Source organism: Granulicella pectinivorans (assembly GCF_900114625.1).
GTDB classification, from domain to species: Bacteria; Acidobacteriota; Terriglobia; order Terriglobales; family Acidobacteriaceae; genus Edaphobacter; species Edaphobacter pectinivorans.
Genome location: NZ_FOZL01000001.1, coordinates 228,424 through 286,094, shown reverse-complemented (window position 1 = coordinate 286,094; position 57,671 = coordinate 228,424). Strand labels below are relative to the sequence as shown.

The following is a 57,671-nucleotide window of genomic DNA, read 5'->3' as shown; positions in this document are numbered from 1 at the left end:
GGTAAATAGAAAAGATCGGCTTGGGACGAGGGTGCATACCCTGTGCCAAGCCGTTTTCCAATCGCTCCATGTGGAGAGGCAATCCAGCGGGCCGTCTGTCCCTCCGTCGTGCTTTCAAGCAAGTGTTTGCCGATACCATCCACTGAACCACGTGCTCAGCCTCGAGGCTTCGGCTTCGCGTTCCGTGGACATCGGGAAGGGGTAGCTCGCCTGCGTAAATTCGCGGAGGGCGCTGGTGACTTTGAGACCCCATGGCGTAGGCAGAGCACCCAACTGTTCGAGGAACTGCTCGAGCAGAGCGCGCTTGCTGGAGAAATCGCCCGTGCCGGCTGCGGCAAACAACGTCGACATCAGCTCGGGAAGTGTGCAGGCTACACCGGAGACGACGCCGTCGCAGACCTTCTCGGTGAGGGCGTCGCAGAGCGCGCCGTCGTTGCCGATGAGACGCGCGTGAGGGAGGCCTGCCGAGGTCATGGCGCGAACGATCTCGAGCGAGCCACTGGAGTCCTTGATGCCGGCAAGGTTGCGATGCTTGGCGAAGAGCGCAAGGACCGTGTCGGTAGAGAGACCTGACGTGAACTGCGGGAGATTGTAGAGCAGAATGGGGAGCTCGACGGCGTTGGCCACCGCGGAGATGTATGTTGCCAGATCGTCCTGGCGGTAGGGGAAGAAGCAGGGCATTGGGAGCAGCGTCGCGTCGGCCCCAGCGGCCTGTGCGATGCGGGCTTTGCGGACGGTGAGGCGAACGTCCCCGGCCCCGATGCCGCAGAGAATCTGGGCGCCGGGGGCATGGCTGCGGGTCGTCTTCGTGAGGAGTTCGAGGTCGGCGTCAGAGGAGAGGGTGAACTCACCTGTTGCCCCGTTGATGGCATAGCCGGTGAGGCGAGTCTTTCCAATTTCTGAGAGCTGCCTGCTATAGGAAGCGATGGCCAGTTCGCCGGCATCGCTACGAGGAGTGAGAAGAGCGGCGTACACACCACGAAAATCGATCAAAACATTCACCTTGCCAAACGCATGAAGAGAGGCCGCAGCATACGGCCTTTGAGTTGATGGGAATCACACATGCAAGACACATTCGTGTGCAACCGAGGCTGTCGTTCCGCCAATTGAAGCCACTATACACATCGTACGATCAAAATGTCGACAATTCGGATACATCAACCCAAATACTTGTACCTCGCTGGATCAGCTCTATCTCCCTTCATCCGGCGGTCTTGCGGCAATCATCGATGAAAAGGCGATGTCTGCTCTCGGCGGAATCGCCGAGCGTATGTCGACAGGTGATGCATCGTTGCACTATAACGAGTGTGCCGCGGCTTCTGTTCCGCGGATTCCGCAAAAAAGGATGACGAATGACGAACATGGCGGCCAGAGCTGAACGAGGAGCAGGGAACCCCCGGACAAAATGGTTCACGATCGGCCTGCTGTGGTTCGTCTTTCTGTTCAACTATGCGGATCGTCAGGCAATCTTTTCGCTCTTCCCGCTGATCAAGACCGAGATGGCGTTGACGGATGTGCAACTGGGCGTTCTCGGCTCGTGCTTTATGTGGATGTATGCGCTTTGTGGGCCGTTCACCGGGTGGATGACCGATCGAGTGTCACGCAAAACGCTCATCCTGGGTGCTCTGGTCTTCTGGTCGGTGGTGACGGGCGCGACAGCGTTTGCGCACACGTACCATCAGATGATCTGGTGCCGGGCTCTGGGCGGCCTTGGAGAGGCGTTCTACTTCCCCGCCGCGATGGCCATGATCAGCGACTATCACGGACCAAGGACGCGGTCGCGTGCGATGTCGCTGCACCAGACGGCTGTCTATGCGGGCAGTATTGCCGGCGGCTCCATCTCCGCGGTAGTGGGCCAGCACGGTGGGTGGCGCGCAAGCTTCCTGGTTTTCGGCGGAGGTGGCGTGGTGCTGGGACTGGTTTTGATCTTTCTGCTGCGCGAACCGGTGCGGGGGCAGTCGGAGCTGCGGGGAAATGAGCAGGCGGCAAGGAAGAAGACGTCGACCGCGCTCAAGGAGATTCTCGGGAATCGTACCGTGCTTGTTCTCATTGGGATCTTTATGGGGGCGAATTTTGTAGCCGTCGTGTTCCTGACATGGCTACCCACGTTCCTCTATCAGAAGTTCCACATGAGCCTTTCCATGGCGGGGTTGAATGCCAGCCTGTATCTGCAGGCGGCTTCTTTCCTGGGGGTACTTTGCGGGGGCGTGCTGGCAGACCGCTTCTCCAGGAGGCGCGGCGGCGGGCGGCAGCTTACGCAGGCGATCGGACTCCTGCTCGGGGCGCCGTTCCTGTTCCTTACCGGATGGACGCTCTCCGTGCCCATCCTGGTGCTGGCGATGATCGGCTTCGGCTACTTCAAGGGGTTGTACGATGCAAACATCATTGCAGGCCTGTATGACGTGGTCGCAATTGAGAATCGCGGAACGGCTGCCGGCATCGCGAACTCGCTTGGATGGCTTGGCGGGGGAATGGCACCCGTGATCATTGCGCTAGGATCCGCGCGCTTTGGAATGAGCGCCTGTATCAGCGCAACGGCAGGAATCTACCTGGTGATTGGCGCTGTGATGCTGCTGATGGCACGGCATTTGCACGGTGTACGAAGCAGGAAGACCATCGAGCAGGGCGTGGTTCCAGCCTAGAAGTTCAGGTCAGAGTAGCTCTGCTCAATGCTGCTGGCGCGGCGGTTGCGGTCGAATTCGTCGAGGCGCTCCTGCTTGCTGATCTGGATATGTTCGGCCAGACGCAGCGTTGCGAGTTCCGGATCGCGGTCGACGATGGCCTGGATGATCGCTGCATGTTGCGCGTGAATGTGCTTGAGCTTAGCGACACCATAGCCGAGGCGGCGCATCGCGAAGATGCGGATCAAAAGCCGGGTTTCGTCGACAATTTTCCGGATGCGCGGGTTGAAGGAGAAGGCCATCAAGAGCGTGTGGAAGCCGCGATCCGAGGCGACGAAGCGCGACATCTGCTCAGCGTTGAGATGCTGCTCCCCGGATGCCTGCAGCTCTTCGACCAGCGTCAGGATGCCATGGGATAGCTGTTCAAGACGCTTGAGGTCTTCCGCCGGAAGCTGCTCGCGGGTCACCTTGGCAACGACGTAAACTTCGAGCGCTTCACGGAGTTCATAGAGGTCGACAATATCTTCGCGGGTGAGGCGCACGACGACTGTACCGCGATTGGGCGTCTGCTCCAGTAGGCCTTCGGAGACAAGCTGGCTGATCGCTTCGCGCACCGGGGTGCGACTGCTGCCGAGTTCCCTCGCGAGGAGGAGTTCGGAGATGGCGCCGCCCGACGGAAGAGTTCCCTCGGCGATGCGGCTCTGAATGTACTGGTACGCCTTTTCGCGAATCGTGGACTTCGGCTTGCTCGATTTTACTTTGCCTTTAGTTCTCATTGGTTTCCGACGAGAGAGAAAGATTGCGCACAAGAAGCAGCATACACAACATGTGCGTGATTCCCGGAGAATTTGGTCAAAACATAAAGTATGCAGCATGTCGACATAAAACCGATCCGCACTTCTCGCGAAGGGAGGCGAGTCCGTTCCGGATCGTAGCGTCTGTAAGATGTTCTATTGATGTGGTTTGGAGAAAAGATTTCGACATGTGGTAGCGTTTCCGCCCTCTTCCAGATTGCGTTTTTAAAGTCTCCTGGTGTCGAATAGGAAATTTATGTATTTCATGTGTAGACAACCGATATGCGCGTGCGTATAGTTTCGTCGAGTCAAAATCCCTACCCTTTGCCGGGACGAATCTTTCAACCCCGGACGAGTGCGAAGGCGAACCATGAAAAATCGACGCAACAGCCGCTACCTCTCTGGAAAGGTCTCCCACGTGCGTATCTCACACTCACAGCACTTCCTGCGCATCATGGCGATGTTTGCCCTACTCCTGACACTTGTCTCTCCCATACAGGCGCAGGTGAACTCCACCGGAACGATCTCCGGGCGCGTCACCGATGCACAGGGTCAGGTGGTCAGCGGCGCGTCCGTGAACATCGTCGAACAGCAGACGAACGTCTCGACGAAGATCGTCACCAACAACAGCGGTTACTACTCGGCCGGCTTCCTGAAGCCGGGTTCATACTCCGTGAAGGTGACGGCACCTGGCTTTGAGGGCGCCCTAAGCAGTGGGATGACCCTGCAGGTCGGACAGACCCTCGGGCAGGACTTTACCTTGAAGGTCGGGCAGGTCACAGAGACTGTGAGTGTCACCAGTGATGCTCCGCTGCTGAATGCGGAGTCCGGCGAGCTGGGCAACGTAATTTCTCGTGAGCCGGTGGTACAGCTTCCGTTGAACGGGCGCAACTTCTCGCAACTGGCACTTCTGGTACCGGGCGTGAACTCAGGCGCGGTGGGCGGTGTGCGTGCGACGGGCAGCGGTAATGAAACGCAGCGGGCGGGTACGTCCATTACCGCCAATGGTGCTCGCGGCAGTTTCAACCTGTACATGATCAACGGCATCAATGACGTGGATCAGTCGGTCGGTACGGCGAAGGTATTCCCCAACCTGGAAGACATCCAGGAGTTCAAGGTGCAGATCGGCAACTCGGACGCGCAGTTCGCAGCGGGCGGCGCGGTGGTGAATGTCGTGACACGCTCGGGAGGCAACGCATTTCATGGTGCGGTCTTTGAATTTATTCGTAACTCGGCGCTGGATGCTCGTGGGTACTTCGACGCAGCCAAGCCACCGTTTCAGCAGAACCAGTTTGGTGCAGCGCTGGGCGGCCCTATCGTAAAGGACAAGCTGTTCTTCTTCACCGACTATCAGGGGTTGATTACGCACACCGCTCCTACGGCCATTACGAGCGTGCCAACGGCTGCCATGCGGGCAGGGAACTTCGCTGGCTTCGCAAACGTGTATGACCCCGCAACGTATGTCGCGGCAACCAAGAGCCGTACGCCGTTTGCGGGAAACCAGATCGATCCTTCGCGGTTTGACCCCGTGGCGGTGAAGCTGCTGCAGATTCTGCCGCAGGCCAACATTGCCGGCAATGCCAATAACTTCCGCTACAACAATCTGCAGGTCAATGTTCAGCATCAGTACGATGTACGCTTCGATTACGTTGCCTCTCCCAAAGACAGCATGTTTGTGCAGTACACGAACGGTCGTGCCGATGTGAGCTTTCCCAAGACTCCGGTGCTGACCGGCGGTGCCTTCAATCCGCTTGCGTTTGCCGGAGCGAACCGGAACAACCATGCGCCGTCGATGCAGGCGACTCTGCAGGAAACGCACATGTTCTCTTCGAACGTTGTCAACGAACTCGCACTCGGATTCACACGCTTCATACTGCGCGTGTCCCCGCTCGATACCGGATACAACACGTCCGCGGCGCTCGGTCTTCTGGGCGCGAATACCGCTTCAAATACCGATGGAACGGGTCTTGCCAGTCTGTCGATTTCGGGCTTCAGCGGGTACAGCGCAAGTTTCCAGCCGGAGATTGTGCCTCAGAACACGATTCAGATCTCGGATAGCCTGCTCTACAACGTTGGGGCGCATGCCTTCCGATTTGGCGCAAGCGTGGTCCACAACAACTTCGGCTTCAACCAGCTCTCCGCGCCGTCCGGCGCGCTCAGCTTCACCGGTGCCTACACGAACAATGGTTCCGGGACGGGCGGCTCGGGTTTTGCGGACTTCCTGTTAGGCATCCCAGTGAGTTCGACCAAGTCGATTCTGCCGCAGGGGACACCGTACATCAGCTACAACGAAATCGGTGCGTTTGCGCAGGATACGTGGCGCTTGACGCCCCGGTTGACGGCGGTCGTCGGAGTTCGATACGACCTGTTCACCTCGCCGATCGACCGCAAGGATCGACAGTCGAACTTCATCCCGGATGGCGGAGTCATCGCGTCGGTACCCGGCGGAACGGGAACGATTGCTCTTGCCAATCAGGGTGGGTACAGCCGCGGCATCATTCAGACCCGTAAGCTGAACTTCACCCCTCGTGTCAGCCTCGCGTACAAGTTGGGCGACAAGAATGTCATACGCTCCGCCTTCGGCGCGTACTTCTTTGATGAGCAGGGAACGGGATCGTCGGCACGCCTCTTTCTCAACTACCCCTTCGCGCAAACGTTCTCGACAACATGCGACGGCGTGAACCAGTGCCTGTCGACTTCGACGGGTATTCCGCTGACACCTTCGGCGACGAACGTGCCGACGGTGGTGTATTTCCCGCAGCGGAATCCGACTCCATATGTCTACCAGTGGAACCTGACTCTGGAACGCCAGGTGACCAACTCGCTCGTAGCGCGTGGGTCGTATGTCGGATCCATGGGCAGACACCTCGGCATCGCTTTGAACGAGGACGTCGCGATCCCGGGTCCTGGGGCCGTACTGGCTCGGCAGCCGTATGCCGCCTATTCATCGATTTCAGCATGGGAAAACCGCGGCGTGTCGAGCTACAACGCGCTGCAACTCTCGGCGGAACAGCGCCCATGGCATGGGCTGCAGTATCTCGCAGCCTACACGTGGAGCCGCAGTATGGATGAGGGATCGGGTGGCAACTCCTCTTCAGGCGAATCGCGCATCAATATTCAGAACCCACGCAATCTCTCGGCGGATTACGGCCTGTCCGACTTTGATCATCGTCACCGCTTCACGTTCAGCCCGGTATATCAGCTTCCGTTCGGTCGTGGCCGCCAGCACGCAAACCATACCAATGCTTTGGTGGACGGCGCAATCGGCGGATGGGATCTGACCGGTATCGTCACCCTGCAGAGCGGGGCTCCGTTCTCGGTGTCGATGTCGTCGAATGCTTCGGCGAATACCGGAACCTTCCTTCGGCCGAATCGCGTATGCAACGGAGCCAAACCTGCTGGTCAGCGGACGCTCGCGGCCTATTACGACATCACCTGCTTTGTGGCACCTGCACAATACTCGTTCGGCAACGCGGGTCGTAACATTCTCATCGGGCCGATGTACCAGACGATCGACGCCGGTCTTCACAAAGACTTCCACATCGAGGGCGAACTGGGCATGCAATTCCGTGCTGAGTTCTTCAACATTGCCAACACGGCAAACTTTTCGTTCCCGGGGAATAGCATCGGATCGGCAGCGGCGGGGAAGATCTCGGCGTTGGCACCCGGAGCGACGGCGCGTCAGTTGCAGTTTGCCCTTCGGTTCCACTGGTAATGTACGGGCCATACCAAAAGCTTTCAGCTCATGGAATGGCACCACCCTCAGAACCGAACCTGCAGGTGATTTTTTTGGGAGGGCGCGGCCCAAACCGTGCCTCACTTTTACAAGGAGATCGGAACGATGAAGCGTAGATCATTTCTGCAAGGGACAGCAGCCACGGTTGTCATCTCCGGAATGGGCCGGGCCGGATTACTGCATGCGATCGAGTCTGGATGGACGGAACTGAACAATGTCTCCCTGGTGTTGCCCGCTCAGCCAGCAAAGCGGGAGCAGGTCGCGGCAGAGATGATGGTCGACGAGATCATGAAGCGCTGCGGCGTGGAGTGGACGATTGGCTCGACAGGCTCGGTAAAGATCTACCTGGGAACGCGGGCTTCATGGCATAGTCTGGGAAGCATCGTGGCATCGGTGGCGGCGAAGGCCTCGAAGCTGCCTGTGGAGTCCTATGCCATTGCCAGCGGACCCGACTGGATCGCCGTTTGTGGAAGCGATGAGCGGGGACTGATCTTTGGTGCCGGTAAACTGCTGCGCCTGTGTTCGCTGGAGCGGCGTACCGTTGCCGTGAATCGGAAGGCGCTGAACCTGACGAGCTCACCGCACTACGCGATTCGCGGACATCAGTTGGGTTATCGTCCGAAGACGAACGCGTACGATGCGTGGACGGTCGAAATGTGGGACCAATACATTCGTGAGCTGGCGATCTTCGGCACCAACACAGTGGAGCTGCTGCCTCCAATCTCCGATGATCTTTCGGATAGCCCACACTTTCCGATTCATCCCAAGAAGATGTTGATCGAGATGTCGAGGATCTGCGACAAATACGGGCTGGATGTTTCGATCTGGTATCCCGCGATGGCCAGGGACTACAGCGACAAGCAAACACTGGAAGCGGAAATTCGCGATTGGGCAGACGTCATGCATGATATGCCGCGGCTGGACATCGTATTTGTTCCCGGTGGCGACCCTGGGCATACCGAGCCGAAGTATATGCTGCCGCTCCTTGAAAAGGAGAAGGCGAACCTGCGCAAGACACACCCCCAGGTGCAGATGTGGATGTCGCCGCAGTCGTTCAATGCAGAGTGGCTTGTGGAGTTCCAGACGATGGTGAACGAGCCGCACACGCAGACGTGGCTGGATGGAATTGTGTTTGGACCGCAGAACCGGAGCTCGATCGCAGAGTTGCGCAAAGCGCTTCCAGCGAAGTATCCAATCCGGTTCTATCCGGACATCACGCACAGCATCCAGTCGCAGTATTCGATGAACAACTGGGACATTGCGTATGCCTTGACGGAGGGGCGCGAGATCATCAATCCGAGGCCTGAAGCGGAGGCGGCGATTCTGCGCTCGGAGCTGAAGTACACATCGGGCTTTGTAAGCTACTCGGAAGGCTGTAACGACGATGCGAACAAGTTCCTCTGGAGCCTGCTGGCGTGGGACCCGAATATGACGGCAACCGACGCGATGCGGGACTTTGGGCGCTACTTCATCGGCGCCAAAGATGGTTCGGGCTTTGCCCAGGGGCTACTGGACCTGGAGAACAACTGGCTCGGACCGCTGGCGGCGAATGAGCTGGTGGATGTGACACTGCAGAAGTTCATGTCGATTGAGCGGAGCGCATCTCCATTCCTGCTCGAGAACTGGCGGTGGCAGCAGGCGATGTTCCGTGCATGTTGCGATGCCTATGTGCGCCAGCGTCTGCTGTTCGAGAGCGGCGAACTGGCGAAGGCGAAGAGCATACTTGGCAGGATCGAGGACATCGGATTCGCATCGGTCCCGTGGGGGATCGGAGCGGTCCCGGCGAGGGAGCCCGCGAACGGCATCGATCCGCAGAATCTAATTGAGGACGCGATGCGAACGCTGCGCGAGAGCACACTGCAGCCGGTGGCCCCGGCCCTGCGAACACGGATCGCGGAACTTGGCTACGCGCTGTTGCAGAGCATTCATCAACAGCTTGCCGTGGAGCGTTTCCAGGGAGAAGCGGTCGATCGCGGCGCGCCCCTGGATACAATCGATCATCCCGTTACGGACGGACCGTACTTCCTGAAGCAGCTCGGCGCAATCAGCAAGATCGAAGATCAGGAGGAGAAGATTGCCGCGACTCGCGCGCTGCTGGATCGCACGAATCCCGGCCCGGGCGGCTTTTATGATGAGTTGGGCAACGTGGGCAATCGGCCACACCTCGTGATCGAAGAGGTGGAAGGCGATTTCGATTTCCGGAGGTCACCGCATGTGGGAACCAGCTATCCCGATCACTATGGGGCGAATGCACCGATGGCGTGGAAGCACTGGGCGGAGAGCTTATACGAGGCCCCGTTAAAGATGCACTACAAGGGACTCGATCCGGATGTGGAGTATGTCCTGCAGGTGGTGATTTCCGGCGATTCGCGCGGCGTGAAGACGAAGTTGATGGCGAACGATGCGCTTGAGATTCATCCACTGCAGTTGCGTCCATGGCCTCCCGCTCCGCAGACGTTTGCGGTGCCGCGTGCCGCGACAGCAGGTGGCGAACTCCGGTTGACGTGGACGCGCGAAACGGGACTCGGCGGCAATGGCCGCGGATGCCAGTTGGCGGAAGTGATGCTGAAGCCTGTCCCGAAGAAAGGAGACTGACCGATGGCGGAGGAGTACATGGCTGCAGTACACCCGGCGTCTCCCGATACATGGAGCGTAGTCCGTGAGCGATTGAAGGCGGGCGAGTATGTCATCGGTATGACGGTAACTTCGAACAACCTTGAGACCGCGGCATATGCTGCCACGCTGGGCTTTCACTTTCTTTGGGCTGAGATGGAGCATTCCTCCTTGTCGTTGGAATCGCTGCGGAACATGGTGATGGCAACACGTGGGCTTCCGGCGCCCGTCTTTGCGCGGGTGCCGTGGGCCGAAGTGTGGATGGCGAAGCGGGTGCTGGACCAGGGAGTGCAGGGCGTTATCTTCCCGTTTGTGTCGACGCCGGAACGTGCTACGGTTGCGGCCCAGGGATGCCACTACCCACCGTTTGGACGGAGAGGATCCGGAGCTGGGCTGGCGGTCTCAACGTGGCCGGCAATGGGGAATTATTATGACTCCGCCGACGCGAACGTACTCGTCGTGTGCGTGATTGAAGAGGCTGCGGGAGTGGACGCGATTGAGGAGATTGCTGCGACCCCGGGTGTGGATGTGATCTTTATCGGGGTCAGCGACCTATCGTTCTCGCTCGGTCTGCGCGGACGCCAGGATGAGCCTCTGCTCGATGAGGCAATCGCAAAAATTGTCGCGGCCGCCAAGCGGCATGGGAAATGGCTTGGCCGTCCAGCCGGGAGTGCGGCGGATGTAAAGCGTTTTCATGCCGACGGGTTTCAGTTCTTTCAGTCTGTGACGGAGCTTGGCCTGATGAAGCTTGGAGCCCAGCATCTGCTTGAGCCACTGGGCATCAAAGACAAGCCGCGCGAGCAGAGCACGTTCTACTAAAGATGAGTCAGAATAAGAAAAACAAGCGCGGCTCCATAGGGGCCGCGCTCTTATGCTTGGGAAGCGGATGGGGGAAGCGATGAAGATTGTGGTGCTGGATGGGTACACGCTGAATCCCGGGGATAACCCGTGGAGCGCCTTGGAAGCCTTTGGGGATGTATCGATCTTCGAGCGCTCGACCACTGCGGAGATTCTGTCTCGCGCTTCGCATGCCGATGTGGTGTTGACGAATAAAGCAGCTCTACCTGCCGGGGTCATCGAAAGCCTGCCGAAACTGAAGTTCGTCTCCGTGATGGCGACGGGGTACAACGTGGTGGATGTCGCTGCGGCCAGGGCGCGGGGCATCGTGGTATCGAACGTCCCGGACTATGGGACCAACACCGTGGCGCAGTATGTCATGGCGCTTCTGCTGGAACTGTGCCATCATGTGGGCGATCATGCGAACGCAGTGCGCGACGCCGCGTGGACGAACTGCGTGGACTGGACCTTCTGCCGAACGCCACAGATTGAGCTGTATGGCAAGACGATGGGGATTGTCGGTTTCGGACGCATCGGGCGGCGTGTGGCGGCACTCGCGGAAGCGTTTGGAATGCGCGTCATCTATAACAGCCGCCGCGCATATGAGGATGTCCCGCAGGGGTATCGCGTGCTGGAGAATTTATTTGCGGAGGCGGATGTCGTTTCGCTGCACTGCGGGCTGACGACCGAGAACGATGGCATGGTAAATTCCCATTTGCTCGCCCGAATGAAGCCGTCGGCATTCCTGATCAATACGGCGCGTGGACGCTTGGTGAACGAAGGCGACCTGGCCTCCGCCCTGGCGAAGGGGGTGCTGGCGGGTGCGGCGGTGGATGTATTGTCGAGCGAGCCTCCGTCAGCAGACAATCCTCTGCTCTCGGCAAAGAATTGTTTGGTGACGCCTCATATCGCGTGGGCAGCACTTGAAGCACGGCAACGAATTATGCAGACAACGGTGGAGAACGTACGGGCATTCCTTGATGGCGCGCCCATGAATGTTGTGTCTTAGCACAACGGACAATTCATTTCTGCTGCATTCGCTCTACATGGAAATCGATACCATTTCGGGCGTGGTCCACGATGCATCCTGTTGCGCAGCCTCGTCAAGAAGAGCGAAGAAGACGATGCTGCCTTTCTCGACCACGACGGCAGAAGAAAAGTGCGCTTCAGTATTTTCTTGACATTGGCAAAATGACACAGCTACAGTCCGATTGTCATGTTTGGAATCGATACCAATTCAAGCCGCCCATCTCTCTCGACCGTACGCCGCACCTCTCCGGTGCGTGCCTTCACTGCGGAGCATTGGAAGGAGCGTCCCCTCCTTTTTCTCCGCCCCGTATTGGCTGTGGGCCTATTCAGTGTGCTCGCATGTACCGCTTCTCTTGCGCAGAATGCAACAACGCCGGCTCCAACGGTGTGGGCACCTGAAGCGTCGCAGCTCCGGCTGCACATGATTGGCAATGCGCATGTGGACGCCCCATGGCTATGGCCTTTGTCCGAGGCGACGGCGGTTGTGCACAGCACCTTCCGTTCTGCGCTGGAGCGCATGAAGGAAGATCCCGATCTGACGATGACCACCAGTTCCTCGCAGTTCTATGAATGGGTGGAGACGACGGATCCAGCCATGCTGGCTGAGATCAAGGCGCATGTGAAGTCCGGACGCTGGGATGTCGTTGGCGGATGGTGGGTTGAGCCGGATGTGAATGTACCGAATGGAGAATCGCTGATCCGTCAGGGACTCTACGGGCAGCGTACGCTCGAGCGCATCTTCGGACGCCACGCGAACGTCGGCTATAACCCTGACTCCTTCGGCCACAACGGCAATATGCCGCAGATCCTCAAACTGGAGGAGATGCCGTATTACGTCTTCATGCGGCCTAACGCGCTTGAAAAGCCGGCTATTACGCAGAACCTGTTTCAGTGGCAGGGCATCGACGGAACGCGTGCGCTCACCTATCGGATTCCACTTTACTACCACGAGAATGCCGATGTTCACGTCCACATGGTCCCGACGGTAAAGGCAGTCTCAGGACAGCCGCAGTATACCTTCATGGAGTTCTTCGGAATTGGCGATCACGGCGGCGGACCCACGAAGGCCAACATGCAATCCATCCGCCAGGTCCAGAAGGAGCCGGGTGCCCCTCATATCTTCTATTCCACTCCTGACAAGTATTTTGCGGAGGTCAAGCCGAAGCTGCCTGCGGATATCCAGGTGTTCATCGGCGATCTACAGCATCATTCTGTGGGGACCTACACCGCTGGTTCCCAGATCAAGAAGTTGAACCGCTCAACGGAGGCTGCACTCCAAACGGCGGAGAAGTTTGCTGCGCTGGGCGCAGTCTCTTGGGGAGCGCCGTATCCGAAGAATGACTTTACTACAGCCTGGAAGCGCGTCCTGCTACTGCAGTTCCATGACAGCATGGCCGCAACCACAATTCCGGAGCATGAAGATACTGCGCGCGATGGTTACGGTCGCGCACGCGACATCGCGACAGACGCGCTCTATGCCTCGGTCCAGCGTCTGGCGTGGCAGGTCCCAACGACGGATCCGGACTCGCAGTACCTCGTTGTCTTCAATCCCCATGCGTGGCCTGCGAAGCTGAATGTGGAATACGATCTCGGTTGGAAAGATCAAACTCCCACACGCGTGGAAGACGAAACCGGCAAGGCGGTGTCATTCCAGTGGATTCCAGCAACGTCAGTCATCAACGGCCGTCAGCGGTTGGTGGCTGCCGTGGATATGCCGCCGATGGGCTACCGTCAGTTGCGGATACGCAAGCCTTCTGCGGGAGATACTCCTGCCGCAGTCAAGGCACCCAGGGTCACGGAGAACACATTGGAGAACGAGCATCTCCGTCTTACCGTGACATCTACCGGTACCATCAACCTGTTCGACAAAGATGCGAATCGTGAAGTCTTCGCCGATGCCGACAAAGGTCTTCGTGCCGTTGTCATGGACGATAACAACGATACCTGGGCCCACCAGGCGCATGTCTACGACAAGGAAGTGGGTTCCTTTTCGCGGACGGACCTCCGCATCCTTGAGAGTGGTCCGCTTCGTTCGCTGCTGCGAGAGACGCTAACCTATAACAATTCCACGCTTCGGCTGGATTGGATTCTGTATGCGGGCTCGCGCAATGTAGAGGTACGCGCAACGCTCGATTGGCACGAGCATCTGAAGCTGCTCGCGTTTTCCTTTCCGGTCAATGTGTCGACCCCAGACGCAACCTACGAAACGGCCTACGGCGCCATTCACCGCGACAATCGCGGTGAGGAAGATCCCGGGCAGCGCTGGATCGATGTTTCAGGGCAGGCCGATGGTAAACCGTATGGCTTTACCGTGATCAATGATGCGAAGTATGGCTACAGCGTGCATGGAAATGATCTACGTGTCTCCATCGCTCGCTCTGCGGTCTATGCAAACCATGAACCTCGCCAGTTGCTTCCCGGAACGGACTATACCTGGATGGATCAGGGAGAGCAGACCTTCCGCATGCTGCTGGTGCCGCATAGTGGTTCGTGGCAGCAGGCCGGTGTGGTCCGCGCCGCAGAGGAACTGGTGACAGAGACACCGATCATGTACCAAGGCATTCATCCCGGTACGCGTCCCGGTGCGGCAAGCTTCCTCTCGGTCGACGCGTCTGACATTGTGGTGGAGGCGGTGAAGCAGTCTGAAGATGGCGAAGATCTCATCGTGCGATCGTACGAGACGGACGGTCACGCCTCGCACGCGACCCTGCAATTTCCCGCACTGAGGAAGAGTTGGAGCGGAGACTACCACCCGTACGAGATCAAGACTCTCCGTATCAATCCACACACTGGAACGATGAAAGAGGTTGACGCGCTTGAGCGGTGAAGCTGGACACCTACGCGCACACACCCATACCCAGCAAACCTCTAAGACCGGTTTGCTGGGTATCGACATCGGAGGGACCAAAACCGCCATCGTCCTTTCCAGGTCTGCTCCAAACGTGCTCTGGCGTGGGGAGTTTGAAACCCTGCCCACTTTGGGTGCGGATCATGCGTTGGAGAAAATTGTGACTCTGGCCCGCTGTGGGGTGGCGCAGACCGGCTGCACGCCAACGGCAATTGGCGTGAGTTGTGGAGGTCCTCTTGACCGCGTGCGCGGCATCATTCAGCGACCACCGAACCTTCCCACATGGGGTGACATCCCCATCAAGGACATCCTGCAACAGAAGTTTGGCGTGCCATGTTTCGTGGAGAATGATGCGAATGCTGGAGCGGTTGCAGAGAATCAGTTCGGCGCAGGGAAGGGCTGCCGGCATATGGTGTTTCTCACCATGGGCACAGGACTTGGCGCAGGTCTCATTCTGAACGGACGCATCTTTCATGGCGCGAACGCCATGGCAGGAGAGATTGGACACGTGCGGCTCAGCGATTCCGGACCGATGGGTTATGGCAAAGCCGGGTCAGTCGAGGGTTGGGCCTCCGGCGGCGGGATGGCGCAACACGCGGCCTGGTCCGTTCAGGAGGCGTTGCAGGCCGGACAGTTCACCATGTTGACGGCATCACTCCCGTACGTGACGGCTCGCGACGTCGGACAGGCTCTGCTTGCTGGCGATGCTGTTGCGGCGCAGATCGTACATCGTACGGGCCGGCGGTTGGGGGAAGTCCTAGCCATCCTTGTGGATGTTCTCAATCCCCACCGCATCGTGATTGGCGGACTGGCGCTACGGTTAGGTGACGCGCTGTTGGAACCGGCACGTCAGCGGATGAGAGAAGAAGCGCTCGCCGACGCGGCCGCGGTCTGTGAGATTGTTCCAGCAGCGCTTGGGGAACGCATTGGCGATGTGGCGGCGCTCTGTGTAGCCATGGGTCTGCATGCCGATCCGGACGAAGCATAACGCTAACTTGAAAGTTGAATGAGTGAGCGTCCGCTCAGCATGCTGCCGAGCGAACGCATGCAACGGGACGGCGGCTATCTGGAACTCTCGAGACGCTGCTGCAACTGTTCCAGGGTTGCCCCCTTGGTTTCAGGATAGACAAACAACACCACCAGGAATTGCAATGCGCACATGGCCGCGAAGAAGTAGAACGGCGTCGCCCGTGAGTAGTGAACCACCACCCATGGAAACAGCCCACTCACAATGGCATTCATCACCCAATGCGAGCCGCTGCCAAGACTCTGCCCCTTGGAACGAACCAGCGTGGGAAAGACCTCGGCAATGTAAACCCAGATGACCGCTCCCTGTGAGAGCGCGAAAAAGCCAATGAACGTCACAAGAAGCCACACAATCCATGTAGGATGCGTGCCGGCGCGGAATAGAAGCGCCACTCCGAGAAGGCAGAAAAATGTTCCAACGGAGCCGATCAGAAGAAGCGTCTTGCGCCCCAGTCGATCGATGAGCGTCATGGCGATCAGGGTTGCAACAAGGTTCGAAAGTCCGATGAAGATGGATTGCGAGAAAGTCGAGACACGACTGAGGCCCGCGGCAGCGAAGATGTCATTGGCGTAGTAAAGGATCGCATTGATGCCGGAGAGCTGATTGAACAGTCCGATGCTGACGGCCAGAAAAATCGGCAGTCGCAGCGAGCGGGTGAAGAGTGGGGCAGCCGCCTCCTGTCGCTCGTGCAGGATGGACGAGCGGATATCCTGCAACTCTCGCTCAGGGTTGCTGGATCCCATCTGCCGGATGACGCTCAGCGCGTCCTCCAGGCTGTTCTGCGTGATGAGGAAGCGTGAACTCTGCGGGATCGTGAAGAGCATGCCAAAGAAAAGCAATGCCGGTACGAGCGCAACGCCAAGCTCCCACCGCCACTCCGTTGCGCCGAGATTGAGCGTAGCGATGTACCAGTTTGAGACGTACGCCACAAGGATGCCAATGACAATGTTGATCTGGAAGGCGCCGACGAGACGCCCCCGCCACTCCGCAGGCGCGAGTTCCGCGATATAAACAGGTCCCAGAACGCTGGAGCCGCCGATAGCCACTCCCCCAATGAAACGCGCAATCATCAACGCTGGCCAACTCCACGCGAAGGCACAACCCAATGCGGACATAACATAGAGCACGGCCAGCACGCGCAGCACGTTGCGTCCACCAAAACGCTGTCCCACCGGGCCGGCAACTATACATCCCAGCACTGTACCCCACAGTGCGATGGAGACGGTGAGTCCCAGAGTCTCCGGTGTGAGATGAAAGACTTGCTGCAATTGACCGGTGGTTCCCGAGATCACGACCGTATCGAAGCCGAAGAGCAAACCGCCAAGCGCACCCACGACGGTGCTTCGTAAAAGTTTTCCGGTAATCTGCACAAAAACGTCTCCATTTCACTCATTCTGGAATTGATTCCAATTGTGGAGGAACAGTGTAGCGCTCCCATCACGCGTCTAGCTAGACTCCCTTCGACATGTTGTTTTATTGGCTGTCTTGTTGTGTGCCTTTCACGTGCCATCTGTCGCTGCTGCGCGAGGGATAGACGAGACGCAAGGTATTGATGGAGTAAGGGCTCGCATTGAAGCCGACTTCATTGCCGTGCAGAACCACCTGCGCGCTGGAGTCGGCAACGGGCTGTTCCATCAGGCTCACCTCTGCTGCGTGTGTGGCACCGGCAGGCACGGTGATCTTTGCGTGTGTCGTTTCGCCGGCCCATTCGTAAAAACGAAGGATCAGGCTGTCATCGTCTTCGCTCTTCTTGACGGCTGTCACCACAAGGTTGTGAGCCGCGATGCCAACGAGGGAATGACTCGCTGGCAGATCGCCGGTATGTGAATCGGTTTGCCAAGCTTGCATCGGGTAGTTGAACTCGTACCCACGCAGTACTGTCTCTGCCTGCTTCCATGAACCGGCATGCGGATAAAGCGAGTAACTGAAGTGGTGATGACCGCGATCGGCCGTGGGATCGGGATAGAGAGGAGCCCGCAGCATCGTCAAGCGAAGCGTGTTGCCAAGTGCGTCGTAGCCATACTTGGCGTCGTTGATCAGGCTGAAGCCGTGCTCGCTATTACCCAGGTCTGCCCAGCGCTGTGCAGGCACTTCAAAGCGTGCCGCATCGATGGAGTTATTGCGAGTCGTAGGACGTTCAATGCTGCCGTATGGAATCTCGTAGGTCGCCGCCGCGCTGCTTGCGGTAAGCGGAAAGCTGGCTTTGAGCAGGACATGGGTTTCGTGCCAGTCGATGTCGTTCACCACATCGACATGCGGCGTATTGGCGTAAAGAGTCATGTCCTGTACGAAGGTGGATTGGCTCCAGTGACGCGTGATGCGAATCACCTCACGCACCGGACCGTGTTCAATCGTCTCGATGCTGGTGAGTTGGGTGATGTCGGTTTCCTGTGTGCTGTAACCCTTATCGATGTTCCATGCATCTTCCACGCGGATGCTGTCAAGATTGGCTTCGGTGAGGCTGCGACCAGTGTCGACGAACGTCTCCAGCTTGTTTCCGCATTGCCCCGGAGCGATGCTTTCGAACTTCGCATCCTTGCGATAGAGGCTCGTGATGCAGCCCGTCTTGGGATCAAGCGTAACGCGCAGCAGCCCGTTCTCGAGCGTCGTGCCATGCACGGTCAGATCGCTTGCAACCTCGCGCCTACCCGGAACCGCGTGCAACACGGCATATCCAATCGCAGGCACACTCTTTGGTTTCAGCAGCAGGTGATAGGTATTCGTTGACGTATCGTGCGAGAGCACCTGCATCGGCACAGGTTGACCGCTGGCATCCAGTACGGCTATGCCGTTCGGGGTGGCGTACGGCATCTGTACCGCGGCAGTGACTGTGTCGGAACGATCCCAGCTCATGCTGTTCCAGACAATGATGGGAACCCCCGGCTGCTTAGCGGTGTTGATATGGCTTTGCAATGCGCGGAGTGCGTTGCCGGTAGCCTCGTTGGCAATGTGGTGCGCTTCCTCGTAATCGTGCTGCGCATCTTTGTACGCCCCTGCGATTGCAGTTCCGGAAGCAACATCGTGGAATTCGTTGAACGCCTTTTTCTTCCATGCCTGCGTCAAGGAATCCCCCGGATAGCTGAGGCCGCTGAGCCATGCAAGCGAGGAATACTTCTCCGCATCAAGCAGCCACTGGTCGCTGTGACGCATATTCGCCTTCTGTGTGCCCTGGGTGGTGTAGGTGCCACGATGGTGTTCGAGATAGATTTCGTCATTCCACACGGGCAGGCCGATCTTGCCTGAAACTGGTGTCGGAAGCTGAGTGCCGCCTGTGGCTAGTGTCTTGTAGTTCCACACGGGTAGGCCGGTAGTGGCGATGTGAGCGATCATGTCGTCAAAGAAAGCCTGTGACGTACGGAACTCCACGCGCGGATAGATACGGTTTGGGTTGGACCAGTTGACGCCATTCTGGACGGCCGTGCGACCATCGTAGAGATTGAGACGCCCAAGGCTGGGACCATAAACGTGCATGAGCTCCTGCTGGCCAGGATTGAGCTTAGTGGCAACGGCAACATCGTGTGCCATCTCGGTCACTTCCGTATCCTGCACGATATCGTGGGGGAAGTAGGAAAGTACGCGGCTGCCATCCGGCGACTGCCACCAGAAGAGTTTGAGAGGAAGCTGATTGGTGTCGTTGTAACGAAGCTTCTGCGTCACAAAGTAGTCGATGCCGGATTTCTTATAGATCTGGGGGAGCTGCCAGTTGTAGCCGAAGGAGTCGACGTTCCATCCAATCTTGACGTCGTAGTTGAATTTCTTTTGAAAGTAATGCTTGCCCAGCAAAAGCTGACGAACTTGTGACTCGCCGTCGGTCATGTTCAGGTCGGGTTCCACCCACATCCCTCCTACAGGTTCCCATCGCCCTTCTTTCACCCGCTTTTGAATCTCGGCAAAGAGAGCGGGGAACTTCTGTTCCATCCACTCGTAGTACTGCGCACTGGATTGCGAGAAGATGAACTGCGGATACTCATGCATCATCTCAATCGCATTGGCGAAGGTGAGGTGGACCTGGTCGACACCCTCCGAGGCAGTCCACAGCCACGCTGCGTCGATATGCGCGTCGCCCGTGAGTTGAATCAAGAACTTCTTGAGGAGCGGCTGGAGTGGCTCCAGTGCCTGTTGTGCCCTCATCAACGAAGCATCGAAGGCAGCCTGATCGTTGCGGTCGAGCGCGCCGAGGTTCACAGAAGCAGCCGCAGCATCGAGAAGCTTCTCCTGCACGGCGCGTTGATCGGGATCGGCAATGAGAGACGGAAGAATCTGCGCGGCGGAGGTAAGCTCAGCGGCAAGCGCAGTAGGGTCAGGACGGCTGGCCTGGAAGTTGACACGGACGAAGGCGCCTTCGAAGTGTTTGATCTCCGTGGTAGGAGGCATCTTCACCGCGATCAGAATCTTGTCGCCGGGCTTCGCGTTATCGATCAGCGCACGCGGTCCAATGTATGTACCCTCGGCGTCGAGCTTGCCGTTGTAGTAGATCATCTCGTACAGATAGCCGCGTCCCGGGCCATTGCCTCCGACGTCAACTTTGAGGGTGATGCGTGTACCGGTGAGGTCATACCCATGGAGGGTCTTCGGGACCTCCATCCAGCGGCGCAGCCAGATCTCGTCCTTTGGTGCGGTGAAGGGGAGGTGGACGGTCTTCCACTGGGAGGTGTCGAGGTCAGGGCGTTCGCCATGTTCGAGAAAGCCCTCATGATATTGCCAGTCGCTCGCGTCAAGCGCGGCAAACGAGGAAAGGCGCTGAACAACGGATTGTCCCTGGGGTGAGAACTGATAGGGTGCCTGTGCGAACTGGGGCGCGGTGAAAGTGGCAAGGGACGCGAAGAAGACAAGAAGGCGCGGCGTGAAATGCATGTCGGAAGATCCACCTATTGCTTGGGTTCAAGTTGAATCATGGGGCTGCTCTCCATCAACGGTGATTGCCATGATGCACTCACCATCCTTGGAATGGCAAAGGGGCGGAGAAGCCATCGGCCCTCACCGCCCTCTCGTTACGGGATGTTGGCTTGAGGACTAGAACTCAGCCTTCAGCGAGAACTGGACGAACCGCGGCAGATTGCTCTGATCGCTTACACCCAGGATCTTTCCAAAGTTCGCGCTGTTCACGTCTGAAGTCGGGCCGTTGAAGAACTGCGCCGAGTTGAATGCGTTGATGAAATCCGTCCGGAAGATCGTATGCACCCGGTCGGTAATGGGAATGTTCCTGGACACCGAGATATCCGCGTTATGCACACCTGGCAGACGAACGCTGGATAAGCGCGTCTTCCACGTCTGTAACTGATAGGCCTGCCGGACTGTCCAGACGGGTGTATCGCCGGCCTGGCAATACTGCGTTGCTCCGCTTGCCAACTGGGTGCAGTTGTTGAACCACCGGGCAAGGGTCGGATGGGCCAATGCGGGATTGCCCGTGGGAACGGAGTTCGTGCTATTGGTCAGGTCGAGCGGCATACCTGCCTGCAGACGCACCAGGGAACTGACATCCCATCCGCTGATCGCCCAGCGAACCGGGGCTGCGAGATGCGATCCAAAAGCACGACCCCTGCCGAATGGGAGCTGCCAGAGAAGGCTGATCTGCATGTTGCGCGGGATGTCCCACGCCGCGATGACCTTCTGCAAGCTGGTGTCTTGCGGGTTGGAGTAGAGCTTCTGATCCAACTGCTTGGACATCGTGTATTGCACCGTGAAGTCCAGGCCGTAGGACAAGCGCTTTTGCAGAACGAACTGGCCGGAGTTGTAACTGGAGGAACCGATCGGCATGAACATCTCATTGATGCCGCTGGTCCCCGTGATCGTGCCAACCAGGAACTGCGGATAAGGAGCCAGAAGCTGCTGCCTCTGCACAGTTGCATTGTTCAGCGCCGTTCCGGGGAGCAGACCGGCGAACGGATTCGCCACGCTTTGTGTCAAGTAGGTCGCGCCGTACCCAACCGCGCTCAAAGGAACCGCGTTGATCTGGTGCGAGACAGGCAGACGTCCGAAGCGGCTTCCAACATACGACAAGGTCAACAGAAAATCCTTCGGGAACTGATGCTGAATGCCAAAGGAAAACTGTTGCACCGTCGGAGCTTTCCCATTGGGATCTGCAAACGAGAAGCTCTGCCCCAGGTACGTCTTCAGACCATTGGCGGCATACGATGGCGACTGCACGCTGCTGTTCGGGAACGGATCGCTCAGCGTGTTATACGGAACACCGGACTGCACTGACGTCACCATGTTGGTCGTATAGCTGAAGCCAGGTGCCTCTCCGGGATCGTTCAAAGCCTGCCCATAAAGAAGCCCGTACCCACCATGCAACACAGTGCTGCGATCGATTTGATACGAAACGCCAACCCGCGGCCCCAGATTCCCAAATCTCTGATTCGTGATGCCGCGCTGCTGGCCATTCACACCGGCAAATTGCAGCCCACCATAGAGCGTCTGTCCTGTCACGGCCAGAGGATTTACGATGCTCGGATTGAAGGTTGCCAATCCGTTGAACCTGTCGGTAATGGTTCCCAGGTAGTCCCAGCGAATGCCCAGATTCACCGTCAGGTTCTTCCTGAGACGAACGTCGTCCTGAAGAAACAGAGAGATCATCTTCATCTGACGCGTCGGAAAGCTGTTCTTGTCGATCGAGCCCGTCTGGGGTGTGCCAAGCAGAAAAGACGCGAGGGCATTGCCGGAGGTCGAGCTGACGGCCAGAGGATTGGCACCGGTAAATTGCTGGTCGAATGCAAATTTTCCTGAGCTGTTGCCCGGGCTCTGCACGTTGTTGCGCAGCAAGCGAAGGTCGATGCCCGCAGTCAGATTGTTCGTCCCCGCAGACTTCGCAACGGACGATCCAACGGTGTAGTTATAGCTCGTCGTGGTGGCTGCCGGCACCGCGCCTGCTCCGTTGTAGTTGGCCCAGGTAAACTGCGGGAAGACGTCTGCTGACTGTGTTGCATAGTCCGATGCGAAACCAAGTGCTGCGGGACCGGTACTGGTGTCTTGTGAGGGAATGCTCGCGGTCTTATAGCGTTCAAGACCAACGCGCGCACTCAGCACGGTCGTTGGGTTCAGAATGCGCGTAACCTGCACCGTCCCATTATGATTCTCACGCGTGAAAGGATTGTTTGAGGTTGTATCGGCGGCATTCAACGTGGAATTCGTCGAATAACGAAAGCCACGCGCCTCCTGCAGCGCATTGCGAGAGTAACGCCCGAAGACGCGTGTCGCCGGGTTGATGGCATAGTCGACGCGAATCGTATTCTCCGGGAAGAAATCCGTAAACTTGCGATTGCTCGGGCCATTCGTCAGATTGTTCAGCCCGGTAATGGGAACATTCTTCACGTTGCCTGAAGGAAGCATCGCCAGAACTTTCAAGGCAATAGGACTCATTCCATAGGTAAGGTTCTTCAGGTTGTTGCCCGGAACCGGTTTGCGCTGCAGCACGCCGCTCGCATTGGTGAACGTGGAATATGGGTCATAGATGACCTGTAGACTGCCATCCGCGTTATAAGTCTGGGAGAAGTCCCCTACCTTCTGAAGATCCGTCGGTACGGAAACGACAAAGGGATCCGGGATCACCTGCCGAAGGTCTTCATACGTGTACATAGCAAACAGCTTGTTCGTGATGATCGGGCCGCTGATGCTGAAGCCGAAGGTGTTCAGGTGCGATGAGGCGCGCGGCGTACCCGTGTATTTGTTGTTGAAAGAGTTGGCATTCAGAAGCGTGTTCTGCAAGTACTCCCAGGCAGAACCATGAAACTGGTTGGTCCCGCTCTTGGTCAGCATGTTGATAACACCGCCCAGCGTCCAGCCGTATGCGGCATCGTAGTTCGTGGTTTGTACTCGCACCTCGCTCGTGGCTTCCTGCGTCGGGATAAACGAGGCCGTGGATGCATTCTGGAGGGAACTCATACCATCCACCAGAATTTCATTCGTGGCATTGGGCGATCCGTTGATCGAAGTGCCGGAGGTGCCTGCGGTGTCGAAGGCACGCAGTCGCGTATCGGAAGAGGTGACAATGACGCCGGGAACGGAAAAAACGGCCGAGATCGGGTTGTGGCCCTGCGTCGGTAGAGCCAGAAGCTTCTCCTGGCCCAGTTCCATGGATTGCGTGGCCGTCTCGGTTTCAAGTTGTACCGCTGCTGCCGTCACCGTTACATGTTCATTCACACTGCCAACAGTAAGAGTGAAGTCGAGTGTTGCGTGTTGTGCCACCTCGAACTGAACCCCATTCCGGATGCTCGTCGCAAACGAGGGCTGCTGCACTGTAATGGAGTACTGGCCAGGATCGAGAGAACTGACGTGATAGTACCCATCCGGGCCGGACACGCTGATCGTGGAGACGCCCGTCTGTACATTGCGAATAGTGATTTTGGCGGACGGCAAGACAGCCCCTGCGCTGTCCGTGACCTGTCCATCGAGAGTCGCCTGTGTTCCCTGGGCAAGAAGGGGAACGGTACAAACGAAGAGGAGTGACGCTAGACCGGGAAGGGCCCACCTACGAAAATTCATTGCAACCTCCAGTAAAGTTTTGCGAGTACGAAGTTGGTCCAAAGAGAGCTGTGGCAACGGATGTCGAGAGCTTGATCTTCGAGTGTGAGAGGCCGGCTCCCTTGCAACGAGCGGGTCGTCTTCAGGGAACAGCGAACGTGCCGCTGCCTTCGCGACAGGCTTCCACGCGACCGTTCGGTAGGACGTGCATTTTCCGGGAGAGAGTGTTCGGCAGGAAGAAACTGCGGCGATAGGCAGGATGTATGGAACGCGGAAGTGCATGCGGGCTGACCTCAGAAGCGGCATTCTTGAAGCCGTGGTTCTATTTTGGAATCGATACCAATATTGGGCGTGTTCCACGATGCGCCCCTTGGTGCGTGCATGTCAAGAAAAATTGGCAGAGAAATTTGCCACTGCACCGGATAGCCCCCAACCCACGTCTTCGCTTAACAGGCAGAAACGTCGGCGACTGTTCCGTGCGGCATTGCCGGGAGTCGAGATCAGCTCACGTTGCGCCCCTCAAACACGAATCGGGAAGGCTCCGGGGAAGAGGAGTACCGTGTCGAAGTCACCGTGCGATCTCCGTGATCGCCGTCGTATCGAAGCCAGGAACAATCCGGCCGGCGCATCGCCACGATGCAACCAGGTTGACTTCGGGCAGTCGGCAAGAAAGCGCCTGGGTCGCTGCAATTCTGGAATTGATTCCAAACAGGGAGGGCAAATTATCGCCTCATCCGCCCACCTGGCGAAGTGCATCGCATGACGACAGCGCTCTCGAAGTGGCTCACCGCTTTTTCGCGGAAGACTTTCGGGAAGCCGAGGGTGCTTCGCGGCACGATCCGCGGACCACAAGCTCCACATTCACGGTGACGGTGTGGCGCCTTTCGCGGTGGGTTGCCATCGCTTCAAACAGCATCTCGGCAGCTTTGGTTGCAATGCTCACCACGGGCTGCCGCACCACCGTGATGGGCGGTTCGAGGGTGTCCGCCAGGTCGAAATCATCGAACCCCAGCAGAGAGACCTTGCCAGGAATCGATACACCCATCTCACGCAGAACCTTGTACGCGTGAATGGTGAGAGCGTTCTTGATGCAGAAGATGCCATCGATCTTTTCACGCCCGGAAAGGTGCCGCCGGAGCACGTCGCGAACGCCTTCCAGGTCGTTCACCTCCAACTCGGCAATGTAGGGAAGACCGGCTGCCTTCACCACATCGCGATATCCGCGCACACGTCTCTGGCTGGTGAAGAGTTTGCTGTCGCCCGCCAGGCAGAGGACGCGCTTGCATCCGCTGCGTAGCAGGTGCTCCGTGGCCATCTTCGCTCCCCCGTGGTTATCGCTGAGCACGGTCGACGCGGCATCACCGGGAAACGGCCGGTCGAAGCACACAACCGGGAACCCTGCATGCTTGAGAAGATCGGCATCTGCGGCGTCACTCGGCGCAAGGATCAGGCCGTCCACCCGGCGCTGGATGAGCGTTACCATGTGTTCACTCTCGCGTTCCGGAAGATTGTCGCTGGAGGCCAGCAGCACCAGTGTGCCGTGGGCGCGCGCCACCTCCTGAACCGCCGCCGCGGTCACGGCAAAAAATGGGTCGGCCACGCTTGGAACAATCAGCCCGATGGTCTTGGTGCGCGCGCCCTTCAGGCTCCGGGCAGCTTCGCTCGGGTGATAACCAAGCTCGTCAATCGCCTTCTGCACTGCGGCAAGCGTCTTGCGGCTGACGTTCTGGCCGCCGTTGATGACACGGGAGACGGTAGCCGCTCCGACTCCGGCGTGGTGCGCCACATCCAGTAGAACCGGAACGCTGTGTCTCTTCTTCACCAGAAATTTCCTCTCCGGATGGGGCTGGTATCGGTTTCTGCCACGTGCGGATCTCGATCGAGATGCTTCGTACTCAGTGCGACAGACTCTTTTGCAAAAACGCATCGACGAGCCAACGCGAGGCAAGCAATCATTCTCACCAGACGATGAGTATAGCCAAAGCCAATTGGACACCAACACGGCAGGCTGTTGCAATACCAAGTTGCCCAGCATGAATATGGTTCTCAGAGGCGTGCCGCCTTGTCCTGTGTAGCTTTTTTGATCTTCTCGCGAATCGGAACCGCCACGGGAAAAGCTCTTCCGGTGAAGAGATTGTGAGCTTCGTCATGCGGTCCGCGAGCAAACCGAGTCTCGACGATCTGGCTCTATCGAACGGAGACTGCAATGATCTGGGGCTCTCCGGGAATCCCGTTGACCACATCCGTGCTCAGAACGACTTCAAAATCGCGATCTTTAAATCCCGGCCCAATGCGCCTGCTCAGCTCTTCCATCCGTACTTTGTCCGTGACAAAATCGCCTGCCGCCGCGGTCCCGCTCATGCCGATCCCCGCCACGATGATCTCCGGTTGCCCGGTCTGCTCGTTATGCACCCTGGAGACGATCGCATAGTCGCGCGTGACGGAGATCCATTGCAACTTCAGATCGAGCGACCAATCCTTCTTCTCTGGCCTCTCGCTATCGGCAATCCAATATCGATCTTCATCCGTTCCGGTAAAGTGATACCGCTGCGTCGCAAGGGCGCGCATGGTCCATGGATTGTCGAGCCCACCAATCAGCACCGCAGGCCCAAGCCGCAGATCGGCAAGCGTCGTCCCGACATTCAGCTTCACCCGGTAGTCGCGGTGATGGAGAGCCATAATGTTGGAGATCTGGAGAGCCGCGAGCATATCCGAGTAAACGACGTTTTGCCCAAGCGACTCGAAATCGAGAAAGCTCTCCGGCCTGTCCTCACCTCTTGTCGGAGCCGCCGGAACAGGCTCCCCGGAGGGAAGCCGCTTCTTCCCAACATCGGTCGGCAAACAGAAGAGGACGGACCCCTTTGCCGCCAGAAGCGGTGACCACATCTCATCCAGGGCAGTCGGACGATTCCACCAGAGGAAGAAACCACAGGTGGCCAGGATAACCACAAGAGCCGAAGCCAGTGTGATGCTTGGCCAGCGCCTGCGAGCCTTCGTCTGCGGAGAGGATGCGTTGGGAGCCGCGTCTTCTGTCGGCTGGGCGACGGAGAGCGGTGCAGAGATCACCGGTTCGGCAGCCTCTGCCATCTGCGAGGCAGGATGCCCACCGTCTCGGCGTGAGCGAAACTCCGGCGCATACCGGCCCGGAAGCAGCTCGATCCGGATCTCCGCATCATGTTCTTCATCGTGGTAATACTGCGCGATTCGTTTCCGAATCTCGGCAATGGTGACACGCACGATCGGATCGGTCGCGGTGTCGTAGTCCGCCGGCCGATCGAACACGCGCACGCCCAGCAGGCGCTCCTTCAAATGCTCGCCACGACCCTCGAGAGCTTCTTCCACTACGAAGCGCAGCAAAACGGGATAGCGCTTGCTGTTCTTGAAGTGGTGAGTCTCGAGTATCCGGTTCAACTGTTCGCGGACTTTAGCCTGGTCTGCCGCGCTCATCGGAACCCCTGGGGAGGTGGGTTCGTGAATTGTGTCCATATACCTTCGCTTTCCAGCCTCATCAGCATAGGCCCGACCTATGCCAACTGACAAGCACGATTCTTTACCTCTTTTACCTCGTCCGAAATCTGACATATTCCGCCCAAATATCTCTTTACCTCCCAGTGCAATACCAGATGGAACCTATACAGGCCTTGAACACCCTACTTAGGATTCGTGCCGAACTAAAAGCCCCCTCTGGCGCGTTCTCAACTGTTCCCGGTTGACCGCGCCTGCCCGCCAACGATCGTCCTTTCTTAGAAAGCGAACTGACCATGATGAAGATCAGCAACATGATTCAAAACTGCACCGGCCAGTGCACACTCCGCTTTGGGGCTCTCGGACGCAGCATCGTCCTGTTGACCCTGCTGCTTGCAGCTCTTCCTGCCGCCTTCGCGCAGCTCACCACCGCAGATATCGTCGGCACCGTCACCGACCCAACCGGAGCCGTCATCCCAAATGCACCGGTAACCCTCACCAACCTCGCCACCCACAACCAGCGCAACGCCGTCACCAACGGCAGCGGAGACTACCAGTTCACGCTCCTGCCCGTGGGCACCTATACCCTTACCGTAAAGGCCCCGGGGTTCAAGACCGCCACCACGGCCAACCTGGCCGTGGAAGCCGGCGATCGTGCCCGGTCGGATGTCCACATGGCGACCGGCGGCCAGACCGAGACCGTCACCGTCGAAGCCCAGACACCCCTCCTGCAGGGTGACAGCGCCACCGTTAGTTCCACCGTCACCGCCAAGGCCGTCCAGGATCTCCCGCTCAACGGGCGCAACTTCGTGCAGTTGGTGCAGCTCGTGCCCGGTGCGAACGAGGGCCCCGGCAATGGTCTTACCAGTGGTGGCCGTCCGGACGACCGCCGCTCCACCAGCGGCTTCTCCGTCAATGGCCAGGACGACACCCTCAATAACTATGTCATCGACGGCATCGACGACAACGAACGCGTCATCGGCACCATCGGTGTCAAGCCCAACGTCGAGGGGATTCAGGAGATCACAGTCCAGACCAACAGCTACTCGGCGGAGGCAGGACGCACTGCCGGCGGCGTGGTCAATATTGTGACGCGCTCTGGAACGAATCAGCTCCACGGCACGGCGTATGAGTTCTTCCGCAACGACATCTTCGACGCCCGCAACGTGCAGCAGACCACAGGACGCAAACCCGAACTGCGCCAGAACCAGTTCGGAGGCAGCATTGGCGGCCCCATCTTCCGCGACCGCACCTTCTTCTTCGGCGACTATGAGGGCTTTCGCCAGGTCGCCGGCCTCACCTATACCTCTACCGTTCCCACCCTTGATGAGTACAACAACATCAATAGCATCGGTGGCGGTTCGCCCCAGGTGCTGGTCAACGGCGGCAACGGGACCCAGGGGCACGCCATCGATCCCATCGCCCTCGCGTACCTGCAGCTATTTCCCGCTCCAACAAACTCCTCACTCGCCAACAACTATGTAGCCAGTCCGAATCGCACGCAGTACAGCAATACCTTCGACGTGCGCATCGATCATAAATTCAGCGACAAGAACCTCTTCTTTGGCCGCTACACCTACAACAAAGTAGATACGGTCACTCCACAGGCCCTCGGTACGGCTCCCAACGGCATCCAGGTCAGCGGCGGACGCTACATCTTTGCAGGTCCCGCAACCGACAGTGGCCAGCAGTATGGATTCGGCTACACGCGCCTCATCAGCCAGAATCTGGTCGTCGACCTCCGCGCTGCCTATACCCGCGTAAACAATCTGTCGCTCCCTCTCAACTACGGCACCGATCCCGACACCAAACTCGGCTTCGGATCGAACATGAACTTCAACAAGCTCTCATCGTTTCTCACGCCCATCGCCATCGGCCCCTTTAGCGACGTAGGTGACGGTGCCTACGTGCCGCTGCAGGATATCGACAACACCTTCCAGTACGCGGGCTCCGTAAGCTATACACGCGGCAATCACAACCTCAAGGCGGGCGTCTCCTTCATCCGTCGCCAGGCCCGCAACGTGCAGAGCGCCTTTGCTGCGGGTCAGTACACCTTCGGCCTGAACACCGATCAGGCTGCCACCCAGAAGCAGACCCAGGACAACCAGATCGCGTCCACCCTGGTCGGAGCGTTCACGGCCGCAAGCCGCAACTACGACCTGAACCCGCCCGACTACCGCAGCTACGAACCAAGCGGCTTCCTCCAGGATAGCTGGAAGGCCAGCGCAAGGCTGACCATCCTCGCCGGTCTTCGCTACGATGTCTTCACCCCATTTACGGAGGCTCACAGCCGCATCTCGAACTTCAGTTTCATCGAGGCTCTCGGAGCTCCTGCTGCCAGCGTCGCATCGGCTCTCAAGATCGCCAACGTCGGTGGTGTCGATGGCCACGCGGGCATCCAGACGGACTACTCCAACGTTGCTCCTCGCGTAGGGTTTGCCTTCAACGCCATGCCCAATACGGTCGTGCGTGGTGGCTATGGACTCAGCTTCTTCCCGGGCAACTACACCTCGAACGCCGACCTGAAGAACGCTCCATTCGTCTCCGTCTACTCACCCAACTGCCAGTCCGTACTGGCGGTCCAGATTGAAGGAGCGAATGCGGCCGGTCAGAATCGTGCCTGCTCCGCGGCCAATGGCGAAAGCACCACCTTCGCGCAGGGACTTCCGCTTCCCGCCGCGCAAACCATCAACAGCAACGCGCTCTCATTCGTCGCGGAAGATCCTCACTTCCGCTCTGCTCTCATGCAGCAGTTCAATCTCCAGGTAGAGCAGCAGTTTGGCGCCAATGTCCTCACCATCGGCTACGTCGGCAACATCGGCCAGCACCTGCCGGAGGAGATCAACGACATCAACGTGCCGCAGCCCGGCGACCCAGCCAACCCAGCCTACTCATCGGCACGTCCGCTTTCGGGCAAGCTCTCCAACCTTGGCACCGTCAACTGGCTGCAAAGCGGCGGTGTCTCTAACTACAACGCGCTGCAGACCTCCTTCCAGCGCCGCTTCAGCAAGGGGCTTGCCTTCGATGCCAACTACACCTGGGCCAAGGCGTTGAGTGACATCACCGGCTTCTCGGAAGAAGGGCAGCAGGGGTGGAGCAACGCGAACCCATACCAGATCCGGCAGATCGAGTACGGCATCGCGGAGAACAACATCAAAAGCCGCTTCGCCCTCTCGCTCAACTACGAGCTTCCCTTCGGCAAAAGCTTCACCGGCATCAGGAAAGTTGCTTTTGGCGGATGGCAGGTGAACACGATCTCAGTCTGGCAGAGCGGCAAGCCCTTCTCGATCGTGAACAGCGGCAACGGAAACGATGTCACGGTCTCACCCATCAACGGCCAGAAGCAGGCCTATAGCAACCGTGCCACTCCTCTCAACAACGGTGGAAGCGACCGTCCGAATCAGATCGGGAACACGTCCGTGGCAAAGAAGACGCTCACCCAGTGGTTCAACACGGCTGCATTCGCACCACAGCCCGTCGGAACGATCGGCACCTCGCAGCGCAACTCGCTGGTGGGTCCGCAATTCCGTCACATCGATCTGTCCGTGTTCAAGGACTTCGCCGTGACGGAGCGGGCCAGCCTGCAGTTCCGTGCCGAGGCCTTCGACCTGACCAACACGCCCAACTTTTTCATCAATAACAACGGAGGCAACGGAAGCACGCAGTTGGGCAACGCAGCCTTCGGAACGGTCGCACAGACCGATCCGAACTACGTCCCACGCGAGCTTCAGTTCGCACTCAAGTTGAAGTTCTAAATCAATACACCTCCGAAGGGCGAGGGCTTCGAGGCGGGTCTGCATGAACGCATCGAAACCTCGCCTCCTTTTTTCCGAGCACCGCTCCGGCCGGCATCCATAGAAAGCTAATATCCATGAACGACAAACTCTCGAGACGAAGCGTAACGAGTCTCCTCGCCTCCGCGGCACTCTATCTCTCACAGTCTGGATCGGCACAGAAAACCACATCGCTGCAAGCCGCGCCATCCTCGCGAAACTTTCCCAACGACTTCCTCTGGGGTTCAGCCACGGCTTCCTATCAGGTGGAAGGTGCCGTACAGGAAGATGGTCGCGGACCTTCGATCTGGGACACCTTCTCTCACACCCCTGGCAAGACACACCATGGCGACACCGGAGATATTGCCGACGACTTCTATCATCGCTACCCGCAGGATATTCAACTCATGAAGGAGTTGGGTCTCAAGGCCTGTCGCTTCTCTGTCTCCTGGACGCGCATCTTCCCCAGCGGCACCGGCGCTCCCAATCAACGCGGCCTCGATTTCTATCACCGCATGGTCGATGCGCTTCTCGCCGTCGGCATCCAGCCCTTCTGCACGCTCTATCACTGGGACCTGCCGCAGCCTCTTCAGGACCGCGGCGGCTGGGAGAATCGCGATACCGCAAAGGCCTTCGCCGACTATGCCGGATACACCGCAGGCAAGCTCTCCGACAAGGTGAGCCACTTCATGACGATGAACGAGATGAGGACCTTCGTTCAGCAGGGATACGGCGATGGCACCCACGCCCCCGGCCTCATCGTCGGTCCTAAGCGCCTCGCGCAACTCACGCATCACGTTGTGCTCGCCCACGGTATGGGAGTACAGGCAATCCGTGCAAGCGCACGGCCAGACACGCGCGTCGGCATCGCCGATAACGTCACGGTGACCACCCCAGTGATCGAGATACCGGAGCATATCGCAGCCGCACGCGTGGCGATGCGCGAAGAGAACGCGATGTTCCAGACCGTCATTCAGGAAGGCCGCTACACGGAGCTTTACCTCAAGCGTCTCGCTGCCGACGCCCCGCACTATACGCCGGAAGAGATGACCATCATCCGCAGCCCCATGGACTTCGTCGGGATCAACGTCTATCAACCCACATGGATTCGTGCCGATCACTCTGACGCCGGATACGCAGTCGTCCCGGCGCCGTCTTCCTATCCGCGCATGTTCAGCCCGTGGCTCAGTGTGGGCCCTGAAGGAATCTACTGGGCAACGAAGCTGGTCGCCGATATCTGGAAGGTCAAGGAGATCTACATCACAGAAAACGGATCGTCTTCCAGCGATCTCATCGCGCCGGATGGTGCGGTATACGATACCGACCGGGTCATGTTCCTGCGCAACTACCTCACCCAGATGCAGCGAGCCATCTCCGACGGCGTGCCGATCAAGGGCTATTTCCTGTGGAGCCTGCTGGATAACTTTGAGTGGGCGGATGGCTATGAAAAACGTTTCGGCATCGTCTACGTGGACTTCGCGACCCAGAAGCGCACGCCAAAGTTGAGCGCTATGTTCTATAAGAATCTGATCGCATCAAATCGCATCGTCTAGTGCTTCCGAGCATCACCTCGCGGATATCGGTTTGGCTCTCCAGTCTGGAGAGCCAAACCCTATCGTCATTCTGATATGTTCGCGAACGCGCCCACTTCCAGAGTCCCCAAACGCACAAAATCCACCCAGATCGAAGAAGGGTGGAAGCGGGTGGAAGACTTATACCAAAATCCCCATAATTTGTAGGAAATAAATGGTAGGCACGAGCGGATTCGAACCGCTGACCTCTACCGTGTCAAGGTAGCGCTCTAACCAGCTGAGCTACGCGCCTGTGCGTAGTTCTATCCTAAACCACCTGGCGATTCAGAGCAAACATCCATCCCAAACATGCGCTACCATGGCCATATCCCTGCCGTGGCATTCCTCAGTCAATTTCGCGCAGCACCGAATCTCCTCACGCTCCTGCGGCTCTTCATCATCCCCTATCTCGTCATCGAGATACTCGCCGGACACTACCTCGCCGCCTTCGCTCTCTTCCTCCTCGCCGGCCTCTCCGACGGCCTGGACGGCCTCCTCGCCCGCTGGCTCGAACAGCGCACCACCCTCGGCCTCTACCTCGACCCCATCGCCGACAAACTCCTCCTCTCCACCCTCTTCCTCACCCTCACCCACGTCGGTCTCATCCCCCAGTACGTCACCGTCCTCGTCTTCTCGCGCGACTTCGGCATCCTCCTCATCGCCACCCTCCTCTTCGCCACCGGAACCCTCCGCGACTTTCACCCCAGCTTTCTCGGCAAGACCAACACCTTCATCCAGATCGTCGGACTCACCGTCATCCTCGCCGAGCGCGTCCTCGCCCCGCACTGGCCGGCCCTCCACCACCTCGACTACCCACGCCGCGCCCTGCTCGACGCCATCGCCCTGCTCGCCCCTGTCTCCGCCGCGCAGTACGCCTGGATCGTCATCCGGCGCATCAGTGCGCCAGCCCAGCCCGCCAACCCCGCCTGAGCGCCTTTCCCGCCTTGCACCGCCCCCGCGCACGCCGTACACTTGTACAAGCGGTCGAACAATAACTTTTCTCCTCTCCATCGGGGGGAGCACGGCCCGCGAACAGGAGCCTCGATGCTTCGCCTCACAAAAAAAGCCGACTACGGTCTCATGGCGCTCAAGTACCTCGCTGAGCAGGCCGCGTCAGGCGCTCAGAGCGCAAAGGACATCGCGGAGGCATATCACATTCCACCGCAGCTCCTTGCCAAGATCCTCCAAACCCTGGCCAAATCCGGCCTTCTCATCTCTCACGCCGGCACCAATGGCGGATACTCCCTCGCCCGCCCTGCCACGGGCATCACCGCGTTCGAGGTCATCCGCGCCATCGACGGCCCACTCTTCATCACCAGTTGCATCACCATCCACGGAACGTGCGACCTGGCCGGCCATTGCACCATTAAAGAGCCGCTACGCAAGGTCAACGACTCTATTAAGGATCTGCTCAACGGCATCACCATCGGAGACCTCATCGAAACCGAGCCCGTTGGCCAGATCGGAGCCGGAGTTCCGCTCGCCGGCGGACTCGTCAGTATCAGCCGCGCCTAGCGCGCAGTATCGCAGCAGGCAAACGTAGAAATCGGACCATTCGAGCCCGATTTCGCCCCATTCGCAGTAAGAAGCTTGCGCCCGGACCTCCGGTGCCTAAAAATCAATAAGAGTTATCGAAGGAGCAGCACCCCATGAGCAATCAGAGCAACGAGATCGAAGTAAGCAACAACGGCGACTTCAGCGGCGAGATGAGCAACTCCGGCTTGATCATCACCCAGAGCTCCAAGCCCCTCCCCGAGGGCGTCACCCTGCCGCTTTATATGGATAACCACGCGACCACTCAGATGGATCCTCGCGTCCTCGAAGCCATGCTGCCCTTCTTTACCGGCAAGTTCGGCAACGCCGCCAGCCGCAACCACGCCTTCGGCTGGGAAGCCGAGGAGGCCGTCGAGAACTCCCGCCAGCAGATCGCCAAGCTCATCGGCGCCACCGCCAAGGAGATCATCTTCACCTCCGGCGCGACCGAGTCCAACAACCTCGCCATCAAGGGTATCGCCGAGATGTACCGCGAGCGCGGCAATCACATCATCACCCAGCAGACCGAGCACAAGGCCGTCCTCGACACCTGTAAGCGCCTCGAGAAGTACGGCTTCAACGTGACCTATCTGCCGGTCCAGGCCGACGGTCTCATCAGCATCGAAGACCTCAGGAACGCCATCGTCACCGAGGGACCCAACAAGACCATCCTCGTCTCCATCATGTTTGCCAACAACGAGATCGGCGTCATCCAGCCCGTTGCGGAGATCGGCAAGCTCTGCCACGAGCACGGCATCATCTTCCATACCGACGCCGTCCAGGCCGTTGGCAAGGTCCCGGTCGACGTGCAGGCCATGAACATCGACGTCCTCTCGCTCACCGGCCACAAGCTCTACGGCCCCAAGGGCTGCGGTGCCCTCTACGTGCGTCGTCGCAACCCCCGCGTCCAGATTCAGGCGCAGATCGATGGCGGCGGTCACGAGCGCGGCATGCGTTCCGGTACGCTCAACGTCCCCGGCATCGTCGGTCTCGGCAAGGCCTGTGAGATCGCCGGCGAAGAGATGGCAGCCGAGTCCGCCCGCCTTATCGAGCTCCGCGACTACATGAAGAACAAGTTCGAGGCCGCTCTCGACTACGTCCACGTCAACGGCAACATGGAGCATCATCTCCCCGGTAACCTCAACATGAGCTTTGTCTACGTGGAAGGTGAGTCGCTCCTCATGGGAATCAACGACATCGCCGTCTCGTCCGGTTCGGCCTGCACCTCGGCCACCCTGGAGCCGTCGTACGTTCTCAAGGCTCTCGGCCTCGGCGACGACGTCGCACACTCTTCCATCCGCTTTGGCCTCGGCCGCTTCAACACCAAGGCCGAAGTCGACTACGTCTCGGATAAGCTCATCGATGTCGTCCTGAAACTCCGCGAGCTCAGCCCCCTCTACGAGATGGTCAAAGAGGGAATCGACCTTACCAAGATCGAGTGGGCCGCTCACTAAATCGTCGACAGCATCGCCCGCGAGCACTATCATCGAGGCACGATTGGCACGAAAAGAGGAGGAACGATGCATGACGCCGTAACCGTCGGGGTTCCTCTTCTGGCCATCCTCGCGGGCATTCTCTTCAACCGCAGCGATGTGGCTGGCAAGCTCGAAAACCAGGATGGATTCGCTCGATAAGCGAAGCTGATCGAAGGAAGTGGCAATAGACCGATGTACCGCCGTAGCCAGGAGAGAAGGAAGCGAACGTAACATGCAATGGCTTTTTGCCCACTTTTATATCTTTCTCTGGATAGCCGCGGCGCTCGTTCTCGTGGTCGGTCTGGTAAGAATGTTGTCGCGGACGATCATCGGAAAGGGTGAGTTTTCCCGGCTCCTCCTCTATGTCGTCACCATCGCCACCGCGGCGGCCTTCTTCACCAAGCAACTCGACGACGCCATTCGTTTCTGCACCAAGATTCTTCTCGTAGCGGAAGCACTCGCGATCATCTTTGATTTGAGAAAGCGCCGCTGACCGAAACCCTTTTGCAATACCCGTTGGAAGAATCCAACGGAACCCGGATATCATCGAAAGAACTGAGGACAACACCATGGCATATAGCGACAAGGTAGTAGATCACTACGAAAATCCCCGTAACGTCGGTTCGATGGACAAGGCCTCCGACGAAGTCGGCACCGGCCTCGTCGGCGCACCGGAGTGCGGCGACGTCATGCGCCTCCAGATCCGCGTCAACCCCGAGACCCAGGTCATCGAGGACGCCAAGTTCAAGACCTTCGGCTGCGGCTCCGCCATTGCATCCTCGTCGCTCGCGACCGAGTGGGTCAAGGGCAAAACCATCGCCGAGGCCCTCACCATCTCGAACACCGACATCGTCAAGGAGCTCGCGCTTCCTCCCGTCAAGATCCACTGCTCGGTCCTCGCGGAAGATGCGATCCGTGCCGCCATCGGCGACTGGAAGAAGAAGAACAACGTGGCCGAGACCGCTGACGCAGCCGTCGCCGTCGCTCACTAATCCCACCCGCGAAGGCGTCCGGTGTCTCCGCAACGGAGCCACGCCGGACGCCTTTCGTCTTGGCTTCTAGGTAGCCCGGGGCTTAGGCCTTGGGTCTCACTGGAGTCGCTCAAATCGGGCTTTAGCCCCTGGGGTATGCTTTCCCGCCCCACCGAAAAGAGTCAACCCATGGCCATGGTCTCCCTCCAAACCGCAGCCGAACGCGACGCCCAGCACGCCGCCGCGAACGAGCCGAAAGATCCCCTCGCCGGCATGACCGTCCTCACCGCCGACGGACAATCCCCCACGCAAAAGGGCATCCAGGTCACCCTCAAGGCCCTCAAGCGCATCCGCAACGCCATGGCCAAGGAGAACGTCTCGCCCGAGCAGGGCGGCCTCCGCGTCGGCATCACTGGCGGCGGTTGCTCCGGCCTCAGCTACAACATCCGCTTCGACTCCCAGCCCCGCGAGCGCGACCGCGTCTACAGCTTCGACCAGGCGCCCCTCGGCCTCAACGACGGCGCACCCCCGATCCGCATCTTCGTCGACCCAAAGAGCTTCATCTACCTCCACGGCATGGTCCTCGACTTCGAAGAGACGATCATGCGCCAGGGCTTCAACTTCATCAACCCCAACTCCACCAAGAGCTGCGGATGCGGCTCGAGCTTTTCCTCCTAACGCGATGAGACACGATCACTACAACAGCTATTTCACGCAGTTTGGTCTTCCGCTCCACCTGCACATCGATTTGAAGGCGTTAGAGAAGCAGTTTTACGCGCAGTCGCGCAAATACCACCCCGACCGCTTCGCATCGAAGTCCGTAGAAGAACAAGAAGCGGCACTGGCCCAGGCATCCCTGCTCAACGACGCCTACCGCACCCTCAAAGACCCCATTCTCCGTACCGAATACCTTCTGAAGCTCGAAGGCGTCGAGCTCGAGGAGCAGTCCCAGCGCGCCACCGAAGCAGCCAAAGCCGCCGGCACTCAGAAGAAGCAGCTCATCCCACCCGAGCTCCTCGAGGAGGTCTTCGAGCTCAACATGCAGCTCCAGGAGCTCCGCATGGCCAAGCAGATGGGTGACGACGAAGACCCGCAACTCCGCAAAGATCTCCTCGCCGCCGAACAGAACTTCAAAAACATGCTCGCCGGCATCCAGGATGAGCTCCAGGATCTCTGGAGCATCTGGGACGAAGCCACCGACACCGCCAACCAGCCCCTCCTCGACAAGACCAAGGCCGCCCTGGTCGTCCTGCTCAACCGCCGCAGTTACGTCCGCAACCTCGTCCGAGACGTCGCGGAAGCCCTAGCCTAGCCCCTCGAACTGCCGCAGATGATGGATGTCGTGCCCCGCCATCGTCTCCACGATCGTCCAGAACGTCATATCCCCGCGCTCCGGATGCGTCGCCGTCCGCGTCTTATCCGCCTCCGTCACCGTCGTCAGCAGCTTCAGATTCCACGCCCGCGCCGCCCCAAACAGCGCCAGCGCCCCCGAGACATCGTAGGCCGAGTAGCGCTCGCCCCAAACCGTCTGGTCGAACGGCTGCAGCAATCCCTCTCCGGCCAGCACCTGCCTCAACCGGAACGAAAACGCCAGCTCACAGTCCGCCAGGTGCGCCAGAATCTCCCTCGGGCTCCACTTCCCGGGTGCCCTCGGCGCATCGAGCTCCTCCGGCGTCATCCCGCACGCAAACTCGTTCAACTTCGCGGCCGTAGTCGCCAGTACCGGCAGCGGATCCTTTCCATCCAGACACGCGGCATAGGGGTTCAACGACATCGTCATTCTCCTTCAATACACGCGATTGTAGGACAATAGAAGTTATCGCCCAAACCAACGGGCCAAAGGATCTCACCGCATGGCAGAAGTTCGCGTAGTAGGCATCGATCTCGGCACCACCAACTCCCTCGTCGCCTTCATGCAAGGCGACACCCCCGTCGTCATCCCCGGCGAGGACGGCGAGCGCCTCGTCCCCTCCGTCGTCGCCTGGACCGACAACGGCGTCGTCGTCGGCAACGCCGCCCGCACCACCCTCCTCTCGGAATCGGCCTCCGCCGTCTACTCCGCCAAGCGCCTCATGGGCCGCGGCATCGAGGACGTCCAGGAAGAACTCAAGCTCTTCCCCTTCAAACTGGCCGACGACCTCAAGCCCGGAGAAGTCCTCCGCCTCAATGTCGGCGGCCTGTCGATGACGCCCCCCGAAATCTCCGCCTACGTCCTTCAGCAGCTCAAGAAGAACGCCGAGCGCTTCTTCGGAGCCCCCGTCACCAAGGCTGTCATCACCGTCCCCGCCTACTTCAACGACGCCCAGCGCCAGGCCACCAAGGACGCTGGACGAATCGCCGGCCTCGAAGTCCTGCGCCTCGTCAACGAGCCCACAGCGGCGGCACTCGCCTACGGCCTCGACAAGCAAAAAGATGGCCTCATCGCCGTCTACGACTTCGGCGGCGGCACCTTCGACGTCTCCATCCTCAAGCTCCACGAGGGCATCTTCGAGGTCATCGCCACCGGCGGCGACACCCATCTCGGCGGAGACGACATCGACAACCTCCTCATCGCCATCGCCCTCGACGACATCGCCGGTGACCTCGGCGTCGACGCCCGGAGTAACGGCGAAGTCGTCCAGGCCGTCCGCAAGGCCGTCATCGAAGCCAAGATCGCCCTCTCGACGGAGGAGTCCACCAAGCTCGCCGTAGCGCTCCCCGACGGCCAGCACTACCTCCGCGAGATCACCCGCGCTCAGTTCGACGGTCTTTCGGCAGGGGTCATCGAGCGAACCTCAGCCCCATGCATCCTCGCGCTCAAGGACGCCAACCTCACCCCCGACCAGATCGACGAAGTCGTCCTCGTCGGCGGTTCCACCCGCATTCCCGCCGTCCGTGCGCTCGTGGACAAGCTCTTCCATCTCAGCCAACGCGGCAAGAAACCCCACACCGAACTCAATCCCGACGAGGTCGTCGCCCTCGGCGCAGCCGTACAGGCGAAGATCCTCTCCGGCTCCGCAGGCAGCGCCCTCGAAGATCTCCTCCTCCTCGACGTCACCCCCCTCTCCCTCGGCATCGAGGCCCTTGGCGGCGTCGTCGCCAAGATCGTCCAGCGCAACTCCACCATCCCCGCCTCCGCCACGGAGCACTTCACCACCGGCGTGGATGGCCAGACGAACGTAGCCATCCATGTCGTTCAGGGCGAACGCGAGATGGCCAAGGACTGCCGGTCTTTAGCGCGTTTTGATTTGAAGGGGATTCCGCCCATGGTCGCCGGCCTCCCCCGCATCGAGGTCAAGTTCCTCATCGACGCCAACGGCATCCTCCACGTCTCCGCCCGCGAGCAGCGCTCCGGCAAGGCCGCCGAGATCGAGGTCAAGCCCACCTACGGCCTCACCGATGAGCAGGTCGAAACCATGATCCTCGACTCCTTCGACAACGCCGAGGCCGACATCGAGGAGCGTCAGCTCATCGAGACCCGCAACGAAGCCGACACCATCCTCTCTGCTGTCGAGAAGGGCAAATCTCACGAGGCCTGGCAGCAGCTCTCCGCCGATGAGATCGCAAAGATCGAGCAGAAGACCCAGGAGCTGAAAGCCTCCCTCGAAGGCGGCGACCGCAGAATCATCCGCAACGCCATCGACGGCCTCGACAAGTCCACCACCCGCTTCGCCGAACTCATGATGGACTCCGCGGTAGGCGGAGCCATGAAGGGCAAGACCATGCAGACGGCGGGCGAAGACATCGGCACAGGCCCCACCGCCCCTCACCCCTTCGCCAAGGCGGATATCTCGGACTCCCCGGCCTCACCCACCCTGGAAGAGATCGAAGCAGACCCCGACACCCCCGGCGATTCCACCGAAGACTAACTTGCTCCAACGAATTTGCTTTTGCAGTGGTACTTGCTTCAAGGTACCCCAAGGCTTCAGCCTTGGGTCTCACAGGACAGCCGGCGATCTGGACTTTAGCCCCTGGGGTATCCCTTTCCGTCGGCACCGATTCTTTTCATAGCCCAAAGCATATGGCTGTCTGCCAGCCATGCCGAGTAGACTGAAAGAGACATGTCAGAAAACATCATCACCCCCGTCGACCTCACCAAGCCCGCCGCGCCGGACATGGTCCGCGTCACCTTCCTGCCCGAGGGCAAGACCGTCGAGTTCAAATACGACACCATGCCCTACGATGGCCACGGCCTCCCCATGTCCTTCCTCGACGTGGCTGAAAACTACGGCATCTTCCTCGACCACGCCTGCGGAGGCGTCTGCGCCTGCACCACCTGCCACATCCATGTGAAGCAGGGCGAGCAGGGCATCTCGGAGGCCGAAGACCTCGAGCTCGACCGCATGGAGACCGCCGCCGACATCCAGCTCAACTCGCGCCTCGGTTGCCAGGCCGTCATCGAAAAGCCTGGCACCTACGTCGTCGAGATCCCCAAGTGGAACCGCAACTACGTGCAGGAAGGCAAGCCGGCCCACGGCCCTGGCGCGTAAAGTCACCCTACATGCGGGCCTTCCGTTGGTCGGCCAGGATTTGTATCCCCGACCACCGGAAGGGCCACGCGAAGCAGCAAAAAGACGTGTGAACGCCCGCCGCCCGCGTAGGGCGCTTTTGAGGAGAACGACATGCCCCGCGAAATCACCTGGACCGACGTAGAAGAGATCGGCATTCAACTTCAGGAGAAGTATCCCGACATCGAGCCCTACACGGTTCGCTTCACCGACCTGCACAAGTACGTCACCGGCCTCGAAGGCTTCACCGGCGACCCCGCCAAGTCGAACGAAGGCCTCCTCGAAGCCATCCAGACCGCCTGGAACGAAGAGTACGAAGACGCTAAAGGCTAGCCTCGTTGCCGTTCTGGGATGAGGGTGGGGCTTTAGCCCCACGTCCTGCCTTCCATCAAAGAAAGGGCTTTAGCCCGGGCCGTGGTTCCCGCACTCCCGCTCACCCTCTGCGCGATAATCGAATCCAAAACATACCACTTTGCGTGGACATGCTGTACGGGCATTTGGCCACAGAATCCATACGTTTTCCCACGTTTTACCGTCACGAAATCGTCTGGTGAAACCTTGGGAAATACGCATCGCCACCCCGTAACCCCTTTAGAAGACCATCATTACCGCGATGCCTGAAAATGGTCCAAAACAGACCAATTCTCGGAGCATTTCTCAGCAGAGGTCCAACCTCTATGCCCTGCGTCTCCGCAGTTGAGCCGGCAGTTTCGAGCCGGTGACGGTCAGGATTCCAACGCTCACCACCCCCCAAAGCACCGTCGCCGTCCCAATCAAGACAGCATCCCTCATATAGTGCCCATGCGGCCTTGGCAGGTAGCGCACCACCGCAGCCGCCACCGCGTAGCCACCCGCCGCCGCGGCCAAAGAACGCAAAAGCTCCCCATAATCCAGTGAAGCGATCGAGACCAGCCTCTTGCGATGCAGTTGGATCGCAAGCGTAACCGTCAACGCAAAGATCCCAAGATCGCTCGCCACCGCCAGGCCGTTCACCCCAAAGCTCTGATAAAGCAGCGCATAGCAGGGAATCGAAATCACCGTGATCACCGTGCCTGAGACCGCGGGCGTAAGCGTATTGCCCGCCGCATAAAACGCCCGCGCGTAGATCCCCTGCGCCGACCATAAACACAGCGTCACCGCAAAAATAGCGAAGTAAACTGCGGTCTCCTGCGCATCCTGCGGCCTGAACCTGCCTCCCCGAAAGACGTCCACGGCGGGCTCGGCAAGCGCCACCATCAGCGCCGAAACCATGAACGAAACCGCCAGCAGACGCGTCACGGACCGCGTCACCGCACCGTTGAAGTCATACATCCGCCCCTGTGCAAACAAGGAGGAAAAGAACGGCAGACTCGCCGCTCCGGCAGCCATCCCGATCACCGAAAGCGGTGCATTGAACAGGTTCTTCGCAACGGTAAGGTGCGTAATGCCGCCCTTGTCCGCCGTGGCGTAATGGTTGAGGATCCAGCGGTCGGCCATCACCAGCGACACGCCAACCATCAGCGGCAGCGAAAGCCGCAGCCACTCCACAAACGCAGGGTCGCGCAGGTTCACGATCGGGTGATAGCGCAGCCCGCCGCGCAGCGCGCCAATCCCGTTCAGCACCGCCTGCCCCAGCAGCGCGCCACCGAAGGCGCCCCAGGCCAACGAATCGATGCCGATGCGCCTCGAGAGGAGGACGCCGCCAAGGATGATGCCGAGGTTATAGACCAGCGGCGCGACTGCCTGGTACGTAAAGATCTTGCGAACCAGAAGACGCGAACCCAGCACAAACCCGGCAAAAAAGAACAACTGTGCAGGCAGAAGAATGCGCGTCAGGTGCGTGCACAGCGCGGAGGTCTCGGCGTCGAAGCTGGCAAAGAAGAAGTGCGTATACGCCGGAGCCAGCAACTCCGCGATCAGCACCGCCACTCCCAGCACCACAAGCATCGCATTCAGCACCACGGAGAGCGCACGGTCCGCGCCCAGGTCGTCTCCGGTCTCGCGGTAGCGGCTCAGGATGGAGATCAGCGAAATACTGCCTACGCCACCCACCAGGAAGTAGCTCAGCATGTCCGGCAACTGGAAGGCGGCGTTATACGCGTCGGTCAGGTTGCTGGCGCCGAACACCTGGCCGATGTACTTCTGGCGCACCAGCCCCAGCAGGCCGGAGAGTACGGACGAGCTCATCAGCAGGATGGTGGCGGCAAAGGCGGTGGAGCCCTTTACGGGAGTCGAATTGGCGGTCGTAGCCATGGGGTCTTATCGATTCTAGCCTCGCGCCCTCCGACGCGGTATCCTGATGGCTCTACCGACAGACCTGAGAAGGACCCCTCATGTTCCGTGTACGCGCTTCGCTGATCGCCGCCATCGTCTTTGCGCCTTTTGCGCTCCATGCCGCCCCGCCCGCCGGCAAGCTCCTTACACCGGGGGAAACTCGCGCCTCGAAGGCCATGGAGGTCGCGCGCAAAAGCCCCCTCGAGATGCATGCCTTCCTCGCCGGCATGCCCAAAGGCTCCGACCTGCATATGCATCTCTCCGGTGCCATCTACGCCGAGACCTTCCTGGCCGAGGCAGCGGCCGATCATCTGTGCGTGAATCCCATCACGCACTCCTTCGTGCGCGGCGAAAAGATCCCCTGCGTCGCCCCCGACGTCCCCGCCGAGAACGTCTTCAAGGACCAGCACCTCTACGACGCCCTCGTCGACGCATTTTCCATGCGCAGCTTCGTGCCCTCCGCCGGCACAAGCGGTCACGACCAGTTCTTCGATACCTTCGGTCGCTTCGGCGGACTCGCCAACCACAACGCCGAGTGGTTGGACCAGGTCGCCACCCGCGCCGCCGCACAAAACGAACAATACCTGGAAATCATGATGACGCCGTCCTTTACGGCCTCTGCGAAGGCTGGATACGTGATCGGGTGGCCTGCTGAGAACGCGTCCCCAGCGCAGTTGGCGGAGGTGCGCGAGAAGCTGCTCGCCAGTGGCATGCGGGATGAGATGGCCGCAGACATCAAGCAGGTTGAGGCTGATCTTGCCGGCCGCAAGGCCATCGAGCACTGCGGTACGCCGGAGGCTAAGCCCGCCTGCGCCGTGACCATCCGCATGATCTACCAGGTGCTGCGCGCCTTCCCGCCGCAGCAGGTTTTCGCCCAGACTTTGCTCGGCTTCGAGATGATGCAGGCGGATCCCTCGACGATCGTTGGCATCAACTTCGTGCAGCCGGAAGACGCGTACATGGCGATGAGTGAATACCACCGCCAGATGACGATGCTGGACTATCTGCGCGGCGCATATCCTGTGGGACACATCAGCCTTCACGCGGGCGAACTTGCCCCGGGCATGGTTCCTCCCGAAGGGATGAAGTTCCATATCCGCGAGGCCGTTGAGCTCGGTCATGCGGAGAGAATTGGCCATGGTGTCGATGTGATGGGCGAAGACAATCCGCACGATCTGCTCAAAGAGATGGCCGCGAAGCATGTCATGGTGGAGATCAACCTCACATCCAACGATGGCATCCTGGGCATCACAGAACCCTTCCACCCCTTGCCGCAGTACCGCGGAGCCGGTGTGCCGGTGTCGCTCTCGACGGATGATGAAGGCGTATCCCGCATCGATCTGACCAATGAATACACGCGTGCCGCGCTGGATTTTCATCTCTCGTATAAGGAGTTGAAGGATATGGCGCGCACTGGCATGGAGCACACCTTTCTGCCTGGGGCGAGCCTGTGGGCCACTCCCGATGCCTTCGGCACTCCGGTCAAAGCGTGCGCGGGCGTGCCTGTCACAAAGCCTTCAGCCGCCTGCGAAGCCTTCCTTGCCACCAGCGAGAAGGCCGCGCAGCAGTGGGAACTGGAGCGCCGGTTCGTAGCCTTTGAAGCAAAGCCGTAATTTCGGAGAACTCGATGATGCGTAACATCTTTTCTTGCTTATTTCAGTGTGTGCTGTTTCTGGTTACATTTGCCCTCGGCAGCTTTCTTCTGCATCCGTTCAACAAGCGCACGACGCTGGCGCCCGACGCCCTGCACACGCGCGTCTTCATCTGGGACGGCCTGCTGCTGATGCTGATCCTGTATGTGCTTGTGCTGTTTGTTGAAGTTTTGATGAAAAGAATCAAGACAGCCGGCCCCTGGACAACCGTTGCCCTGGGAGTCGCTGCATTGCTTGGTTTCCTGATGAAGTTCGGCTTTCTGTCGATAGACCGGATGTAAGTTGTTTCATATTGCGAACGGTCCCGGTTCTTCGATTCGACCAGATTCTGCTTCTTTCAAGGGCGCTTGGTAGACTTAAGTCTCCAACTGGAAACGAGGCATATCGCACCGATGAGTCCAACGAAGCGCACCCCCATGATGGTTCAGCCGGTTTCGGATCCTCCGGCAGCGATTACGCCTGAGATCGACAAGAACGCAGCCTGCCCGGATCTTGCAGCGCGTTCGATTGCGTATTACTCGATGGAGATTGCTCTGTCGCCTGCGCTGCCGACGTATTCGGGTGGGTTGGGCATGCTGGCTGGCGATACACTGCGTTCGGCCGCCGATACGGCCGCGCCAATGGTGGCCATCTCGCTGGCACACCGCCGTGGATACTTCCGGCAGATGCTCGATGCCGATGGTCAGCAGACCGAAGCCGATGTCCCGTGGAGCCCCGAGGCGACGCTGCCCAGCGCGGGAAAGACTGTAACGGTGACGATCCAGGGCCGGCCCTTGAAGGTAACGGCCTGGCGCTTCGATGTGGTCGGAGCAGTGGGGCACATCATTCCCGTGTTCCTGCTGGATACGGACGTTGAAGGCAACGATGCGTGGGACCGTCATCTTACGGATCATCTCTACGGCGGCGACACGTACTATCGTCTTTGCCAGGAGGCTGTGCTCGGCATCGCCGGTACGGCTCTGCTGCATGAGCTTGGCTGCACGCCGCAGGTGTATCACATGAATGAGGGGCACGCGGCCCTGCTGACGTTGGAGCTTCTGCGGGAGCAGACGGCTTCGCGGAAGTTGACCGACGCGACCGATGCCGACGCAGAGGTTGTACGGCAAAAGTGCGTGTTCACGACGCATACGCCGGTGCCCGCGGGGCACGATCAATTCGGGCTGGATCAGGCGAAGGCCATCCTCGGCGACGTGCGGGCTGGGACGATCGAGCGCTTTGGCTGCCTGCACAACGGGCTCTTGAATATGACGTACCTGGCGCTGAAGTTCTCGCGTTATGTGAATGGCGTCGCCATGCAACATGGCAAGGTTTCCCAGGAGATGTTCCCGGATTACACGATCCACTCGATTACGAATGGTGTACACGCGGCAACGTGGACTTCGCATGCTCTGCAAGAGCTTCTGGACAAGGAGATTCCGGCCTGGCGGCATGACAACCAATACTTCCGCTCCGTGTACGGAATCGAGCCGGCACGGATTTCGAACTGTCACCATCTGGGTAAGCAGAGGTTGTTCAAGCTGGTGGAGGAGAGGACCGGGCACCAGTTCGATCCGAAGATTCTGACGCTGGGATTTGCACGACGCGTGGCGACGTACAAGCGGGCGAGCCTGCTTCTCCAAGATCCGAAACGGCTTCTGAAGATCGCCAAGAAGATTGGCGGGTTGCAGATTCTGTATGCGGGCAAGGCGCATCCGGCGGATACGGCAGGCAAGGGATTGATCAAGGACGTGGTGGAAGTGGCGCAGAAGCTGAACTCAAGCGCGCTGCGGATTCTGTATCTGGAGAACTACGACTGGGAACTGGGCGCGCAACTGACGCAGGGCGTCGATGTGTGGGTGAATACGCCGCGCCGACCCTATGAGGCGTCCGGGACGTCGGGGATGAAGGCTGCTCTGAATGGCGTGCCGAGTCTTTCCATCCTGGATGGCTGGTGGATTGAAGGATGTGCCGAGGATGTGACTGGTTGGGCCATTGACGACGCGGACAACGAAGCGGCAGAGGCGCAGAACCTCTACGATAAGCTGGAAAACTGCATTGCTCCGTTGTACCAGCGGCCGAACGCCTGGGCTCGGATGCAGCAGTCGTGCATTGCGATGAACGGCACGTTCTTCAACACGCATCGCATGCTTTCTCAATACTTTGCAAACGCCTACTTCCCGCAGACGCCCATGGCGGAGCTGGAACTTGCGGGGGAAGCGGAGCCGGTTTTGGCCGTTTAGATGGGGCGTTTCTCCATGAAAAAGAGCGGCCATTGGCCGCTCTTTTTCATGGAGAAAGCGATGCAGAGAACCTGCTGGGCCTAGTCGCCGGTGGCAGGGATGGCGTGAGCGGATGGGGTGTGCTTCTTGGTATGGAAGAGACGCTCGAAGCGCAGGCGGATGCGGTCGAAGACAAGATAGACGACCGGGGTGGTGAACAGCGTGAGGCACTGCGAGACGATAAGGCCCCCAACAATGGTGATGCCGAGGGGCCGGCGGAGTTCGGAGCCGGTTCCAGTGCCGAGTGCAAGAGGGAGACCGCCGAGGAGTGCGGCCATGGTGGTCATCATGATGGGGCGGAAGCGGAGGAGGCAGGCTTCGTAGATGGCCTCTTCAGGCGTCTTGCCGCCTTCGCGTTCGGCGACCAGAGCGAAGTCGATCATCATGATGGCGTTCTTCTTCACGATGCCGATGAGCAGGATGATGCCGATCATGGCGATGACGGAGAGGTCCACCTTCATGAGGAGCAGAGCCACGAGTGCTCCTACGCCGGCCGAGGGCAGCGTGGAGAGGATGGTGAGGGGGTGGATGAAGCTCTCATAGAGGATCCCAAGGACGATGTAGACGGCGATGAGGGCGAGCGCGATGAGAATGGGTTCGCTGGAGAGCGAGGCCTGGAAAGCCTGGGCGGTGCCCTGGAAGCCTCCATGGATGGTTGAGGGCATCTCGATGGCGATACGACCGGCCTCGATGGCCTGGGTGGCCTGGGAGAGAGAATAGCCGGGAGTGAGGTTGAAGCTGAGGGTGGCAGCGGGCGAGAGGCCCTGGTGATTGACCTGCAGGGGAATGCGCTGCTCGACGTAATGCGTCACGGCGGAGAGAGGCACCATGGCTCCGGTGGTGCTCTTGACGAAGATCTTCTGGAGAACGGTGGGATCCTGCTGGAACTCCTGGGCTGCTTCCATGACGACGTGGTACTGGTTGAGCGGCATGTAGGTGGTGGAGACCTGGGCCTGGCCGAAGGCGTCAGACAGGGTGGCGTCGATGGTGAGGGGCGAGACGCCGAGGCGGCTGGCGGTGTCGCGATCGATGACGAGCTGAGCACGGAGGCCATTCTGCATCTGGTCGGTGGCGACGTCCTTGAGCTCAGGCATGACCATCATCTTGGCCATGAGCTTGGGAGCCCAGGTGTTGAGTTCGTCAACGGTGTCGGCGGTGAGCGAATACTGATACTGTGTGGCGGATTGGCGTCCACCGATGTTGAGCTCCTGCTGGGATTGCAGGTAGAGCTGCGCGCCGGGAATGGAGTTTACCTTGGGGCGCAGGCGCGCGAGGATGACTTCGGCGGTGTCGCCTGTCTTCTGGCGTTCCGCGTCGGGCTTGAGGAACATGAACAGGTTGGCGGTATTTGAACCGCCACCGCCGCCACCGCCGCCAGCGAAGCTCATGACGTTCATGACGGCGGGATCCTGTTTAACAATCCTGGAGAGGCGGATCATCTTGTCTTTGATGTTGTCGAAGGAAGTGTCCTGCTGGGCGCGGATCTGTCCGCCGATGCGTCCGGTGTCCTGTTGGGGAAAGAAGCCCTTGGGCACGATGGCGAAGAGGTAGATGGTGAGGAAGAAGGTCCCGATGGTGACGAGGATCATGAGGGGCTGGTGACGAAGGACCCAGCGGAGGCCGCGATCGTACTCGTCCGTGAGGAGTTGGAGCATGCGCTCGCCGAACTTGTAGATTCTCCCGTGCTTCCGTTTGGAGTGGGCCTCGAGGAACTTGGCCGAGAGCATGGGGGTCGTGGTGAGGGAGACGACGAGCGAGACGAGAATGGCAGCGGAGAGGGTGACGGCGAACTCGCGGAAGAGGCGGCCTACGATGCCACCCATGAGGAGGATGGGGATGAAGACGGCGATCAGCGAGATGGACATCGAAAGGACGGTGAAGCCGATCTCCTTGGAGCCGACCATGGCGGCTTCGAAGGGCTCAAGGCCGAGTTCGAGGTGACGGGAGATGTTCTCGATAACCACGATGGCGTCGTCGACGACGAATCCGGTGGAGATGGTGAGCGCCATCAGGGAGAGGTTGTCGAGTGAATAGCCGAGCAGGTACATGACGCCGAAGGTGCCGAGGATGGAGAGGGGCACGGAGACGGACGGGATGAGGGTAGAGCGGACCTCGCGGAGAAAGAGGAAGACGACGAGGATGACAAGGACGATCGAGATGACAAGGGTGCGGGTCACATCGGCGACCGAGGCGCGGATGGTGACAGTACGGTCGAGGGCGATCTGGAGCTTGATGGCGGGAGAGATGCTGGCGCGCAGGGTGGGCAGCATCGCGATGACGTTATCGGTGGTGGAGATGACGTTGGCGCCGGGGCTCTTGGTGACGATGATGAGGATGGCGGGGGTGCCGTTGAAGAGGCCACCCGTCTGTATATTCTCGACGGAGTCGACGACCTTGGCGACGTCGCGGATGCGCACGGTGCCACGAACGTCTCCGGAGGCGGCGGAGCCAATGGCGGCGGTCGCGTTGTTGTTGGGCAGGGGAGTGGTGTTGACGACGGAGGCGGATGCGGATGCGCTGGTGGCGCTCTGGAGGTTTGCGGGCAGGGCGCTGGAGGCTGCGGCGGTCGAGACGGGTCCACGGTTGGTGGCGATAATGAGCGGCGCGTAGGCGGCGGCTCCAAAGAGCTGGTCGGAGGTGGAGACGGAGTAGCGCTGGGTGTTGGAGGTAAGGAAGCCGGTAGGCTGAAGGACGTTCACGGAGGCGATGGCGGCGCGGAGCGCTTCGAGTCCCAGGCCATAGCTGGTGAGGAGGTTGGGGTCGGCTTCGATGCGGACGGCGGGTTTGGCGGAGCCGCCGGTGAAGGTCTGGCCGACTCCGTTGACCTGGGCGATCTTCTGCGCGAGCACCGAGTCGGACGCGTCGTAGAGCTGGGGGATGGCGAGGGTGTCGGAGGTCAGCGCAAGAATGAGGATGGGTGCGTCCGACGGATTGATCTTGCGGTAGCTGGGGTTCGAGGGCAGGTTGGCGGGAAGCTGGGAACGGGCGGCGTTGATGGCGGCCTGAACGTCGCGAGCGGCACCGTCGACGTCGCGATTCAGGTCGAACTGCATGGTGATGCTGGCGGTTCCGGAGGAGGAGACCGAGGTCATCTGGGTGATGCCGGCAATCTTGGAGAACTGGCGCTCAAGGGGGGTGGCAACGGAAGAGGCCATGGTCTCGGGGTCGCCGCCAGGGAGAGAAGCACTCACCGCGATGGTCGGGAATTCGACCTGCGGGAGCGACGCCACGGGCAAGAGCTTGTAGGCGACGCATCCGGCAAGGATGATGGCGAAGGAGAGCAGGAAGGTGGCGACGGGGCGCTTGATGAAGGGCGCGGAGAAGTGGACGCCGCCCACGTTCTCAGGGGCGTGGTCGCCGGATGCTTCGCGACGGTCTTCGGCGTTGGCGTGCTCGTCGGCGGAGGAGCGGTCGCCTCCGCGGTCCTGCACGCGGCCGGAGAGCTTGGCTAGATCGCCGGGGCGAGTGTGGTCGGTGGGGGTCTTGTCGCCGGGTTGGGGATTTTCAAAGCTCATAAGTATTAGTCGGGCCGTGCTGGTTTTTAACGGTGCGCAATGGAAACAGCCGCCTGGCTGATGAAACAACCGGCCTTTTGGGTTGCGACGACATGCTGCAGGTCGGTGCGTACAAACTCTGGGATGGGACCGAGCTGGTCGTTGATGCGGGCTGGTGTGCCGCACTCGACGGACTCTCCCACGATGCGGAAGGTGATCACGATAGGACACTGGCGGGGGCCGGAGTATTCATTGGCTCGGAGGCCCTGAACGTAGGTGAGAGAGTTCGCGCGAAGCATCTCGGGGCCGCTGATTGGAGTGGCGTCGGATACCGTGCCGTTGGTGCGGAAGGTGGTCATGAAGACGACGGTACCTTCGACATGAGCGGCCTTGGCGATGGGTGGGTAGACGAGCTTCGCGGTGTCCTGCACGGCGGTGAGGCCGCAGGATTGGGCGTTGGCGTTGCCGATGCCGAAGCTGGTGACGAGGAGGACACCGAGGCTGCGGACGAGCCCCGTCTTCGCGACCATGTTGCTGTCGCGAAGACGGGGCACCCGGATTGTCGGCATCTTCGGCATGAGCTTCAGTCTGCGGAGACGTGGTGGGGGGCGTGTTTGCCGCCGTGAGTGTGCTCGTACATCTCTTCGTCGGCTTCGGCGGTGTGGAGGTACTTGCGGCCGATGCGGTCGAAGAAGAGGTAGACGACGGGGGTAGTGAACAGTGTCAGCACCTGCGAGACGATGAGGCCGCCGACGATCGTGATGCCGAGGGGCCGGCGGAGCTCGCTTCCGGTGCCCGTGCCAAGGGCCAGCGGGACGCCGCCGAGCAGCGCGGCCATCGTGGTCATCATGATGGGACGGAAGCGCAGCAGACAAGCCTGGTAGATGGCTTCCTCAGGCTCCATGCCCTGGTCGCGCTCGGCTTCGAGGGCGAAGTCGATCATCATGATGGCGTTCTTCTTCACGATGCCGATGAGAAGGATGATGCCGATGAGCGCAATCACACTGAGGTCTACGTGGAAGAGGATGAGAGCGAGGATAGCTCCGACGCCGGCCGAGGGGAGCGTCGAGAGGATGGTGATGGGATGGATGTAGCTCTCGTACAGCACACCCAGGACGATGTAGACGACGATGAGCGCGGCGAGGATGAGGATGGGCTCGTTCGAGAGTGAGGCCTGGAAGGCTGCGGCGGCACCCTGGAACTCGGCATTGACGCTCATGGGGACGCCCAGTTTGGCCTTGGCCTTGTTGACGGCGTCGACGGCGTCGCCGATGGATTTGCCTTCGGCGGTGTTGAAGGAGATGGTCGTCGAGGGGAACTGGCCCTGGTGGTTGATGGCGAGCGAGGTCTGGCGCTCCTGGAAGGTGGTGATGGTGGAGAGCGGGACCTGTGTGCCGTTGGATGAGTGGACGTAGATGTTGTCGAGCGAGGAGGGATTACGCATGAACTGCGGTCCGACTTCGAGGACGACGTGGTACTGGTTGAGCTGGGTGAAGATAGTGGAGACCTGGCGCTGGCCGAAGGCGTCGTCGAGGGCGTCGTCGATGTTCTGGGGCGTGATGCCGAGGCGAGCGGCGGTGTCGCGGTCGATGACGAGGTGGGCCTCAAGGCCGTTGAGCTGCTGATCGCTGGCTACGTCGGTAAGTTCAGGCAGCTTCTTGAACTCTGCGACGAGCTTGTCGGTCCAAGTCGCGAGCTCGGTCGGGGAGGCGTCTTCGAGGGTGTATTGGTACTGGGTGCGGCTGACGCGATCTTCGACGGTGAGATCCTGCGAGGCCTGGAGGTAGCACTGGATACCGTCGACCTGCGCGACCTTGGGCTGTAAGCGACGGATGATTTCAGTCGCCGACTTCGAGCGCTTCTCCCGGTCGCGCAGGTTGATCTGGATGCGTCCGCTGTTCAGCGTCATGTTGGTGCCGTCGATACCGATGAAGGACGAGATGCTCTCGACGTCGGGGTCTTCGAGGATGATGTTGGCGAGCTCCTGCTGACGCGAACTCATGGAGGCAAAGCTGATGGACTGAGGAGCTTCCGTGATGCCGAGGAGGACGCCAGTGTCCTGCACTGGGAAGAAGCCCTTGGGGACGATGATGTAGAGGAAGACGGTGAGAGCGAACGTGGCGGCGGTGACAATGAGGGTCGCGACCTGGTGACGGAGCACGAACTTGACGCCACGTCCGTAACGGGCGATGACGTTCTCGAAGAAGCGCTCCGACACACGGTAGAACCTGGTCTGCTGGTCGTCGGGGGTGTGCTTCAGGAGCTTGGCGGCCATCATCGGCGTGAGCGAGAGGGAGACCACGGCTGACACAAGGATGGTGACCGAAAGGGTGACGGCGAACTCGCGGAAGAGGCGTCCGACGATATCTCCCATGAAGAGCAGGGGGATGAGCACTGCGATCAGCGAGACGGTGAGCGAGAGGATCGTGAATCCGATCTGCTCCGAGCCCTTGAGGGCCGCGGTGAGGGGATCGTCGCCTTCTTCAAGGTAACGCGAGATGTTCTCGACCATGACGATGGCATCGTCGACGACGAAGCCGGTGGAGATGGTGAGCGCCATGAGGGAGAGGTTGTTGAGCGAGTAGCCCAGCAGGTACATGATGCCGAAGGTGCCGACGATGGAGAGCGGCACGGCGACGGCAGGGATGACCGTCGCGGCGATAGACCTGAGGAACAGGAAGATGACCATGACGACGAGCGCGATGGTGAGGACGAGTTCGAACTGCACGTCTGCGACCGAGGCCCGGATGGTATTGGTGCGGTCGGTGAGGACCTCAAGATCGACGGAGGCGGGAAGAGTTCCGCGGAGCTGCGGAAGGATCTTCTGAACCTCGTCGACGACGCCGATGATGTTGGCGCCGGGCTGGCGTTGGATATTGACGATGACGGCGGGTTTGAGAATCGCCTCTTTGGCGGGGGTGGTCTTGGTCGCGGGGGAGGCTGAGGTGCCCATCCAGGCGGCCTGGTAGAGATTCTCGGCGGAATCGATGGAGTTGGCTACGTCGGAGAGGCGAACGGGTGAGCCGTTCTTGTAGGCGATGATGACCTGGGCGTAGTCCTTCGAGGAGAGAAGCTGATCGTTGGCGCCGATTGTGTAGGACTGCCGGGCACCGGAGATCGATCCCTTCGCTTGGTCGACGTTGGCGGAGGCGAGGGCCGTGCGCAGATCTTCGAGGGAGAGTCCGTAGCCGGCGAGCGCGGTGGGGTTGGCCTGGACGCGGACTGCGGGCTTCTGGCCTCCGGCGATGGAGACGAGACCGACGCCGGAGAGCTGCGAGATCTTCTGGGCAAGGATGGTGTCGGCCAGATCCTCGACCTTGGAGAGTGGAATGGAGTCGCTGGTGAGCGACAACGTCATGATGGGCGCGTCAGCCGGGTTGACCTTGGAGTAGACGGGCGGGTTGGGGAGATCTTTGGGCAGGAAGGTGTAACCCGCGTTGATGGCGGCCTGAACGTCCTGCTGGGCAACGTCGATGGATTCGGAGAGAGAGAACTGAAGGGTGATGACGGAACCGCCGCCGGAGCTGGTGGAGGTCATCTGGCTCAAGCCGGGGATCTGGCCGAACTGGCGCTCCAGCGGGCTGGTGACGGAGGAGGACATCACCTCCGGGCTGGCACCGGGGTAGAAGGTAAGGACCTGGATGGTGGGGTAATCCACCTGAGGCAGAGCCGATACGGGCAACTGCTGGTAGGCGACCGCGCCGGCAAGCAAAATGGCCACCATCAAAAGCGAGGTGGCCACCGGCCGGAGGATAAATGGCCGTGAAGGGCTCATTGGTTCCGTCCTGTCGAGCCGGTGGCTCCGTTTGCATGTTGCTTATGTCTGCCTGGAACCCCGTCGTCGGGAAGTCCGGTGTCGAGCCCCTTCCTGGTGCCGGAGGGCGAGGTGGGTGCCGGTGCGCCGTTGGTTCCTCCCTTGGTGCCACCGTTGCCGGCACCAGGTGCACCGCCGGCGGCGCGGGTGGAGTTCTGGGTGGGGACGACGCGGCTGTTGGGCTTCAGCTTCTCCTGGCCGTCGATGACGACAAGGTCGCCGGCTTGGACAGCACCGGGTGCAAGGATGTCGTTCGAGCCCTGGGTCAGATCGACCTTGACGGGAACCTGGGTGACGTAGTGCGGAGGACCGGAAGGACGGCCGTTTGCTCCCGCTGCGCTGGTTCCTGCTGTGGCACCGCTTGCGTCGGTGGCCCCGCCTTCGGACGCTGCGGCATGGGTGCGTTTGCCGCCGGATGCCCCGGCTGGGGCGTCCGGATCGGCAGGTGGATTGCCCTCGCGGACGACGTAGACGAAGTTGCCGTTGGTCGCGGTCTGTACCGCGGCGGAGGGGACGACGATGGCGTCCTGGCGCTGCTCGAGGACGAGACGGACGTTCACGAACTGGTTGGGGAAGAGGGCATTGTCGACGTTGGGGAAGACGGCCTTGACCTTGGCGGTGCCAGTGGTGGTGTCGATCGTGTTGTCGACGGTGAGGAGGGTACCGGTGGCGAGGTGTTGGGTCTCGGAGCGGTCATACGCTTCGACCGTGAGCTTGGAGCCGCCGCGGATGAGCTTCATGACCTGTGGGAGCTGATCTTCGGGCAAGGTAAAGATGACGGCAATGGGCTGGACCTGAGTCACGAGCAGCAGGCCTGTCGTGTCGGAGGCATGCACGATGTTGCCCGGATCGACCGTACGCAGGCCGACGATGCCCGAGATGGGTGAGGTGATGCGGGTGTAGACAACGTTGACCTTGGCGGCCTGGATAGCGGCTTCGTCGGCCTGGATGGATCCGGTGGCCTGTCCGGAGTTCGAGACCTGGGCCTGCTGGCTCTCCTTGGAGATGACGCCGGCCTGGTACAGGGCGGTGTAGCGCGCGGCTTCGGCGGTCATGTTAGCGGCGTTGGCCTTGTCTTTGGTGAGCTGGCCTTCTGCCTGGGCGACGGCGGCCTGGTAGGGGCGGGGGTCGATCTGGGCGAGGAGCTGTCCCTGCTTGACGGCCTGTCCTTCACGGACATTGACGGAGAGGAGCTGGCCGTCAACGCGGCTCTTGATGGTGACGGAGTTGTAGGCCGTTACGGTTCCGAGTGCGGTGAGGTAGACGGGTACGGTGCGCTGGACGACTGGCTGGACGAGCACGGGCGTAGGACCACCGCCGGCTCCGCCACCGCGAGCGCCGGGCTGCGGCGCAGCAGCGGTCTCCGCGCGATTCTTCTGGATCTTCCAGATGGCCCCGCCGATCGCGGCGGCGATGACGAGGACGATGATGATCTTGCGCATCGGGCCGGACTTCTTACCCTCGGGCTCGCCTGTGGAGGCGGGCAGGGCGTGGCCGGGTCCGCTTCCACCGGGTGCTGGCAGTGCCGCAACGGGGTCGTGGTACTGTGGGCTCGAGCTGGCGTGAGACTTAGGCTGATCAGACGGCACGGTCGGTCCTGGCATCGCTGCAGTTCACCATTTTCTTTCTTTGCTTCTTTGGGAATATCCCCAAGGAGGGCTCGAAGGGGGCATGAATCTTCACTCGGAAGTCCCAGAATAAATAATAATGACGTTGGACCACCGGCGATTGTTTCCGAGTTGAAGCTATCTTACCGATTATCGACCACTTACGGTCTCCGCCGGTTGGGGGATCAAGAGCTTCCCCCGCCAGATAAACCCCAATTCGACCTTCCTTTGGGCGTTCGAAGAGGGGGCAGAATCTCCGATGTTGCTGAAATTCCTGGAGCAGGGGACCAAAGTCCGCGCCCAGCGAAGGAGCCAGACTTTATGAGTACGATCGCACAGCCTGTCTACACGCTTCCGAACGACCCCTTGCCGCCCGGAATACCGCTGTGCGTGGACCTGGATGGCACGCTGGTGAAGTCGGATACGCTGCTGGATTCCGTGATTGTGCTGACGCGCCAGCGTCCGGCGGAGCTGCTGAAGTTTCCGAAGTGGCTGACCGAAGGTAAGGCCGCGTTCAAGCGGCATATCACGTCGACGGTCGAGCTGGATGTGGTGCATCTTCCCTATAACCGGCATCTTTTGCAGTATCTGGAGAAGCAGAAGGCGGAGGGCCGGGAGATCTATCTCGCGACCGGCGCCGACGCTCCGTTGGCCCAGAGGGTGGCCGACCATCTTGGGCTGTTTGCCGGGGTCTTGGCCTCCGATGGGACGATGAATCTGATCGGAAAGAACAAGCTGGCCGCCTTCCAAGATAAATTTGGCAACAATTTTTGCTATATCGGTAATGCGCACCCGGATGTAGCGCTGCTGGCAAACTGCCTGGAGCCGATGGTCGCGAATCCACATGGGAGCCTGACTTCGGCGCTCAAGTCGAAGAAGATTGCCCCGTCGGCGACGTTTACGGACAAGGCAAGCACACTGAAGGCATGGCTGAAAGCGATCCGGCTGCACCAATGGGCGAAGAATACGCTGATCTTTCTGCCCCTGGTGCTGGCGCATGACCACTCGGCGGCGCTTGTACTGGCCGCGGCGATCGCGTTTCTTTCGTTCGGGCTGTGCGCTTCGGCGACGTATATTGTGAACGATCTGCTGGATCTGGAGGCGGACCGGAAGCATATTTCGAAGAGGCGCAGGCCGTTCGCGGCAGGGGATCTATCGCCTCTGGCGGGCGCGGTTGTGATCGTGGGCTTCCTGCTGGCCTCGCTGGTGCTCGCATTGGCCCTGCCGAAGATCATTGTGGCGATCTCCCCCGGAGAGGCGCTTCCCCGGCCCTACCAGTTCCTGCAGTGGATGGGGATCTATCTTGTTTCGACACTGTCGTACTCGCTGTACCTGAAGCGTCGGGTTCTGGTG

At 59.9% G+C, this 57,671-nt stretch carries 37 protein-coding genes and 1 tRNA gene (2 of these 38 only partly in view); 24 read left to right on the top strand and 14 right to left on the bottom strand.

Annotated elements, in window-relative coordinates; genetic code table 11:
* On the top strand, positions 1-9 hold the 3' end of the coding sequence (locus tag BM400_RS01140; protein ID WP_089835832.1) for a fucose isomerase. It extends 1,587 nt beyond the left edge of the window; the window shows 9 of its 1,596 coding nt (coding positions 1,588-1,596); its start codon lies off the left edge, out of view; the stop codon is at positions 7-9.
* A gap of 105 nt (positions 10-114) precedes the next feature.
* Here BM400_RS01140 and BM400_RS01135 read toward each other — a convergent pair whose 3' ends face one another.
* Complete coding sequence (locus BM400_RS01135) at positions 115-993, bottom strand: dihydrodipicolinate synthase family protein (RefSeq protein ID WP_175528806.1); 879 nt, start codon at positions 991-993, stop codon at positions 115-117.
* A gap of 359 nt (positions 994-1,352) precedes the next feature.
* Between BM400_RS01135 and BM400_RS01130 the strand changes: the two genes are divergently transcribed.
* Positions 1,353-2,642, top strand: coding sequence for an MFS transporter (locus BM400_RS01130; RefSeq protein ID WP_217644058.1), 1,290 nt, complete (start codon positions 1,353-1,355; stop codon positions 2,640-2,642).
* Here the strand turns inward: BM400_RS01130 and BM400_RS01125 are convergent.
* The gene (locus tag BM400_RS01125; RefSeq protein ID WP_089835829.1) at positions 2,639-3,397 is read right to left on the bottom strand and encodes a GntR family transcriptional regulator; all 759 of its coding nucleotides are present in this window, start codon (positions 3,395-3,397) and stop codon (positions 2,639-2,641) included. The two genes, BM400_RS01130 and BM400_RS01125, sit on opposite strands and share 4 nt — an antisense overlap.
* Before the next feature lie 388 nt (positions 3,398-3,785).
* On the opposite strand from BM400_RS01125, the gene BM400_RS01120 reads away from it, so the two are divergent.
* The 6 genes from BM400_RS01120 to BM400_RS01095 all read left to right on the top strand — a co-directional run bounded on the left by BM400_RS01120 (position 3,786) and on the right by BM400_RS01095 (position 15,466).
* Positions 3,786-7,130: a TonB-dependent receptor gene (locus BM400_RS01120; protein ID WP_089835827.1), complete on the top strand. Its 3,345-nt coding sequence runs from the start codon at positions 3,786-3,788 to the stop codon at positions 7,128-7,130.
* Between the two features lie 126 nt (positions 7,131-7,256).
* The gene (locus BM400_RS01115; RefSeq protein WP_141223766.1) at positions 7,257-9,746 is read left to right on the top strand and encodes a hypothetical protein; all 2,490 of its coding nucleotides are present in this window, start codon (positions 7,257-7,259) and stop codon (positions 9,744-9,746) included.
* Positions 9,747-9,764: 18 nt separating this feature from the next.
* Positions 9,765-10,583 carry an HpcH/HpaI aldolase family protein gene (locus BM400_RS01110; RefSeq protein ID WP_089841351.1) on the top strand — a complete coding sequence of 273 codons (819 nt, stop codon included), beginning with the start codon at positions 9,765-9,767 and terminating at the stop codon, positions 10,581-10,583.
* A 67-nt stretch (positions 10,584-10,650) separates the two neighbouring features.
* Complete coding sequence (locus BM400_RS01105) at positions 10,651-11,610, top strand: D-2-hydroxyacid dehydrogenase (RefSeq protein WP_217644057.1); 960 nt, start codon at positions 10,651-10,653, stop codon at positions 11,608-11,610.
* Between the two features lie 207 nt (positions 11,611-11,817).
* A complete protein-coding gene (locus tag BM400_RS01100; RefSeq protein ID WP_089835823.1) occupies positions 11,818-14,457 on the top strand; it encodes an alpha-mannosidase in 2,640 nt (879 codons plus the stop codon).
* On the top strand, positions 14,438-15,466 hold the full coding sequence (locus BM400_RS01095) for an ROK family protein (protein ID WP_217644056.1): 1,029 nt from the start codon (positions 14,438-14,440) through the stop codon (positions 15,464-15,466). Before BM400_RS01100 ends, BM400_RS01095 begins: the two co-directional genes overlap by 20 nt.
* Positions 15,467-15,540: 74 nt before the next feature.
* Here BM400_RS01095 and BM400_RS01090 read toward each other — a convergent pair whose 3' ends face one another.
* From BM400_RS01090 to BM400_RS01070, 5 genes are all read right to left on the bottom strand, one after another.
* Positions 15,541-16,875 carry a sugar porter family MFS transporter gene (locus BM400_RS01090; protein WP_089835819.1) on the bottom strand — a complete coding sequence of 445 codons (1,335 nt, stop codon included), beginning with the start codon at positions 16,873-16,875 and terminating at the stop codon, positions 15,541-15,543.
* 103 nt (positions 16,876-16,978) lie between these two features.
* Complete coding sequence (locus BM400_RS01085; protein WP_089835817.1) at positions 16,979-20,359, bottom strand: alpha-mannosidase; 3,381 nt, start codon at positions 20,357-20,359, stop codon at positions 16,979-16,981.
* 159 nt (positions 20,360-20,518) lie between these two features.
* Complete coding sequence (locus tag BM400_RS01080; protein WP_175528805.1) at positions 20,519-23,986, bottom strand: outer membrane beta-barrel protein; 3,468 nt, start codon at positions 23,984-23,986, stop codon at positions 20,519-20,521.
* A gap of 763 nt (positions 23,987-24,749) precedes the next feature.
* Positions 24,750-25,787: a LacI family DNA-binding transcriptional regulator gene (locus BM400_RS01075; protein ID WP_175528804.1), complete on the bottom strand. Its 1,038-nt coding sequence runs from the start codon at positions 25,785-25,787 to the stop codon at positions 24,750-24,752.
* Between the two features lie 365 nt (positions 25,788-26,152).
* Positions 26,153-27,412 carry a hypothetical protein gene (locus tag BM400_RS01070; protein WP_245781616.1) on the bottom strand — a complete coding sequence of 420 codons (1,260 nt, stop codon included), beginning with the start codon at positions 27,410-27,412 and terminating at the stop codon, positions 26,153-26,155.
* A 314-nt stretch (positions 27,413-27,726) separates the two neighbouring features.
* Between BM400_RS01070 and BM400_RS01065 the strand changes: the two genes are divergently transcribed.
* Both BM400_RS01065 and BM400_RS01060 read left to right on the top strand, forming a co-directional pair.
* Positions 27,727-31,185, top strand: a complete 3,459-nt coding sequence (locus BM400_RS01065) for a TonB-dependent receptor (RefSeq protein ID WP_089835809.1) — start codon at positions 27,727-27,729, stop codon at positions 31,183-31,185.
* Positions 31,186-31,301: 116 nt separating this feature from the next.
* The gene (locus tag BM400_RS01060) at positions 31,302-32,756 is read left to right on the top strand and encodes a GH1 family beta-glucosidase (RefSeq protein WP_089835807.1); all 1,455 of its coding nucleotides are present in this window, start codon (positions 31,302-31,304) and stop codon (positions 32,754-32,756) included.
* Positions 32,757-32,950: 194 nt separating this feature from the next.
* Here the strand turns inward: BM400_RS01060 and BM400_RS01055 are convergent.
* Positions 32,951-33,027, bottom strand: a tRNA-Val gene (locus tag BM400_RS01055).
* 83 nt (positions 33,028-33,110) lie between these two features.
* Between BM400_RS01055 and BM400_RS01050 the strand changes: the two genes are divergently transcribed.
* The 7 genes from BM400_RS01050 (at position 33,111) to hscB (ending at position 38,065) form a co-directional block, all read left to right on the top strand.
* A complete protein-coding gene (locus BM400_RS01050) occupies positions 33,111-33,704 on the top strand; it encodes a CDP-alcohol phosphatidyltransferase family protein (RefSeq protein WP_089841345.1) in 594 nt (197 codons plus the stop codon).
* A 114-nt stretch (positions 33,705-33,818) separates the two neighbouring features.
* Positions 33,819-34,289, top strand: coding sequence for an RrF2 family transcriptional regulator (locus tag BM400_RS01045; RefSeq protein ID WP_089835805.1), 471 nt, complete (start codon positions 33,819-33,821; stop codon positions 34,287-34,289).
* Between the two features lie 191 nt (positions 34,290-34,480).
* Positions 34,481-35,761 carry an IscS subfamily cysteine desulfurase gene (locus tag BM400_RS01040; RefSeq protein WP_089841344.1) on the top strand — a complete coding sequence of 427 codons (1,281 nt, stop codon included), beginning with the start codon at positions 34,481-34,483 and terminating at the stop codon, positions 35,759-35,761.
* 253 nt (positions 35,762-36,014) lie between these two features.
* Positions 36,015-36,275, top strand: a complete 261-nt coding sequence (locus BM400_RS01035; RefSeq protein ID WP_089835803.1) for a hypothetical protein — start codon at positions 36,015-36,017, stop codon at positions 36,273-36,275.
* Between the two features lie 76 nt (positions 36,276-36,351).
* On the top strand, positions 36,352-36,774 hold the full coding sequence (iscU, locus tag BM400_RS01030) for a Fe-S cluster assembly scaffold IscU (RefSeq protein WP_089835801.1): 423 nt from the start codon (positions 36,352-36,354) through the stop codon (positions 36,772-36,774).
* A 168-nt stretch (positions 36,775-36,942) separates the two neighbouring features.
* The gene (locus BM400_RS01025; protein ID WP_089835800.1) at positions 36,943-37,431 is read left to right on the top strand and encodes a HesB/IscA family protein; all 489 of its coding nucleotides are present in this window, start codon (positions 36,943-36,945) and stop codon (positions 37,429-37,431) included.
* A gap of 4 nt (positions 37,432-37,435) precedes the next feature.
* A complete protein-coding gene (gene hscB / locus BM400_RS01020; RefSeq protein ID WP_089835798.1) occupies positions 37,436-38,065 on the top strand; it encodes a Fe-S protein assembly co-chaperone HscB in 630 nt (209 codons plus the stop codon).
* On the opposite strand, the gene BM400_RS01015 is transcribed toward hscB, so the two are convergent.
* Positions 38,057-38,527: a DinB family protein gene (locus BM400_RS01015; protein WP_089835796.1), complete on the bottom strand. Its 471-nt coding sequence runs from the start codon at positions 38,525-38,527 to the stop codon at positions 38,057-38,059. The genes hscB and BM400_RS01015 overlap by 9 nt on opposite strands.
* Before the next feature lie 79 nt (positions 38,528-38,606).
* Here BM400_RS01015 and hscA point away from each other — a divergent pair, with 79 nt between their 5' ends.
* The 3 genes from hscA (at position 38,607) to iscX (ending at position 41,573) form a co-directional block, all read left to right on the top strand.
* Positions 38,607-40,601, top strand: coding sequence for a Fe-S protein assembly chaperone HscA (hscA, locus tag BM400_RS01010; protein WP_089835794.1), 1,995 nt, complete (start codon positions 38,607-38,609; stop codon positions 40,599-40,601).
* A 192-nt stretch (positions 40,602-40,793) separates the two neighbouring features.
* Positions 40,794-41,222 (top strand): 2Fe-2S iron-sulfur cluster-binding protein, encoded by a 429-nt coding sequence (locus tag BM400_RS01005; RefSeq protein WP_089835792.1) that lies wholly within the window; start codon positions 40,794-40,796, stop codon positions 41,220-41,222.
* A 132-nt stretch (positions 41,223-41,354) separates the two neighbouring features.
* Positions 41,355-41,573: a Fe-S cluster assembly protein IscX gene (iscX, locus tag BM400_RS01000; RefSeq protein ID WP_089835790.1), complete on the top strand. Its 219-nt coding sequence runs from the start codon at positions 41,355-41,357 to the stop codon at positions 41,571-41,573.
* A gap of 342 nt (positions 41,574-41,915) precedes the next feature.
* Here the strand turns inward: iscX and murJ are convergent, their stop codons facing one another.
* Positions 41,916-43,472, bottom strand: a complete 1,557-nt coding sequence (gene murJ / locus BM400_RS00995) for a murein biosynthesis integral membrane protein MurJ (RefSeq protein ID WP_089835788.1) — start codon at positions 43,470-43,472, stop codon at positions 41,916-41,918.
* An 80-nt stretch (positions 43,473-43,552) separates the two neighbouring features.
* Here murJ and BM400_RS00990 point away from each other — a divergent pair, with 80 nt between their 5' ends.
* The 3 genes from BM400_RS00990 (at position 43,553) to glgP (ending at position 47,364) form a co-directional block, all read left to right on the top strand.
* Positions 43,553-45,106, top strand: coding sequence for an adenosine deaminase family protein (locus tag BM400_RS00990; protein ID WP_089835786.1), 1,554 nt, complete (start codon positions 43,553-43,555; stop codon positions 45,104-45,106).
* 14 nt (positions 45,107-45,120) lie between these two features.
* Positions 45,121-45,426 carry a hypothetical protein gene (locus BM400_RS00985; RefSeq protein WP_089835784.1) on the top strand — a complete coding sequence of 102 codons (306 nt, stop codon included), beginning with the start codon at positions 45,121-45,123 and terminating at the stop codon, positions 45,424-45,426.
* 111 nt (positions 45,427-45,537) lie between these two features.
* Positions 45,538-47,364, top strand: coding sequence for an alpha-glucan family phosphorylase (glgP, locus tag BM400_RS00980; RefSeq protein WP_245781615.1), 1,827 nt, complete (start codon positions 45,538-45,540; stop codon positions 47,362-47,364).
* Positions 47,365-47,444: 80 nt separating this feature from the next.
* Here glgP and BM400_RS00975 read toward each other — a convergent pair whose 3' ends face one another.
* Genes BM400_RS00975 through BM400_RS00960 form a run of 4 tightly spaced genes read right to left on the bottom strand, consistent with a single transcriptional unit; the run spans position 47,445 to position 56,315 of the window.
* On the bottom strand, positions 47,445-50,918 hold the full coding sequence (locus BM400_RS00975) for an efflux RND transporter permease subunit (protein ID WP_089835782.1): 3,474 nt from the start codon (positions 50,916-50,918) through the stop codon (positions 47,445-47,447).
* Between the two features lie 26 nt (positions 50,919-50,944).
* Positions 50,945-51,475: an energy transducer TonB gene (locus BM400_RS00970; RefSeq protein WP_089835780.1), complete on the bottom strand. Its 531-nt coding sequence runs from the start codon at positions 51,473-51,475 to the stop codon at positions 50,945-50,947.
* 5 nt (positions 51,476-51,480) lie between these two features.
* Entirely contained in the window at positions 51,481-54,672 is a 3,192-nt protein-coding gene (locus tag BM400_RS00965) for a multidrug efflux RND transporter permease subunit (RefSeq protein ID WP_089835778.1), read from the bottom strand.
* Positions 54,669-56,315 carry an efflux RND transporter periplasmic adaptor subunit gene (locus BM400_RS00960; protein WP_175528803.1) on the bottom strand — a complete coding sequence of 549 codons (1,647 nt, stop codon included), beginning with the start codon at positions 56,313-56,315 and terminating at the stop codon, positions 54,669-54,671. The genes BM400_RS00965 and BM400_RS00960 overlap by 4 nt, the downstream gene beginning before the upstream one ends.
* 324 nt (positions 56,316-56,639) lie before the next feature.
* Between BM400_RS00960 and BM400_RS00955 the strand changes: the two genes are divergently transcribed.
* A protein-coding gene (locus BM400_RS00955; RefSeq protein ID WP_089835774.1) for a UbiA family prenyltransferase crosses the window boundary here: on the top strand, positions 56,640-57,671 show its 5' portion. 480 nt of this gene lie beyond the right edge of the window; the window shows 1,032 of its 1,512 coding nt (coding positions 1-1,032); the start codon lies at positions 56,640-56,642; its stop codon lies off the right edge, out of view.

Excerpts from the sequence above, each read along its gene's own strand:
- glgP (WP_245781615.1), top strand. The coding sequence starts at position 45,538 with ATGAGTCCAACGAAGCGCACCCCCATGATGGTTCAGCCGGTTTCGGAT.
- BM400_RS00960 (WP_175528803.1), bottom strand. The coding sequence starts at position 56,315 with ATGCCAGGACCGACCGTGCCGTCTGATCAGCCTAAGTCTCACGCCAGC.
- BM400_RS01115 (WP_141223766.1), top strand. The coding sequence starts at position 7,257 with ATGAAGCGTAGATCATTTCTGCAAGGGACAGCAGCCACGGTTGTCATC.
- murJ (WP_089835788.1), bottom strand. The coding sequence starts at position 43,472 with ATGGCTACGACCGCCAATTCGACTCCCGTAAAGGGCTCCACCGCCTTT.
- BM400_RS01085 (WP_089835817.1), bottom strand. The coding sequence starts at position 20,359 with ATGCATTTCACGCCGCGCCTTCTTGTCTTCTTCGCGTCCCTTGCCACT.
- BM400_RS01015 (WP_089835796.1), bottom strand. The coding sequence starts at position 38,527 with ATGTCGTTGAACCCCTATGCCGCGTGTCTGGATGGAAAGGATCCGCTG.
- BM400_RS01045 (WP_089835805.1), top strand. The coding sequence starts at position 33,819 with ATGCTTCGCCTCACAAAAAAAGCCGACTACGGTCTCATGGCGCTCAAG.
- hscA (WP_089835794.1), top strand. The coding sequence starts at position 38,607 with ATGGCAGAAGTTCGCGTAGTAGGCATCGATCTCGGCACCACCAACTCC.
- BM400_RS01025 (WP_089835800.1), top strand. The coding sequence starts at position 36,943 with ATGGCCATGGTCTCCCTCCAAACCGCAGCCGAACGCGACGCCCAGCAC.
- BM400_RS01130 (WP_217644058.1), top strand. The coding sequence starts at position 1,353 with ATGACGAACATGGCGGCCAGAGCTGAACGAGGAGCAGGGAACCCCCGG.
- BM400_RS01060 (WP_089835807.1), top strand. The coding sequence starts at position 31,302 with ATGAACGACAAACTCTCGAGACGAAGCGTAACGAGTCTCCTCGCCTCC.
- BM400_RS00970 (WP_089835780.1), bottom strand. The coding sequence starts at position 51,475 with ATGCCGAAGATGCCGACAATCCGGGTGCCCCGTCTTCGCGACAGCAAC.
- hscB (WP_089835798.1), top strand. The coding sequence starts at position 37,436 with ATGAGACACGATCACTACAACAGCTATTTCACGCAGTTTGGTCTTCCG.
- BM400_RS01040 (WP_089841344.1), top strand. The coding sequence starts at position 34,481 with ATGAGCAACTCCGGCTTGATCATCACCCAGAGCTCCAAGCCCCTCCCC.
- BM400_RS01065 (WP_089835809.1), top strand. The coding sequence starts at position 27,727 with ATGATGAAGATCAGCAACATGATTCAAAACTGCACCGGCCAGTGCACA.
- BM400_RS00975 (WP_089835782.1), bottom strand. The coding sequence starts at position 50,918 with ATGAGCTTTGAAAATCCCCAACCCGGCGACAAGACCCCCACCGACCAC.
- BM400_RS00985 (WP_089835784.1), top strand. The coding sequence starts at position 45,121 with ATGATGCGTAACATCTTTTCTTGCTTATTTCAGTGTGTGCTGTTTCTG.
- BM400_RS01120 (WP_089835827.1), top strand. The coding sequence starts at position 3,786 with ATGAAAAATCGACGCAACAGCCGCTACCTCTCTGGAAAGGTCTCCCAC.
- iscU (WP_089835801.1), top strand. The coding sequence starts at position 36,352 with ATGGCATATAGCGACAAGGTAGTAGATCACTACGAAAATCCCCGTAAC.
- iscX (WP_089835790.1), top strand. The coding sequence starts at position 41,355 with ATGCCCCGCGAAATCACCTGGACCGACGTAGAAGAGATCGGCATTCAA.
- BM400_RS00990 (WP_089835786.1), top strand. The coding sequence starts at position 43,553 with ATGTTCCGTGTACGCGCTTCGCTGATCGCCGCCATCGTCTTTGCGCCT.
- BM400_RS01100 (WP_089835823.1), top strand. The coding sequence starts at position 11,818 with ATGTTTGGAATCGATACCAATTCAAGCCGCCCATCTCTCTCGACCGTA.
- BM400_RS01035 (WP_089835803.1), top strand. The coding sequence starts at position 36,015 with ATGCAATGGCTTTTTGCCCACTTTTATATCTTTCTCTGGATAGCCGCG.
- BM400_RS01005 (WP_089835792.1), top strand. The coding sequence starts at position 40,794 with ATGTCAGAAAACATCATCACCCCCGTCGACCTCACCAAGCCCGCCGCG.
- BM400_RS01125 (WP_089835829.1), bottom strand. The coding sequence starts at position 3,397 with ATGAGAACTAAAGGCAAAGTAAAATCGAGCAAGCCGAAGTCCACGATT.
- BM400_RS01110 (WP_089841351.1), top strand. The coding sequence starts at position 9,765 with ATGGCTGCAGTACACCCGGCGTCTCCCGATACATGGAGCGTAGTCCGT.
- BM400_RS00965 (WP_089835778.1), bottom strand. The coding sequence starts at position 54,672 with ATGAGCCCTTCACGGCCATTTATCCTCCGGCCGGTGGCCACCTCGCTT.
- BM400_RS01070 (WP_245781616.1), bottom strand. The coding sequence starts at position 27,412 with ATGAGCGCGGCAGACCAGGCTAAAGTCCGCGAACAGTTGAACCGGATA.
- BM400_RS01105 (WP_217644057.1), top strand. The coding sequence starts at position 10,651 with ATGGGGGAAGCGATGAAGATTGTGGTGCTGGATGGGTACACGCTGAAT.
- BM400_RS01080 (WP_175528805.1), bottom strand. The coding sequence starts at position 23,986 with ATGAATTTTCGTAGGTGGGCCCTTCCCGGTCTAGCGTCACTCCTCTTC.